This window comes from Saccharothrix sp., assembly GCF_031180885.1.
Classification (GTDB): Bacteria; Actinomycetota; Actinomycetes; order Mycobacteriales; family Pseudonocardiaceae; genus Actinosynnema.
This window is the reverse complement of record NZ_JAPSLK010000018.1, coordinates 1-57,671: the sequence shown is the minus strand read 5'-3', so window position 1 is coordinate 57,671 and position 57,671 is coordinate 1. Positions and strand designations below refer to the sequence as shown.

Annotated in this window: 19 protein-coding genes and 2 pseudogenes (1 of these 21 running past the window's edge); 11 read left to right on the top strand and 10 right to left on the bottom strand. The window is 72.3% G+C overall.

The window, feature by feature from the left end:
• The 3 genes in view from RIN75_RS21575 to RIN75_RS21565 are tightly spaced (at most 44 nt apart) and all read left to right on the top strand, a layout consistent with a single transcriptional unit that may run on beyond the window.
• Window positions 1-309: the end of an SDR family NAD(P)-dependent oxidoreductase gene (locus RIN75_RS21575; protein ID WP_309113798.1), read on the top strand. The gene continues 480 nt to the left of window position 1, outside the view; the window shows 309 of its 789 coding nt (coding positions 481-789); the start codon falls outside the window, past its left edge; it ends in the stop codon at window positions 307-309.
• 22 nt (window positions 310-331) lie between these two features.
• Entirely contained in the window at window positions 332-697 is a 366-nt protein-coding gene (locus RIN75_RS21570) for a MerR family transcriptional regulator (protein ID WP_309113797.1), read from the top strand.
• Between the two features lie 44 nt (window positions 698-741).
• A complete protein-coding gene (locus RIN75_RS21565; protein ID WP_309113796.1) occupies window positions 742-1,704 on the top strand; it encodes a zinc-binding dehydrogenase in 963 nt (320 codons plus the stop codon).
• Between the two features lie 67 nt (window positions 1,705-1,771).
• On the opposite strand, the gene RIN75_RS21560 is transcribed toward RIN75_RS21565, so the two are convergent.
• The 3 genes from RIN75_RS21560 to RIN75_RS21550 are packed head-to-tail and all read right to left on the bottom strand — an operon-like array spanning window position 1,772 to window position 5,374.
• Window positions 1,772-3,064, bottom strand: coding sequence for a cytochrome P450 (locus tag RIN75_RS21560; protein WP_309113795.1), 1,293 nt, complete (start codon window positions 3,062-3,064; stop codon window positions 1,772-1,774).
• Complete coding sequence (locus RIN75_RS21555) at window positions 3,061-4,500, bottom strand: amidase (RefSeq protein WP_309113794.1); 1,440 nt, start codon at window positions 4,498-4,500, stop codon at window positions 3,061-3,063. The genes RIN75_RS21560 and RIN75_RS21555 overlap by 4 nt, the downstream gene beginning before the upstream one ends.
• Window position 4,501: 1 nt before the next feature.
• Window positions 4,502-5,374, bottom strand: a complete 873-nt coding sequence (locus RIN75_RS21550; protein ID WP_309113855.1) for a VCBS repeat-containing protein — start codon at window positions 5,372-5,374, stop codon at window positions 4,502-4,504.
• Window positions 5,375-5,617: 243 nt separating this feature from the next.
• On the opposite strand from RIN75_RS21550, the gene RIN75_RS21545 reads away from it, so the two are divergent.
• From RIN75_RS21545 to RIN75_RS21510, 8 genes are all read left to right on the top strand, one after another.
• Window positions 5,618-6,568 (top strand): ABC transporter ATP-binding protein, encoded by a 951-nt coding sequence (locus tag RIN75_RS21545; RefSeq protein ID WP_309113793.1) that lies wholly within the window; start codon window positions 5,618-5,620, stop codon window positions 6,566-6,568.
• Window positions 6,568-7,305: an ABC transporter permease gene (locus RIN75_RS21540; protein ID WP_309113792.1), complete on the top strand. Its 738-nt coding sequence runs from the start codon at window positions 6,568-6,570 to the stop codon at window positions 7,303-7,305. The genes RIN75_RS21545 and RIN75_RS21540 overlap by 1 nt, the downstream gene beginning before the upstream one ends.
• A gap of 32 nt (window positions 7,306-7,337) precedes the next feature.
• The gene (locus tag RIN75_RS21535) at window positions 7,338-8,150 is read left to right on the top strand and encodes a hypothetical protein (protein WP_309113791.1); all 813 of its coding nucleotides are present in this window, start codon (window positions 7,338-7,340) and stop codon (window positions 8,148-8,150) included.
• Between the two features lie 5 nt (window positions 8,151-8,155).
• Window positions 8,156-9,874, top strand: coding sequence for a non-ribosomal peptide synthetase (locus RIN75_RS21530; RefSeq protein ID WP_309113790.1), 1,719 nt, complete (start codon window positions 8,156-8,158; stop codon window positions 9,872-9,874).
• On the top strand, window positions 9,871-12,534 hold the full coding sequence (locus RIN75_RS21525; protein WP_309113789.1) for a condensation domain-containing protein: 2,664 nt from the start codon (window positions 9,871-9,873) through the stop codon (window positions 12,532-12,534). The genes RIN75_RS21530 and RIN75_RS21525 overlap by 4 nt, the downstream gene beginning before the upstream one ends.
• Window positions 12,535-12,623: 89 nt before the next feature.
• Window positions 12,624-13,643, top strand: coding sequence for a TauD/TfdA family dioxygenase (locus RIN75_RS21520; RefSeq protein ID WP_309113788.1), 1,020 nt, complete (start codon window positions 12,624-12,626; stop codon window positions 13,641-13,643).
• Window positions 13,643-15,331: an NAD(P)/FAD-dependent oxidoreductase gene (locus RIN75_RS21515; RefSeq protein ID WP_309113787.1), complete on the top strand. Its 1,689-nt coding sequence runs from the start codon at window positions 13,643-13,645 to the stop codon at window positions 15,329-15,331. The genes RIN75_RS21520 and RIN75_RS21515 overlap by 1 nt, the downstream gene beginning before the upstream one ends.
• Window positions 15,332-15,343: 12 nt before the next feature.
• The gene (locus tag RIN75_RS21510) at window positions 15,344-16,576 is read left to right on the top strand and encodes a cytochrome P450 (protein ID WP_309113786.1); all 1,233 of its coding nucleotides are present in this window, start codon (window positions 15,344-15,346) and stop codon (window positions 16,574-16,576) included.
• Window positions 16,577-17,209: 633 nt separating this feature from the next.
• Here the strand turns inward: RIN75_RS21510 and RIN75_RS21505 are convergent.
• From RIN75_RS21505 to RIN75_RS21480, 7 genes and pseudogenes are all read right to left on the bottom strand, one after another.
• The gene (locus RIN75_RS21505) at window positions 17,210-18,088 is read right to left on the bottom strand and encodes a VCBS repeat-containing protein (protein WP_309113785.1); all 879 of its coding nucleotides are present in this window, start codon (window positions 18,086-18,088) and stop codon (window positions 17,210-17,212) included.
• Between the two features lie 34 nt (window positions 18,089-18,122).
• Window positions 18,123-19,322, bottom strand: coding sequence for an alpha-hydroxy acid oxidase (locus RIN75_RS21500; protein WP_309113784.1), 1,200 nt, complete (start codon window positions 19,320-19,322; stop codon window positions 18,123-18,125).
• Window positions 19,323-19,347: 25 nt separating this feature from the next.
• Window positions 19,348-28,575, bottom strand: coding sequence for a type I polyketide synthase (locus RIN75_RS21495; RefSeq protein ID WP_375296002.1), 9,228 nt, complete (start codon window positions 28,573-28,575; stop codon window positions 19,348-19,350).
• A gap of 24 nt (window positions 28,576-28,599) precedes the next feature.
• A pseudogene (locus RIN75_RS21490) lies at window positions 28,600-39,369 on the bottom strand (SDR family NAD(P)-dependent oxidoreductase); the annotation flags it as partial.
• 67 nt (window positions 39,370-39,436) lie between these two features.
• Entirely contained in the window at window positions 39,437-49,849 is a 10,413-nt protein-coding gene (locus RIN75_RS21485; protein ID WP_375296001.1) for an SDR family NAD(P)-dependent oxidoreductase, read from the bottom strand.
• Window positions 49,832-49,876, bottom strand: a pseudogene (locus tag RIN75_RS44180) (polyketide synthase docking domain-containing protein); the annotation flags it as partial. The gene RIN75_RS21485 and the pseudogene RIN75_RS44180, both read right to left, overlap by 18 nt.
• Before the next feature lie 2 nt (window positions 49,877-49,878).
• Window positions 49,879-57,671, bottom strand: a 7,793-nt coding sequence (locus RIN75_RS21480; protein WP_309113780.1) for an SDR family NAD(P)-dependent oxidoreductase, incomplete at its 5' end; no start/stop codon positions are given.

Sequence of the window (57,671 nt, the reverse complement as noted above, 5' to 3'; positions counted from 1 at the left end):
GCCTTCACGCGTGGGCTCGCCGAGGCGGCGGGGCGGATGGGGGTTCGGGTCAACGCCGTCTCCCCCAGCGCCACGCGGACCGAACTCCTGCTGGGTGAGGACGGGTACGTCGCACACGTCGCCGCGCAGATGGGCCTCGAGTTCAGCGACCTGGTCGCGACCCTGCCCCAGCAGGTCGGCATGGTGACCGGCGACCTGATCGACCCGGACGAGATCGCCCGTGCGGTCGTGTTGCTCGCCTCGCCGACCATGCCCAGTGCCATCGGGTCGAACTGGACCGTGCATGGTGGTGCGATGAAGTCCGCATGAAGCAGCGGGTTAGCTTGTGAGCGTGCGGATTGGGGATCTTGCTCGGGTTGCCGGGGTCAGTGTGCGGGCGTTGCGGTACTACGAGGAGGAAGGGCTGGTTCGGCCCTCTCGGGCGGAGAACGGGTACCGGTGCTTCGAGGAACGGGATGTCGAGGTGGTTCGGCAGATCCGGGGGTTGATCGAGGCCGGGTTGCCCACGCGGATCATCCGGGACGTGCTGCCCTACCTCGACGGACCTGGGGAACTGATGCCTGAGGTGCCGTGCGAGCACATGTTGGACGAGGTCGCCGCGCATCGGGATGCGCTGGAGCGGCGGATTCGGTGTCTCACGCGGAATCGGGATGCGTTGAACGCGTACTTGGACGCCGCGGTGCGCAGGTCGGCTTGAAGGCTTGACCATGACGCTTGCGTGAGGGTTTTAGCGTCGGTCGCATGAGCGAGCGGAAGACCATGCGGGCGTTGCGGCAGGAGTCTTGGGACGGGCCTTCGGATCTGAGGCTGGTCGAGGTGGACGTGCCTTCCCCCGGGGGTGGGGAGGTGCTGGTTCGGGTCGGCGCGGCTGGGGTCAACTTCGCTGATGTCATGCAGTCGCGGGGGGTGTATGACGGCGGGCCGGCCGCGCCCTACCTGGCCGGGTTTGAGGCTGCGGGTGAAGTGGTGGAGGTCGGGGACGGGGTTCGGGGGGTTGGGGTTGGGGACTTGGTCGTGGGGGCTGGGAGTGGGGCGTTTGCCGAGTTTGTGGTGATGCCGGCTGCCGGGGTGGCTCCGGTGCCTGAGGGGTGGCGGGCGGAGCAGGCGTTGGGGTTGGTGTTGAACTGGGGGACCGCGTTGGCGGCGCTGCGGGCCCTGGGGCGGCTTCGCAGTGGGGAGACGGTGTTGGTGCAGGCCGCGGCGGGTGGGGTCGGGCAGGCCGCGGTGAAGATCGCCAAGTACTACGGGGCAGAGGTGATCGGGACGGCCTCCGAGCAGAAGCACGACGTGGTGATGGCGGCGGGGGCGGATCGGGTGCTTGAGTACGGCGAGGTCGAGGGGGTGAGGGGCGTTGATCTGGTGCTTGAGTCTGTGGGTGGGGACGCGTTCCGGCGGAGTCTGGCGGCGGCTCGGCGGGTTACCGGGCGGGTGGTGGTGTTCGGGGCCGCGGGTGGCGAGGCCGCAATCAGCAACTGGGAGTTGGTGTTCAAGCACCAGGTGCAGGTGATGGGGCTGCACATCGGCAGCATGGCGCAGGAGGCGCCGGAGGTTTATGCCGAGGTGATGCGGGAGCTGGAGACCTTGCGGGACGCGGGGGTGTATCTGCCGGGTGAGCCCGCCGTTTATGACCTGAGTGAGGGGCCGACTGTGTTGAGCGAGTTGGCGGCGGGGCGGACTGTGGGGAAGTTGGCGTTGAGGCCCTGACAACGAGCGGTGGCCCTCGGGAGGGGGTTCCCGAGGGCCACCGGCCGTGCACGCCGAGGGGGGCGGCTTACACGGGTTGGAGGGAGTTGGCTGTGGCCCGGACGGGTCCGTTCGGGCGGAGGGTCAGCAACGGGTTCACCGACAGGGTGTGGGCTGTGGTGTCGAAGCGGAAAGAGTTGAGGAGTGTTTTCAGGAGGATCGTCGACTCCATCATGGCGAACTGCATGCCGATGCACGCCCTCGCGCCCCCGCCGAACGGGATGTACGCGTAGCGGTGGGTCGGGCCGCCGTTCATGAACCGGTACGGGTCGAACGTGGTGGGGTTCGACCAGAAGTCCGGGTGGCGGTGGGTGACCCACGGGGAGATCAGGATCTGCGAGCCCGCGGGCACCCGGTGACCCGCGATGGTGGTGTCCACCAAGGTGATCCGCTCGGTGCTGTGCGCCGGCGGGTACAGGCGCATGCCTTCCTGGATGGTCGCCCGGACCAGGGTGTCGTCCAGGGACAGGGCGATGTCCGACTGGATGTCGGGGCGGCGGCCCAGCTCGTGCAGGGTGAACGTGAGGGCGCCGGCGGTGGTTTCGTGGCCTGCCAACAGGAAGCCCAGGACCTCGTCGCGGATCTCCTGCTCCGACAAGCCGATACCGGTGTCCGCGTCACGGGCGGTGCGCAGGCGGGTCAGGAGGTCGTCGGCGTCCGGACGGGCCGGCAGGGCCAGGACGCGGTCGGTGATCGCGAACAGCCTGCGGCGGATGTCGCGGAGCTTGCGGTTGCGCGGGGTCGGCAGGGACAGCGGCAGGGTGAACAGTTGCAGGCGCCGGGCGGTGGAGGTCTCGCCCAGTTGCTGCACCAGTTCCTGGAGTTCCTCGACCACGTCGTCGATGGCGTCGCCGAACAGGGCGCGGCCGACGACCCGGAGGGTGTAGCGCTGCATCAGGTCGTGCAGGTCCACCGTGCCGGAGCGGAGTGACGGGTCGTCCACGATCTTGGCCGCTTCCTCGGCCATCAACGTCGTGTAGCCCATGACTCGGCGGTGCGTGAAGAGCTGCTGCACGAGCTTGCGGTGGCGCTTCCACGTTTCGCCGTCGAGCGTGAGCAGGCCGTCGCCGATGCTCTCCCGGATCACCTTGAACCCGGCCGTGTCGCGGCCGAACACCTCCGGGTCGGTCATGGCGCGGGTTACGTCGTCCGGGTGGAACGCCCCGTACACCGTCCGCCCGGCCCACGACGGCCCGAACCGGTACGCCACGAGGTCGCCGTGCTCGGCGAACGTGCTCTCCAACGTGCCCAGCAGGTCCGCGACGAACGCGGGCACCACGCCCAGCAACGGGTGGCCGGCCGGCCCGGGTATGGCGCTCATCGGTTTCTCCTGAAATCGGCGTGGAACGGCTCGACGTCCACCGGTGGTTCCGGCAGCACGGCCGTGAGTGCGGTGACCTTGGACCACGTCATCGCGATCTGGTCGAGGTCGGCGTCGCCGACGGGGAGTTCCAGCTCGCCGAACGCGTCGGCCAGCCACTTGCGGGCGTTGGGGTCCACGGTGTCGGTGGGCGCTTCGGGGGCGGCGACGGGAGCCCACTCCCCCGCCGGGAACGAAGGCACCGGGCGGTCGTGCCAGTCGGTCCGGCGCTGGTAGACGTCGGCGATCGCGGCCAGCTCGAAGTCCTGGCCCGGCGCGGCGGCCAGTTGCAGGGACAGCGGCATCCCGGCGGCGTCGAAGCCCATGGGCATTGCCAGAGCGGGGAAACCGACCGCGCTCCACACGCTGGGCAGCCACGAGATCGTCTGGAGGCCGGCGGCGTCGTCGTAGCGCGGCGCGCCGGCGGGCCACGTCGGGGTGGCGATCACGTCCACCTCGCCGAACCGCGAGCGCAGGGCGTCGGCACCCCACCGGCGCACGCGCTGCGCCCGCAGGTAGGTCTCGGCGGTCAGCACGCCGCCCAGCGCGACGTTCCACCGGAACGGCCGCCCGTAGTCGGTCCACCGGGACCGCAGGTGCGTCCCGTGCACCTCGAACGCCTCCACCAGCAACGTCACCAGTTGCGCGGCGACCAGCGGGAAGCCTTCGTGCGCCGGCACGTCCACCACGTCAGCGCCCGCCGCGCGCAGCTCGTCCAGCGCGGCCTCGAAGGCGGCGGACGTGTCCCCGGTCAGCGCGGCGGCGTATTTCACCAGGTCGAACGGCACGCCCACGCGCACACCGGACAGGTCGTCGAGGTGGGTGCGGGAGAGTTCGTAGGGCCGGTCGGCCATCACGGCGAGCAGCCGGGCGCACTCGCGGGCGGTGCGCGCCAACGGGCCGGCGGTCTCCATCGACCGGGTCAACGGCCGGATGCCCGCCGCGGGCAGCAACCCCTGGGTCGGCTTCAGGCCGGTCACCCCGCACAGCGCGGCCGGGATGCGGATGCTGCCGTTGCTGTCGGTGCCCAGGCCCGCGTCGAACAACCCGAGGGGGATGCCGTTCGCGCTGCCGCAGCTCGACCCGCCGGTCCACCGGTTCGGGTCCCACGGGTTGCGCGGCACCGGGAACGCGGCGTCCGGGTCGGGCCGGGACAACGCGTGCTCGGCCATGGTGGTCTTGCCGACGACGGTGGCGCCGGCGGCCCGCAGCCGCGCGACCACCGGGGCGTCCCGGTCCTCCCACCACGTCGGGTCGTGGACGGCGCTCTGCGCGGTGCTCGGCGCGCCGGCCACGGCGATGATGTCCTTGACGCCCACCCGGACGCCGGCCAGCGGACCGTCCACATCGGATGGAGCCTCCGGGAAGCGGTGCAGGAAAGTGCCCAGGGAGTCCACGTCAGCTCACCACCGAGAACTTCTGCCACCCGGTCGCGACGACCTCGGGCGCGCCGAACGTGTCCTGGGGGTGCGCCGGGTCCCAGCCGTTGTTCAGGTGCGCGACCAGGGTGCCGTCGCCGCGCAGGCCCATCAGGTCGGGGCGGCCGTTGAGGTCGAGGTCCGTGACGGTGATGATCTCGTACTGCTGCCAGCCCCGGCTGAGGGTGAACCACCGGCCCTCGCCCCGCCACCACGGCCCGTCGCCGGACTCGTCGAAGGCGAACTCGTACACGTCCAGGTCGCCGTTCTTGCGCCGCACCAACAGGTCCGGGCGGCCGGTGCCGGTGATGTCGGCCATGGCGAACGGGAAGTCGTCCACGTCCACGGTGACCAGCCGGTGCGCGGACTTGTCGTAGGTCTCGTTCTCCTTGACCTCGCGGCGGTTGAAGAACGCGTCCACGTGGCCCGCGTCCTGCTCCCGGCCGAACATGTCGTCGCAGCCGTCGAGGTCCACGTCGTAGATGCCCAGCGTCTCCCACTTCTTGTCGTCGCGGGCGCCGGAGATGCGGATCGGGTCGGCCAGGGTGTCCAGGCCGTTGAGCCCGCCCTTGTTGGGGTACAGGAAGATCCCGTGGTGCTCGTTCATCGGCCGCATGCTCAGGCCGAGGACGTCGGCGTAGCCGTTGCCGTTGATGTCGATGGTGCGCACCAGGTAGTGGTCGCGCCGCGGGTCGAAACCGGTGCCGATGAGCACCGGCTCACCGAACGTCCCGGTGCCCTGGAAACTGCCCCCGTGCGGGAAGACGAACAATTCCCCGGTGACGTCGTCGCGGACCATCACGTCCATTCGACCATCACCGTTGAACGAGTGACAGTGCCCGTTCCCCTTCATGCGTGCCACGCAGCACCTCCCCGAGCGGGCGCGGCCTGAACGCGCACCCAACCGCCACAACAGGCCTGATCATGACCGGTGCGAACGGCCCGGGGGTACCCCTACCGCAACCCCTGGCACCCCACAAAAAACCCACCCCGACCACACATCCCGCGCCCGCGCCCACTATTTCCGGCCGTCCACCGGGGAGGTGCTGCTAACAATAGGCGCACACCCGCGCCGACCCAAATGGGGAAAATCCACATGGACAAAGGAATCGGGCACACCGCGACCCCGCCCGCGCTCGCCGTGGTGGCTCCGCCGGCGCCGGCGATCCGCGTGTCGGGCCTGCACAAGCGGCACGGCGACGTGCGCGCGGTCAACGGCCTGGACCTGGAGATCGCGCCCGGCGAGGTCGTCGCGCTGCTCGGCCCCAACGGCGCGGGCAAGTCCACCCTGGTCGACCTGGTCCTCGGGCTCGCCACCCCGGACGCGGGCGAGATCCGCGTGTTCGGCCACACCCCGCGCGAAGCCGTCACCCGCGGCGTCGTGGGCGCGATGCTCCAGGAGGGCGCGCTGCTGGACGACGTGTCGATCCGCGAGCTGCTGACCATGACCGCGGGCCTGTACCGGCACGCGCTCCCCGTGGACGACGTGCTGGCCCGCACCGGTCTGACCGACCTCGCCGACCGCCGCGGCCCGCTGTCCGGCGGCCAGCGGCAACGCCTGCGGCTGGCCATGACGCTGGTGTCCGACCCGCGCCTGCTGGTGCTGGACGAGCCGACCGTGGCGATGGACGTCGAGTCCCGCAACGTGTTCTGGGCGTCGATCCACGAGTTCACCGCCACCGGCCGCACCGTCGTGTTCGCCTCGCACTACCTGGAGGAGGCCGAGGAGTTCGCCGACCGGGTGGTCCTGGTGCGCCGGGGCAAGGTCGTCGCGGACGGCTCGGTCGCGCAGATCCGCTCGGTCGTGGCGGGCCGGTCGCTGTCCGCAGAGGTGCCGGGGGTGACGCTGGAGCAGCTTCGGCTGCTGCCCGGGGTGATGGCCGCCGAGGCGCGCGGCAAGCGGGTCGAACTCGTGTGCGCCGACTCCGACGCCGCCGCGCGGGAGCTGTTCGCCCGCCACCCGCAGGCGCGCGACGTGGAGATCGGCTCCATCGGCCTGGAGCAGGCGTTCCTGGCCCTCACCGCGACGGAAGACGAGGCTGCCTGATGAACGCCGGTTTCCTGCTGTTCGAGGTGCGCCGGGTGGTGCGGGCCCGCCGGTTCTGGATCATGGCTTTCCTCTTCCCCACCCTGATGTACCTGATCCAGGCCAACCTGTTCAGCGACCTGTTCGCCGACCGCGGCGGGGTGGACTTCCGCGAGCACCTGATGGGCAACCTGGCCGCGTTCGGGGCGTTCTTCGTGGCGCTCAACGTCGGCACGCGGGTGGCGATCGAGCGGTCCACGGGCTGGCAGCGGCAGTTGCGCATCACGCCCTTGTCCGCGCCGTCCTACCTGGTCGCGAAGCTCTCCGCCGCGATGGTGGTGGCGCTGCCCGCGATCGCCGCGGTGGCGGCGGTCGGCGCGCTGGTGGAGGGCGTGCGGCTGCCGCTGGGCGGCTGGCTGCACCTGGTGCTGGGGATCTGGGCGGGAACGCTGCCGTTCGCGCTGCTGGGCGTGTTCATCGGGCAGATCGCGACGGCGGAGAGCGTGCAGCTGCTCACCTCGATGTCGCACATGCTGCTGGGGATCCTCGGCGGGGCGCTGTTCCCGTCGGTCGCGTTCCCCGGGTGGATGCAGGCGGTGTCCACGGTCCTGCCCAGCCGCTGGCTCGCCGAGATCGGCCACGCGGCCGTGGGCGAACCCGCCAAGGGCGCCACGGCGGCCGTCGTGCTGGCCGGCTGGACCGTGGTGCTCGGCGCCGCGGTCGTCATGCGGTACGTGCGGGACAGCGCCCGCGTCTGACGTCTTCCACTGCTACGACAAGGGAATCCCACGTGAAGAAGAACTCCTGGCAGATTCTGCGCAAGGGCGGGCAGGGTGGGCTCACGCTGACCGTCGACTTCACCAGCACCGGCCGCACCCAGGCGTGCTTCCGCGACCTCGTCCCCTTGTTGAGCGCGCCCGGCGAGATCTGGGAGACCGTCGCGCCGGCCGCGGGCGCCGAGGACTCCATGACCGGCGCGGACTACGTCGAGCGCTGGGCCAAGGCCGTGCGCAAGCGCGAGCGGACCGTGGACACCGTCATCGGCTACTGCGCGGGCGCGGTGTTCGCCGCACCGCTGGCGACCCGGCTCGCGGAGTTCCAGGACACCGCGCCGCAGCTGATCCTGCTGGACCCGGAGCTGCCCAACATCGTGGGGCTGTACCGGGACTTCCACGCCGCCGCCGACGCGCTCAAGACGATCCTGTCCCCCGACGAGATCACCAAGTTCCACGCGGACGGGCAGGCGGTCCAGGAGCGGCACGGGTTCGAGGACCTGTCGCTGATCGGTCCGGCGCTGGCCGGGATCTTCCGCGACGCCATCGACGTGGCCGGGCAGCGGCTGGGCCTGGACGAGGACGTCCGGGGCGAGCTGGGCGGCAGCTTCGCGTCCTTCGTCGGCTACCTGCGCGCCGCCACCGAGCTGGACCCGGTGCCGCTGTGGGCCGGGGCGACCGCCATCACCTCGTCGCACTCGACCCAGCGCGGCGCGGAGTTCGCCCGGGACATCCGGCTGGACGTCGACCACGACCAGATGCTGCGCCACCCCGACGTGGCCGCGGCCGTGTCCGAGCTGATGACCGGCGCGCTGCGGATGGCGGGGTAGCCCAAGTGTTCCGCGACCTGTTCCCCGACCTGTTCGCCGCGCAGGTGCGCCGCACCCCCGACGCGGTCGCGGTGGCGTGGGGCGAGCACACCCTGACCTACGCGGAGCTGGACGCCCGGTCGTCCCGGCTCGCCCGCCGGCTGGCCGCGCTGGGCGCGGGGCCGGAGCGGCTGGTGGCCATCGGGATCCGGTCGGCCGACGTGGTCACCGCGGCCCTCGCCGTCCTGAAGACCGGTGCCGCCTACCTGCCGCTGGACCTCGACTACCCGACGCAGCGCCTGACGCACATGCTGGGCGACGCGAAGCCGTTGCTGCTGCTCACGACCCCTGAGGACCGGCACGCCGTCCCTGCCTCGGAGGCGCGGGAAGTGCTGGTCGACGAGGGCTCGGACGAGCCGTTCTCCGTTGGTTTGAGGCCTGGGAACGCGGCCTACGTGATCTACACGTCCGGGTCCACGGGCAAGCCCAAGGGTGTGGTGATCGAGCACCGGCAGCTCAGCACGTACCTGGACCACGTCGTGCGCTCCTACCCCGGTGTGCGCGGCCGGGCGCTGCTGCACTCGTCGTTCGCGTTCGACCTCACCGTCACCGCCCTGTACGCGCCGCTGGTCACCGGCGGCTGCGTGCACGTCGGCGCGTTGGAGGAGATGGGCACGCCCGCCGCCGGACCGCTGGGCCGGGAGCGGCCCGCGTTCGTCAAGGTGACGCCGTCGCACATCCCGCTGCTCACCGCACTGCCCGCGGAGGCGTCCCCGACCGGCGAGCTGATGGCGGGCGGCGAACTGCTGCTCGGCGAGACGGTCGACGCGTGGCGGCGCAGGCACCCAGGCGCGCGGGTGGTCAACGAGTACGGGCCGACCGAGACGACGGTCGGGTGCAGCACGGTCGTCATCGAGCCGGACGACGTCGTCCCGCCGGGGCCGCTGCCCATCGGACAGCCCATGCCCGGCGTGGGTTTCCACGTGCTGGACGACGACCTCCAGCCGGTCGCGCCCGGCGAGATCGGCGAGCTGTACATCTCCGGCACCCAGCTCGCCCGCGGCTACCTCAACCGGCCCGCCTTGACCGCGAGCCGGTTCGTGGCCGACCCGTTCGGGCCGCCCGGGACCCGCATGTACCGGTCGGGTGATCGGGTGCGGCCGACCGCGGACGGCGAGTACGAGTTCTGCGGCCGGGTGGACAACCAGACCAAGATCCGCGGCTACCGGATCGAGCTGGGCGAGGTCGAGGCGGCTTTGCTGCGGGTGCCGGAGGTGCGGCACGCGGCGGCTGTTGTGCGCGAGGACGTGCCCGAGGTCAAGCAGCTCGTGGCGTACGTGGTGCCGGCGGATCTCGACGTGCAGCAGGTGCGCAAGGACCTCGCGGAGAACCTGCCCGAGTACATGGTGCCCAGTGCCGTGGTGGCGCTGGAGGAGTTGCCGCTGACGGTGAACGGGAAGCTCGACACGGCCGCGTTGCCGGCGCCTGTCGGTGGGGTGTCGGGACGGGCTCCGGTGAACGAGTTGGAAGCGCTGTTGTGCGGGCTGTTCGCACGGTTCTCCGGGGTGTCCGCGGTCGGTGTGGACGACGACTTCTTCGTGCGGGGCGGCACCAGTGTCGGGGCCGCCCAACTGGTCAACGAGGCGCGCAAGCTCGGGCTCGCGCTGTCGCTGCGGGACGTGCTGGAGAACCGGACCGTGGCGCGGATCGCCGAGGTGTGCTCGGACGTCGAGGGGGACGAATGACCGTCAGCCGGAAAGAAACCGCGATGTGGCTCCTGGAACGGCTCGTGCCGGGCACCGGGGTCAACAACGTCACCGTCGCGTTCGAGGTCGGTGGCCGGTTCGACCGTGCGGTCCTTGAGCGGGCGCTGGGCGCGGTGGTGGCACGGCACGACGTGCTGCGGACCGTGTTCCGGGCGGACGACGTGGCGCTGGACAAGGAAGTCCTGGCCGCCGTCGACGTGCCGGTGCAGGACATCGCCGTGACGGACGCCGGTCTCGACGCCGACCTGACCACGTTCATCGCGGCGCCGTTCGCGCTGGACGGCAGCCCGTTGGTGCGGGCCGGTGTGCGGAGCGGGGACAAGGACGTGTGCTGCGTGGTCGTGCACCACCTGGTGTTCGACGCCATGTCCACCACGATCCTGCTGCGCGAGCTGCTGACCGCGTACGAGGAGGTCGCGGCCGGTCGGACGCCGGCGGTGGAGGTCGTGGCGCCGCGCGCCGAGGTGGAGCCCGACGAGCGCAGCATCGCGTACTGGCGGAAGAGCCTGGACGGGTTGCGGGCCGGCGAGTCCGGGCTGTGGTGTGCCAAGCCGCCGGGCGCGGGGTCTTCGCTGCGGGCTTCGACCATCCACCATGGACTGTCGGACCAGGCACGGGAGGTCGCGCGGCGGTTCCAGAAGGAGCTGCGGGCGTCCGAGGCGGTGGTGCTGCTGGCCGCCTACTACGTGCTGCTGAACCAGCACGGCGCGGGCTCGGACGTCGTCATCGGGACGCCGGTGAACACTCGCGACCAGCAGAGCATGAACGCCATCGGCTACCACGCGAACCTGTTGCCGCTGCGGGTCCAGCTCGACCTCGAGGCGGACTTCCGGGCCGTGGTCAAGAAGACCCGGTCCACGTTCCTGGAGGCGATCAGCCACGCCGACGTGCCGCAGGAGCAGGTCTCCCCCGCCGTGCTCGGCGACACGCCGTCGTCGTGGCGCAGCTCGTTCTTCCGGCACCTGTTCAACTACGTCCCGGGCACCGTCGAGGCCGCGCCCGAGCTGACCGGGATGCCCGTGCGGCACGTCATGGCGGAGAACGGGTTCAGCCGGTTCGACCTGGAGTTCTTCATCATGCCGGGGCCGGAGGCGACCACGATCCGGGCCGCGTTCTGCGTGGACGCGTTCGACGAGGCCGATGTGGTGCGGCTGGTGGAGCGGTACGACGCCCTGCTGGTCGAGCTGGGTGAGGCGGTCGAGCGGCCGGTGGCGGAGCTGTCCCGGCTGAGTGCTTCGGACCGTGTCGAGCCGGTGGTTCGGCGGGGCGTTGGGCGGCACGTGCTCGACGCCGTGTATGCCACGGTCTCCGCGCAGCCGGACCTGGTCGCGGTGGAGGACGGGCCGGACTCGGTGACCTACGGCGAACTGTGGTCCGCCGCGCTGGACACCCGTGACCTGGTCGGGACCGACACCGTGGCGGTGTTGGCCCCGCGTGGCGCGGACCTGGTGGCGGCGTGGCTGGGCGTGTGGGCGGCGGGTGCGAAGGTCGTGCTGCTGGACCCGATGCAGCCGGTCCCCGACCTGGCGGCGCGGCTCGCCGACTCCGGCGCGGGTCTGGTGCTGGCCGCCGAAGGGGTGACGGTGCCGGGTGCGGTGCGCATCCCGGCCGTTGGTGGCGGGACCAGGGACGATGCGCCCTCGGTCGCGCTGGACGCCCCGGCTTACGTGGAGTACCCGCTGAGTGGTGAGGCGGTCGGTGTCGAGTACAACCACCGGGCGTTGGCGAGCGCGGTGACCGAGCAGGTCAAGGCGTTGTGGCAGAGCAGTTCGGCCACCACCGCCGGGCTGGTCGACGTGCTGGGCGCGCTCACCTCGGGCGGTCGGGTCGTGGTCTCCCCCGACACCGCGCCGGCCGTGCAGCCGCCGATCGGGTTCGTCGCCGAGCCCGGGACGGGTTATGAGCTGGGCGTTGGGGTGCGCGGCGAGCTGTGTGCGACCGGGCCTGCGCTGCCTGGTCGCTACCTCGGCAGGCCGGAACTGGACGCCGTGCGGTTCGGGGAGCACCCGCTGCACGGCCGGTTCCACCGCACCGGGGACCTCGCGGTTCGGCACGCGGACGGGGCGGTCGAGGTCATCGGGCGGTTGGCCGACCACGTCACGGTGGCCGGGCAGCGCATTCACCTGGCGGACGTGGAGCGGGCGTTGTCCGCTGTCGCACCGGTCGCCGCCGCGCACGCGGACGGAACTGTGTTCGTGTTCGTCGAGTCGGACGTGACCGACCGGTTGCGCGAGCACGCGAAGGCCGTGCTGCCGTTCACGGTCGAACCGGTGGTGGTGAAGAAGATCCCGCGTACCGTAGCGTCCACTGTGGACCGCGTGGTGCTCGCGGAGCTGGCCGGGTCCACGGCCGTCGCCGCCGCCGCCGAACCCCCGGACGAGACGACCGCCGCGCTCGTCGCCATCTGGACCGAGCTGCTCGACCGGCCCGGTCTGCACGCCGACTCGAACTTCTTCACGAGCGGCGGCCACTCACTGCTCGGCGCCCAGCTGGTGCAGCAGGTCAAGAAGCGGCTGGGCCTGCCCGCCCAGCTAGCCGACCTGTTCGCCAACCCGACGCCGAGGCAGCTCGCGGAGCACCTCGACTCCGCGTTCTTCGACGACGACGAGTTCGACGACGACGACGAAGACGACGACTGACCGACGACGAAGACGACTGACCGAGAAGAAGACGACTGACCGATCCGATCGCTAGCCGCCAGAGAGTCTTTGAGCAGAGGAGGCTCGGCGTGACCGTCGACGTCCAGCCCACGCACGGCACAGACCGCGTGATCACCCTGACCCGTGAGGAGAACATCGAGGTCGACACCATCGCCCGCTACCTCGCGGGACGACCGCCGCGGCAGCTGGACTCGACCGCGTGGCTCGCGACCGCGCGCGAGCTGTCCAGCAACCTGCCCGTGCGGCTGCGGCAGATGCTCCGCCGCTTCACCTGGGACGCGGGCCTGGACGGCGTCCTGCTCGTGCGCAACCTGCCGGTGGAGCCCGACGACCTGCCGGACACGCCGAGCGTGGCGGGGTCCGTGCAGCGCGAGTCGACCGTGCCCGCCGCCGCGCAGGTGCTCATCGGGCTCCAGCTCGGCGAGCTGATCGCGTTCCGGGAGGAGAAGAGCGGCGCGCTCGTGCAGGACGTCGTGCCCGTGCCCGGCATGGAGGCCTTCCAGGGCAACGCGGGCTCGGTGATGCTGTCCATGCACGTGGAGAACGCCTTCCACATGTACCGGCCGGACTACGTCGGCCTGCACTGCCTGCGCAACGACCACGACAACGTGGCCGGGCTGCAGGTGGCGTCCATCCGCAACGCCCTGCCGATGCTGCCCGAGGCGGTGCGCAAGGTGCTGCACGAGCCGCGGTTCTTCACCGAGCCGCCGGCCTCGTTCGGCGACCTGCGCAGCGCGCCCGAGCCGCACGGCATCCTGGGCGGCAGCTTCGACGACCCGGACATCCGCATCGACTTCGAGAGCTCCTTCCCGCTGGACGGCGAGGCGGAGCAGGCGATGGCGGTGCTCGGCGACGCGCTGCGCTCGGCCCGCCGCACGTTCGTCCTGGAACCCGGCGACCTGGCGTTCGTGGACAACCGGCTGGCCCTGCACGGCCGCACCGAGTTCACCCCGCGCTACGACGGGCGTGACCGTTGGCTGCAAAGGATCTTCGTGCACCGCGACTTCCGGCGGTCGCGGGAACTCCGACCCGAGGGCGGGCACGTGCTGGGGAGCGCGGCGCCGGCCCCGTCGGCGAAAGGTGATTGATGACGGTCCTGGGGGACGATTTACGCGGTGAAGCATGGGACGCGGTGGTGGTGGGCTCCGGGCTCGGCGGCCTCACCACCGCGGCCTACCTCGCGACCAACGGCGTCCGGCCGCTGGTCCTGGAGCAGGGTCGCGTGGCCGGCGGGTGCAGCCAGGTGTTCCGCCGGCAGCGCCGGTTCGAGTTCGACGTGGGCGTGCACTACATCGGCGCCTGCCAGGAGGACGGCCTGCTGACCGGCATCCTGCGGGGCGTCGGGCTGGCCGACCGGGTCGAGTTCGCGGAGATGGACCCGGACGGGTTCACCACGCTGGTGTTCCCGGACTTCACCTTCCGGGTGCCGCGGGGGTGGGACCGCTACCTGGAGCGGCTGGTCGAGACGTTCCCGGACGAGGAGCGCGGGCTGCGATTATGCGTGCGGCTGTTGCGGCGGATGAGCGCGGAACTGCGCCGGGGTCTGCCGACGACGCCGCGCCAAGCTCTGCTGTTCCCCTTGCGGGCGCCCGTGCTCACCACGCTCGGCATGCGGCCCCTGTCCACTTTGTACCGATTATGCGGCCTGAGTGAACGTGCCCGGGCCGTCATCTCCGGCGAGAGCGCCACCTACGCGGCCCCGCCGAACCGGGTCAGCGCCGTGGTCCACGCGGCGGCGATGGACCAGTACATCCGAGGCGGCGCCTACTACCCGCGGGGTGGGGGTCAGGTCCTCGCCGCCCACCTGCTCGACGTGATCCAGGCGCACGGCGGTGTCGTGCGCACGCACACCAAGGTCGAGCGCATCCTCGTCGAGCACGGCCGGACCACCGGCGTGCGGCTCGCGTCCGGCGCCGTCGTCCGCGCCGACACCGTCATCTCCAACGCCGACGTCCGGCGCACGTTCCTCGACCTGGTCGGCCGCGAGCACCTGTCGGAGCGGCAGGCCGAGCGCGTGTCGAACTACCGGATGGCGCTGCCCCTGCTGACCGTGTACCTGGGGCTGGACGTCGACCTGGCCGACCGGATGCCGAACACGAACTTCTACACGTTCCCGGACACGGATGTGGACGGCTACTACGAGGCCCTCTACCGCGGCGAACTCCCCGACGAGCTGCCGCTGTTCATCACCTCGGCCACGGTCAAGGACCCCGGGAACCCGCGCAGCGCCCCGTCCGGCCACTCGACGATGGAGATCATGGCCGTCGTCCCACAGGGTAGTCCACTGTGGAGCTTCGCGGAAGCCGCGGACGGGAGCTATCGCGGTGAGGCCGGTTACTCCGATCTCAAGGAGCAGATCACCGACCGGATCATCGCCCGGACGGCCGAGCTGATCCCCGGCATCGAGGACCACATCGTGTGGCGGGAGGCAGCGACCCCGTTGACCCAGGAGCGGTTCACGCTGTCGTCGCACGGTTCCAGCTACGGCCTGGAGATCGCGATCGACCAGCTGGGGCGCAACCGACCCGGCCCGGTCACCGGGATCGGCGGGCTCTACCTGACGGGCGCCGGGACCGTGTTCTGCCACGGCGTCGTCAACGTGATGAACAGCGGCGTCGGCACGGCGAGCGCCGTGCTGGGCCGTGACCTGCTCGCGGAGATCCGGGCGGGCCGGGTCTTCGGCGACCCGAGCCGGCTGACGGCCGGCGGCCCCGACTGGGACCCGCTGACCGCCTCCAAACCCCGACTGTCCGCCCGTGCCACCAGGACCAAGTGAGGAGAACGCGCTGTGGCGACTTGCCCCGTGCACAAGATGCCGTTCGACGAGAGCTACCTCATGCCGTTCGACGAGAGCTACCTCCGCGACCCGCACACCCTGTTCGACCGGATGCTGGAAGAGGGCCCCGTGCACCGGGTGAGCCTGATCAACGGCGTGCCGGCGTGGTACGTGACCAGGTACGCCGAGGTGGCGGAGGCGTTGCGCGACCCCCGCCTCGTTCGCGCGCCCGAGGCGGCCGGACCCGACTACCGCGAACAGCTGATCATCGAACGCATCCCGTCCGCGAACCTGGTCCTGGCCGACCCGCCGGAGCACACCAGGCTGCGCCGCTTCATCAACCTGGCCTTCCGCCGGGACCGCATCGAAGCCATGCGCCCGTTGATCGAGCGCTGGATGTCGGAGATGGTCGATGCCGTCCGGGATGACGACACGGTTGACCTGATGGACGAACTCATCGTGCCGCTGCCGATCTTGGCGGTGTGCCACATCATGGGGGTGCCGGAGGAGCACCACGAGTCTTTTCGGAACTGGAGCAAGGAGCTGTTCACCGAGCACCCGGAGCGGAGTGCGGCGGCGTTCGGCGAGTTGTACGCGTGGCTCAATGGAGTGGTGGCGACCAAGCGGGAGAATCCCGGGGAGGATTTGATCTCGCGTTGGGCGACCATGCCGGACGAGGGCGGGAGCAAGCTTCGTCACGACGAGATGGTGGGGTTGGCGCTGTTGTTGCTGCTGGGTGGTTTTCACACGACGGTGGCGGGGATCGCGAACGCGGTGCTGTCGTTGTTGAAGCACCCGGACAAGGCGGCGGAGCTGCGGACCGACCCGGGGTTGATCGCGCGGGCGGTGGAGGAGCTGTCGCGGCGGGACGGGTCGGTGCACACCGGGTTCCGGCGGTTCGCGGCGGAGGACTTGGAGATCGGTGGGACGAGGATCGCGAAGGGTGACACGGTGATCCTGGGGATCGCGGCGGCGGGGCGGGATCCGCTGCGGTTCGAGGACCCGGACGTGATGGATTTCCACCGGGAGGACAACCACCACTTGGCGTTCGGGCGAGGGCCGCACTTCTGCCCGGGGTCGGAGTTGGCGCGGACGGAGATCCAGGTGGCGGTGGAGCACTTGTTCACGCGGTACCCGGATCTGGAGTTGGCGGTGGCGGAGGAGGAGTTGGTGTGGGCGCCGTCGTACTTCGTGCGGGTGATGCGGTCGTTGCCGGTGCGGTTGGGTAAGCGGGCCGGCGGCTGACTGGCGGGCTGGCTGGCCGGCGGGCTGGCGGGCTGGCCGGCGGGCTGGCCGGCGGGCTGGCGGGCCGGCCGGCGGGCTGGCCGGCGGGCTGGCGGGCCGGCCGGCGGGCGGGGCTGCGGGCTCGGGTTCGGTGCCCGCAGGCGCTCGCCAGGTTGCCAGGCCACAGGAAGGGCGTCGTGTTTGGGAGCGCGGAGCGCGGCTTCTAGAGCGCGACGCCCGTTCCTCCTCCAGCGGGCGGAGCGTGTCCTGTTTTGACCCGCGAAGCGTGGACTTGGGCGGTCAAGTGCCGGTTTAGAGATCAAAAGAGCCTCGCCGGCGGGCGAGCCGCCAAGGATGACACAACTACAACTGCGGGGGCTTCTTGCTTGTGCCATCCCCGCATGACCCGGCAAAGCCGACCACATTTTTGGCCGGGTGCCGCTAAAAATTTTGCTCGTTCCTCGCAAAATTTTCGGCTGCACCCGGCCAAAAATGTGGTAGCCCTTCGGGCGGGCCATACGGGGATGACACAAGCAAGAAGCCCGAGTTGAGGTGTGTGCCCCGGCGGCACGCCCGAAGGCGCTGCGCGCCAAAGAGCAGGGCGCTGCGGGCCGGAAACGGGCGCTGCGGGCCGGAGGGCGGGTGTGTGGGTGGCTAGCTGATGGAGTTGAAGTCGGTCCAGCCCGTGGCGACTACCTCGGGCTCGGAGGCGTAGGTGGCTTCCGGGTTGTCCGGGGCGAACTTGCCGTTGTGGAGGTAGGCCAGGAGGGTGCCGTCGTCCGTGAGGGCCAGGAGGTCTGGGGTGCCGTCCAAATCTACGTCGGTTACGGCGAAGATCTTTGCCGTCCAGTTTCGGCGGATGGTGTGCCACCGGCCCTCGGAGGCGAAGGCTTGGCCGTTGGTTAGTTCTCCAGGGCCGAACTCGTAGATGTCGAGGTCGCCGTTGGACCTGATCACCAGGAGGTCGGGGCGGGTGGTTCGGGTGATGTCGGCCAGGGTCCAGGGGAAGTCGTCGACGGCGACCGTGACCATCGGGTGGGGGGTTCGGTCGTAGGTTTCCGATTCGACGACTTCGCCCTGGCTGAAGAAGGCGTGCACGCCGCCCTTGTCCTGCTCTCGGCCGAACATCACGTCCGGGCCGGTGCCCAGGTTGCCGATGGACATGGTTTCCCAGCGGCGGTCCGCGCGGCGACCGGAGATCTTGATGGGGTCGCCCAAGGTGTTGAGGCCGTTCAGGCCCTTGTTGGGGTAGAGGAAGACGCCCTCGGTGGGGTTGTACTTGAGAGTGCTCAGGGCCAGGACGTGGGCTCGGCCGCTGCCGTCGATGTCGATGGTGCGCACCATGTAGTGGTTGCGGAGGTGGTGGAAGTTCTCTGCGATCTTCACCGGGTCGCCGTACGTGGCGGTGCCGCGGAACTGGCCGCTGTGGGGCACCAGGTACAGGTCGCCGGTGCTCTCGCTGCGCGCGAGGATGTCGAGCCTGCCGTCACCGTTGAACGAGTGGCACAGGCCGTTGCCGATCATCTCCGCCAAAGTCCACACACCTCCGTGAGAGAAGCCCGCAGGGTCAGCGGAACCTGACGTGCGAGCGGTCTAGCTGGGACACGCTGGTCACGCCCAGGAGCTTCATGGTGACCTCGATCTCGCGGGTCAGGATCTCCATCGCCTTGACCACGCCGCGCCGACCGCCGGCCATGAGGCCGTACTGGTAGCAGCGGCCCACGCAGGCGGCGGTGGCGCCCAGGGCGATGGCGGCGACGATGTCGGCACCTGAGGTGATGCCGGTGTCGACCATGACCTCGATGCGTTCGCCCACCGCGTCGACCACGTCGGGGACGAGTTCGACGGGGACGGGGGCGCGGTCCAGTTTGCGACCGCCGTGGGTGGACAGCCAGACCGCGTCCACGCCGGCGTCGGCCACTCGGATGGAGTCGGCGACGCTTTGGACGCCCTTGGCGACCAGCTTGCCGGACCAGGCGCCGCGCAGCCATTCGAGGTCTTCGATGGAGAGCGTCGGGTTGAAGACCTTTTTGATCAGGTCGGACGCGGAGCCGTTGCTGGTCGCGGCCAGGACTTTCGGGGAGGGGGCGCCGCCGCGGATCTGGCTCAGCCACCAACCGGGGTGCAGCCATGCTTCGGCGAAGGTGCCGATGCTCATGGACGGCGGGATGGTGAGGCCGTTGCGGATGTCCCGGCGGCGGGGGACGGAGATCGGGGTGTCCAGGGTGAGCAGGATCGTGTCGAAGCCCGCCTCCTCGGCCAGGCCCAGGAGTTCCTTGACCATCGCCCGGTCCTCGGCGAAGTACAGCTGGAACCAGTGCCGGCCACCGGGCGCGGCGGCGGCGATGTCGGCCAGGGACGTGGTGGCCAGCGTGGACACCGAGTAGGGGATGCCGAACTGTGCCGCGACGGACGCCACCGCCGACTCGCCTTCCGGGTGCATGACCCGGGTGAAACCGACCGGGGCCAGGCAGAACGGGAGTTTCTGCACCTTGCCCAGGACCGTGCGGGTGGTGTCGATCTCGGACACGTCCCGCAGCACCGACGGCTGGAACTCGATGTCGGCGAACGTCTGCCGGGCACGGCTGAGGCTGCGTTCGCTGTCCGCCGCGCCGTCGGTGTAGTCGAACACCATCCGCGGCACCCGGCGCCGGGCGAGCTTGCGCAGGTCGTCGATGCCGGCCGCGCGCAGCAGCTTGCGGTCGGTGGGGTTCCACGCCATCTTCGGCGGCTTGAGCAACGTGCGGAGCTGGGCGGACTTGGCCATGGGGGATCGATCCTTCCTGGGGCGGTCAGGCGGCTTGCCGGTCGCGGGTCTGCAACTCCGCGACGAGCGCGCGGTCCCCCAGCAGGTGCTCCACGACCTCGGCGGGTGTGGGGTGGTCGTACACGAGCGCGGCGGACAGTTCGAGGCCGGTCAGGGCTTCGAGCCGGCGGCGCAGTTCGACCGCGGTGAGCGAGGAGAACCCGATCTCCAGGAACTCCTCGTGGTCGTCGACCTTCGCGGCCGACAGCAGACCGAGGGTGAACGCGGTCTGCGTCCGCACGACGTGGGAGAGCACGGCACGGGCCTGCTCCTCGTCGGCGCCGTCGAGCAGTCGGCGCAGCGCGTCGGGGCTGTCGACGTCGGCTCCCCCGCCGTCGTCGGCCTCGGCGGCGTGCCGCAGGGCGTCCGGCAGCTCCCGCAGCAGCGGGCTGGGCCGGAACTCGGTGTAGCCGGGCACGAACGCGGCCCAGTCGGGGGTGCCGGCGACCCGGCCGTCCCCGATCGCGGTGAGGAACCCCTCGGCGGTCTGGTCGACGGTGACCGACAGCGCCCCTTCGCGCTGGTGGGCCAGGGCGTCGAAGGTTGCGGCGGTTTCCGGTGAGCCGCCGAGGCCGAAGAGTTCGTCCACTGTGGACACCAGGATGAGCCGGGTCGCGTCGGACACCTGGGCGGTGGCGATGGGGTCGTCGGCGTCGCTGGTGACGATCAGGGTCTCGGCGGCGCCGGTGGTGACCTTCACGTCGGCGTCGTTGAGGAGTGCGGCGATCTTGTCGGCCAGTGGGCCGCCGTGCACGGCCACCGGTCCCGTGGGGGTCCACGGTGGCGTGGCGGGCGCGGTGAGCAGGCGGCGGGCGAACACGCCGGCCGGGCGCACGGCGACCTGGTCCTCCCCCGCGTCCTTGGTGAGCACGGCGGTCAGGGTCGTGAAGGTGCGGTCGTCCGGGACTTCGGGCAGGTCGACCACACCACCCCAGGCGCGGGGTGAGGTGACGGCGGCCGAACGGGCGTGGCCCCACACGGCGGCACCGGTCAGGTCGGTGATCCGGTCGGTCGGGGTGACGGCGACCGCGCCGCGCGTCAGGTACCAGACCGGGGTGTCCAGGCGCGCCTTGTCGAGTTCGGCGAGGAGGGCGGCCGGGGTGCCCGAGGTGGCCAGGACGCCGGAGACGATCCGGTCCGGGGCCAGGATGAGCAGGGCGTCGGCGGTGGCGTGGGTGTAGGTGCGGACGTCGGCCCCGGCGCGGGTGAGGGCGTCGGCGATGGGCTGTTCGTCGGCCGGGACCAGCCAGATCCCGCGCAGGGACGGGGTCGGCAAGGTGGGCACCGGGCGCCAGCGCACCTGGTGACCGGGTGCGGGGCCGCGTCGGTAGGCGGCCAGGGCCGCGACGACGTCCTTGAGCGACGCCGAGTCGTCCAGGCCGAGCAGCGCGCCCAGGTCGGCGCGGTCGACGGCGGCCCAGAAGTCGTCGGTGACGGGTTTCTCGGCGGGGGCGTCCGGCCACAGGCGGATGCGCTGGAACGCGTAAGTGGGCAGGTCGACCCGGCGCGCACCGGCGAAGAACGCCGCCCAGTCGACGGTGACGCCCCGGCTGTGCAGGCGCGCTAGGGCTTCGGTCAGCACGGCCGGTCCGGTGCGGTCCTTGCGCTGGGTGGGGACGAAGGCGGCGTCGGCCGCGCTCTCCTGACCCATCGCGGTGAGTACGGCGTCCGGCCCCAGTTCGAGGAACGTCCGCACACCCCGGTCGGACAGAACCTCGACGGCCTCGGCGAACCGCACAGCGCCCCGGACCTGCCGCACCCAGTACTCCGCGCCGAACTCCACCGGCACCTCGACGCCCGGAACTTCCGCACCCTCGACGCCTGGAACTGTCAGACCCTCGTGGGACGATGGAGACGGGGGCCGGAGGCCGGCGGTCGACACCATCGGGATCGTGGGCGCGTGGTAGGTGATCGTCTCGGCGACCGCGCGGAACTCGGCCAGCATCGGGTCCATCAAGGGCGAGTGGAACGCGTGCGACACCGTGAGGCGCTTGGTCTTGCGGCCTCGCGAGGCCAGTTCGGCGGCCACGGCGAGGGTTTCGGCCTCATCACCCGACAGGACGATCGACGACGGGCCGTTGATGGCGGCGATGGCGACCTTGTCACCAATGAGCGGCGTCACCTCGGCCTCCGTCGCCTGCACGGCGACCATCGCGCCGCCGGTTGGCAACGCCTGCATGAGGCGACCGCGGGCGGTCACCAGACGGGCCGCGTCGGGCAGGGAGAAGACGCCGGCGACGTGGGCCGCCGCCAGCTCGCCGATGGAGTGACCCGCCACGAAGTCCGGCCGGACGCCCCAGGACTCCAGCAACCGGAACAGGGCCACCTCGAAGGCGAACAGCGCGGGCTGGGTGTAGCCGGTCCGGTGCACGTCCTCGGTGTCGATGACCTCGGCCAACGGCCGGTCCAGGTGCTGGTCCAGCTCGGCGCACACGGCGTCGAAGGCCGAAGCGAACGCGGGGTACACCCGCAGTTCACGGCCCATCCCCAGGCGTTGTGCGCCCTGGCCGGTGAACAGGAACGCCGTGCCGGAGTCCTCCGCCACGCCCTCCACCACACCGGGCACGGACTCGCCCCGGGACAGCGCGGCCAAGCGGTCGCGGAGTTCGTCGGGCGTGCCCACGACGACCGCGCGGTGTCGGAACGCCGTCCGGGTCGTGGCCAGGGAGAAGCCGGTGTCGGCGGGGCTGTCGGCGAGGTGGGTCAGCAGGCGGGAGGCCTGGTCGCGCAGGGCGTCCCGGTCGCGGCCGGACAGGACCAAGGGCACCACCGGGAGGTCGACCGAAGTGTTGACCTCGACGGTGTCCGGGGCCTGTTCGATGATGGCGTGGGCGTTGGTGCCGGAGATGCCGAACGACGACACGCCCGCCCGGCGCGGACGGCCGGTCTCCGGCCACGGCATCGACTCGGCGAGCAGCTGGACGGCGCCATCGGCCCAGTCCACGTGGGGTGACGGCGCGTCGACGTGGAGGGTCGCGGGCAGCACGCCGTGGCGGATCGCCTCGACCATCTTGATCACGCCCGCCACGCCGGCGGCGGCCTGGGTGTGGCCGATGTTGGACTTGATCGAGCCCAGCCACAGCGGCTGGTCCCGGTCCTTGCCGTAGGTGGCGAGGAGGGACTGCGCTTCGATCGGGTCGCCCAACGTGGTGCCGGTGCCGTGCGCCTCGACGGCGTCCACTTCGGATGGTCGGAGACCGGCGTCGGCGAGCGCCTGGTGGATCAGGCGTTGCTGGGACGGGCCGTTGGGCGCGGTCATGCCGTTGGACGCGCCGTCCTGGTTCACCGCCGTGCCGCGCACGACCGCCAGCACGGGGTGGCCGTTGCGGCGGGCGTCGGACAGGCGTTCCAGCACCAGGACGCCGACGCCCTCGCCCCAGCCGGTGCCGTCGGCCGCCGCCGCGAACGACTTGCAGCGGCCGTCCGGTGCGAGCGCCCGCTGCCGGCTGAAGTCGATGAACGCGTTGGGCGTGGCCAGCACCGTCACACCGCCGGCCAACGCCAGCGTGCACTCGCCGCGCCGCAGCGCCTGGGCCGCGAGGTGCATGGTGACCAGCGAGGACGAGCACGCGGTGTCGACGGTGACCGCCGGACCCTCCAGGCCCAGCACGTAGGACACCCGGCCGGACACCACACCGCCCGCGATGCCGGTGCCGATGAACCCGTCCAGCTCGTCGGGCAGGTGCTGGAGGTGGGCGGTGTAGTCGTGGTACATCAGGCCCGCGAACACGCCGGTCCGGCTGCCGCGCAACGTGGTCGGGTCGATGCCCGCCCGCTCCACGGCCTCCCACGACGTCTCCAGGAACAGCCGCTGCTGCGGGTCCATCGCCAGCGCCTCGCGCCGCGAGATGCCGAAGAACCCGGCGTCGAACCAGGCCGCGTCGTACAGGAACGCGCCCTCGCCGCAGTACGTGCGGCCGGGCTTCTCCGGGTCGGGGTCGACCAGGTTGTCCAGGTCCCAGCCGCGGTCGGTCGGGAAGCCCGACACCGCGTCCACGCCCGACGCCACCAGGTCCCACAGCTGCTCGGGCGAGGTGACGCCGCCGGGGAACCGGCAGCCCATGCCGACGATCGCGATCGGCTCGTCGGTCTCCCGCGACACGGTCACCACGGCCGCCGCGGCGGCGCCGTCGAACAGCTCGGCGTCCAGGTGCTCGGCGAGCGCGGTCGGGTTGGGGTAGTCGAAGATCAGGGTCGCGGGCAGGCGCAGGCCGACCACGGCGTTGAGGCGGTTGCGGAACTCGACGGCGGTCAGCGAGTCGAAACCCAGTTCCTTGAACGCCTTCGCCGCGCCGACCGCACTGCCGTCGCTGTGCCCCAACACGACCGCTACCTGGGTGCGGACGATGTCGAGCAGTTCCTTGCGCCGCTCCTCGACGCCCCGGCCGGCCAGCCGGGAGACGAGGTCGGACGCGGCGGCGGCGCCGGCTTCGACCTGGCGGCGGTTCGGGGTGCGGACCAGGCCGCGCAGCACGGAAGCCAGGGCCGGTCCCTGCTCGCGCAAGGCGGCCAGGTCGAGCCGGATCGGCACCAGCGCGGCCTCGGGCGCGGTGAGGGCCTGGTCGAACAGCTCCAGACCGTCCTCGGTGGACAGCGGTCGGACGCCGGAGCGGCGCATCCGGGCCAGGTCGGCGTCGTCCAGCGCCCCGGTCAGGCCGGTGCGCTGCTCCCACATGCCCCAGGCCAGTGCGACGGCGGGCTTGCCCTGCGCGCGGCGGTGGGCGGCGAAGGCGTCCACGAAAGCGTTTGCTGCGGCGTAGTTCGCCTGGCCGGGTCCGCCGAACACGCCGGCGGCCGACGAGAACACCACGAAGGCCTCGACGTCACCGACCAGTTCGTGCAGGTTGACCACGGCGTCGACCTTGGGCCGCAACGTGGTCGCAATGCGCTCGGGGGTGAGCGAGGACAGAACGCCGTCGTCCAGCACGCCCGCCGTGTGCACGACCGCCGTGGGCGGGTGTTCGGCGATCAGCGCGGCCAAGGCGTCTCGGTCGGCGGCGTCGCAGGCGGCGACCGTGACTCGGACGCCGGTCAGCTCGTCGCGCAAAAGAGCCAGTTCGTCGGTCAGGCCGCGGCGGCCGGCGAGGACCAGGTGCTCGACGTCGTGGTGGGTGGCGAGGTGGCGGGCGACCAGGCCGCCCAGGACGCCGGAAGCGCCCGTGATCAGCACGGTTCCGGTGAGCTTGAGCGAGCCCGGCTCGCCGGGGGCCTTGGCCAGGCGGGGCGCGAGGACCTGGCCGTCGCGCAGGGCGAGCTGGGGTTCGCCGGTCCGCAGGGCGGCGGCGAGGTGGGTGGTGTCGTCGGCGTCCACCAGCACGAACCGGCCCGGGTTCTCCGACTGGGCGGACCGGATCAGGCCCCACACGGCGGCCAGCGCCGGGTTGGCGGCCCCCGGGGTGAGGACGACCAGGCGGGAGTTCTCGAAGCGCTCGTCGGCCAGCCACGTCTGGGCTGCGGTGAGGACCTGGTTGACGGCTGTGTAGGTGGCGTCGATCAGCGAGCCCTCGGCCGACACGCGGAGCACCACGAAGTCGGGGACGTCGGTGAGGGAGTCGAGGTCGGTGGCCTCGACCAGGGATACCTCGCCGTCCGCGACCGGGACGGGTGCCCAGTCCAGGACGTGCATGGCCTCGTGACGCGGGTTGCCCAGCTCCGCCAGCGCGTTCGCGGGCAGCGGGCGCACGGCCAGCGCGTCGACCGAGACGACGGGCGCGCCGGTGTGGTCGGCCGCGGACACCGCGACCGCGTTCGCCCCGGCCGTTCGCAGGGACACCCGCAGGGCGGTGGCGCCGGTCGCGTGCAGGGTCACGCCGTGCCAGGCGAACGGCAGCCACGGGCCTTCGGCGTCGGCGGTGAACACGCCCAGCGCCAACGGGTGCAGCGCCGCGTCCAGCACCGCGGGGTGCAGCCCGAACCCGGCCACGTCGGCCTGCTCGGGCGCGGCGACCTCGGCGAACACCTCGTCCCCGCGCCGCCACACCGACCGCAGCCCGTGGAACGCCGGACCGTAGGTGATGCCCAGGGCCGCGAACCGGTCGTACAGCTCGCCGATCTCCACGGCCTCCGCCCCGGCCGGCGGCCACTCCCTCGCCGCGACCGTGGGCACAGCGCCGCTGGTCAGGGTGCCGGTGGCGTGCCGCACCCAGGCCCCGTCTTCTTCGAGTCGCGAGTGGACGGTCAGCCGCCGCGCGCCGGCCGCGTCCGGCTCGCCGACCCGCAGCTGGACCTGCACGGACCCCTTCTCCGGCACGATCAGCGGCGCTTCGAGGGTCAGTTCCTCCACCGCGGTGGCGCCGACCTCGTCGCCGGCGCGCACGGCCAGCTCGACGAACGCCGTGCCGGGCAGGAAGATCCGGCCGGCGACCCGGTGGTCGGCCAGCCACGGGTGCGCGGACACCGACAGCCGCCCGGTCAGCAGCACGCCGTCCGCGCCCGCCAGCGCCACGGTCGCCCCGAGCAACGGGTGGCCGGTGGAGCCCAGGCCCAGGCCGGCGGCGTCGGCGGGCGCGCCCACCTCCTTGGGCCAGTACGTCTGGTGCTGGAACGCGTAGGTCGGCAGGGCGACCGGCCGGCCGCTGACCAGGGTCGAGAAGTCCGGCTGGACGCCACGGGCGTGGGCCTGGCCCAGGGACAGCAGGAACCGCCGCACGCCACCGTCGTCGCGGCGCAGCGTGCCCACGACGGAACCGCCGTCCGCCAGCAGGTCACCCACCGCCGGCACCAGCACCGGGTGCGGGCTGACCTCGATGAACGAGTCGACGCCCGCCGCGACCAGGCCGCGCACGGTGTCCTCGAACTCGACGGTCTGCCGCAGGTTGCGGTACCAGTACTCGGCGGTCAGCTCGGCGGTGTCGATCGGCTCGCCGACGACCGTGGAGCAGAACGGGATCTCCGACGTGCGCGGCCTGATCGGCGCCAGCACGCGCAGCAACTCGTCGCGCATCGACTCGACGTGCGCGGAGTGCGAGGCGTAGTCCACGTCGATGCGCCGGGCGCGGACGCCGTCGCGCTCGCACTCGGCCATCAGCTGGTCGAGGCCTTCGTTGTCGCCGGACACGACGACGGTGGACGGGCCGTTGACGGCGGCGACCGAGACGCCCTGGGGCAGCCGCTTGGCGACCTCGGCGATCGGCGCGGACACCGACACCATGCCGCCGCGCCCGGCGAGGTCCACGGCGATGGCCTGGCTGCGCAGGGTCACCACGAGCGCCGCGTCCTCCAGCGACAACGCGCCCGCGACGCAGGCCGCGGCGATCTCGCCCTGGGAGTGGCCGACCACGGCGGCCGGCTCCACGCCGTGCGAGCGCCACAGGGCCGCCAGCGACACCATCATCGCGAACAGGGCGGGCTGGACGACGTCCACGCGGTCCAGCGAGGCCGCGCCGGGCACGCCGCGCAGCACGTCGAGCAGGGACCAGTCGGTGTGCCGGTCGACGGCCTCCGCGCACTCGGCCATGCGCTGGGCGAAGACCGGGGAGGTCTCCAGGAGTTCGGCGGCCATCCCGAGCCACTGGGACCCCTGGCCGGGGAACAGGAACGCGGTCCGGTCGCCGACCTCGGCCGTGCCGGTGACCATGTTCGGGGCTGCCCCGCCCTCGGCCAGCGCTTGGAGAGCGGAGTCGAGTTCGTCGCGGGAGCCGACCAGCACGGCCCGGTGCTCGAAGCGGGCGCGGGTGGTGGCCAGGGTGTGCGCGATCCCGTGGGTGTCCAGGCCTTCGACGTGGTCGCGCAGGCGGGCGGCCTGGTCGCGGAGCGCGGCCTCGGTCTTGGCGGACAACACCCACAGCGCCGGGCCGTCCGCGACGGTCACTTCGGGCGACTCGGCGGTGTGAGCTTCCTCTGGGGGAGCTTCCTCGATCACGACGTGGGCGTTGGTGCCGGAGATGCCGAACGACGACACGCCCGCGCGGCGCGGCTTGTCCCCCGGCGTCCACGCGACAGATTCGGTGACCAGCTTGACCGCGCCATCGCCCCAGTCGACGTGGTGGGACGGGGTGTCCACGTTGAGGGTGGGCGGCAGCTCGTTGTTGCGCAGCGCCATGACCATCTTGATGACGCCCGCGACGCCGGCGGCGGCCTGCGTGTGCCCGAGGTTGGACTTCACCGAACCGAGCCACAGCGGCCGGTCCCGGTCCTTGCCGTAGGTGGCCAGCAGGGCCTGTGCCTCGACCGGGTCGCCGAGGGTGGTGCCGGTGCCGTGCGCTTCGACGGCGTCCACATCGGACGGTGCGAGGCCGGCGTTGGCCAGTGCCGCACGGATGACCCGTTGCTGCGAGGGACCGTTGGGCGCGGTGAGGCCGTTGGACGCCCCGTCCTGGTTCACCGCCGACCCGCGCACGACCGCGAGCACGTGGTGGCCGTTGCGCCGCGCGTCGGACAGCTTCTCCAGCACCAGCACGCCGACGCCCTCACCGAACGCGGTGCCGTCGGCGGCGGAGGCGAAGGCCTTCACCCGGCCGTCCGGCGCGAGCCCGCGCTGGCTGGAGAACTCGACGAACGTCCCCGGCGTGGAGATCACGCACACCCCGCCCGCGAGCGCCAACGAGCAGTCGCCGTTGCGCAGGGCGTGCGCGGCCACGTGCACCGCAACCAGCGAAGACGAACACGCGGTGTCCACGGTGACCGCCGGGCCTTCGAGACCCAGCGTGTAGGACACGCGGCCGGACACGACACTGCCCGCCACACCGGTCATGGTGTAGCCGATCAACGCGTCCATGTTGCGCTGCATCGCGGTCAGGTACTCGGCGCTGTTGGCCCCGACGAACACGCCGGTCTTGCTGCCCCGCAACGAGTCCGGGTCGATGCCGGCGTGCTCGAACGCCTCCCAGGACGCCTCCAGCATCATCCGCTGCTGCGGGTCCATGGCCAGCGCCTCGCGCGGCGAGATGCCGAAGAACCCGGCGTCGAACCCGGTCGCCTCGGGGATGAACCCGCCGCGCCGGACGTAGCTGGTACCGCTCGGGCTGTTCGGGTCGAACAGGGCGTCGAGGTCCCAGCCGCGGTCGGTGGGGAAGTCGGTGGTGCAGTCCGCGCCGGACCGCACCACCTCCCACAGCCCCTCGGCGGACCGCACCCCGCCCGGGAAGCGGCAGCCGATGCCCACGATGGCGATCGGCTCCCGCTCGGTGGCCTCCTTCAGCTTCTGCTTGGTCTTCTGGAGGTCTGCCGTCACGCGTCGGAGGTACTCGACAAGCTGCTCTTCGTTGGCCATCAGTTGCCCTCCTCAGCGCGACCTTCTTCAGGCGGCGCCGAGTTCGTCGTCGATGAACCGCAACAGCTCGTCGGCCGAAGCGGTCTTCAGCACCGTGTCCACGTCCGGTCCGGCCGCGTCGGCGCCCGCGTCGGACTTCTCACGCCAATTCGACAGCACCGCCTGCAACCGCTCGGTAATCCGCGCCTTGACCGCCTCGTCGAGGTCTCCGGCGCCGGCCAGCGACCGCTCGAAGCCGGCCAGTTCGCCCAGCAGCGCTTCGGCCGGGTCGACCTCGGCGGGAGCGAGTTCGGCCAGCAGGAAGTCGGTCAGGGCGTTGGCGGTCGGGTAGTCGAACACCATGGTGGCGGGCAGTTTGAGACCCGTGGCCGCCTTGAGGCGGTTGCGGAACTCGACGGCGGTCAACGAGTCGAAACCCAGTTCGGTGAACGGTTTGTTGGGTTCGACGGCGTTGGCGCTGGCGTGTCCGAGGACGGTGGCGGCCTGTGCCTTGACCATCTCCAGCGCGGTGTGGCGGCGCTGGGGGCCGCTTTGGCGGGCCAGTTCGTCCTTGAACGCGCCCGCGGACTGGGTGGCCTCCAGCGTGCGGCGAGCCGGACCGCGCACCAGGCCGCGCAGGAGGGTGGGCAGCATGTCCACCCGGCCCAGTTCGCGCAGGGCCGTCGGGTCCACCGGCATGGGCACCAGCAGCGGTTCGTCGATGCGTTGGGCCACGTCGTACAGGGCCATGCCCTGGGCCACGGACAGCTCCAGCAGGCCGCCGCGGGCCATGCGGGCGCGGTCGTTGGCGTCGAGGTGGGCGGTCATGCCGCTCGCCTCGCCCCACAAGCCCCACGCCAGCGCCTGCGCCGGGAGCCCGGCCGCGCGGCGTTGGGCGACGAGGGTGTCCAGGAAGACGTTGGCGGCGGCGTAGTTGCCCTGTCCCGGGCCGCCGAGGGTGCCGGCGGCGGCGGAGAACACGGTGAACTCGGCCAGGTCGTGGGTCAGTTCGTGCAGGTTGACCACGGCGTCGACCTTGGGCCGCAGGACGTTTTCCACCTGGTCCTCGGTGAGCGCGGTGACCACGCCGTCGTCCAGCACGCCCGCCGTGTGGATGACGGAGGTCAGCGGGTGCTCGGCGGGGACCAGGGCGAGGGCTGCTTCGAGCTCCTGCCGGTTCGCCGCGTCGGCCGCCGCGATGGTGACTTCCGCGCCCAGGCCGGTCAGTTCGGCGGCCAGTTCGGGTGCGCCCTCGGCCTGGAGGCCTCGGCGGGAAGTCAGGAGCAGGTACTTCACGCCGTGGTTGGTGACCAGGTGCTTGGCCAGGAGGCCGCCGAGGGTGCCGGTGCCGCCGGTGATGAGGACGGTGCCGTTCGGGTCGCGGCGGGGCGGCACGGTGAGCACCAGCTTGCCGACGTGCTTCGCCTTGGACATGAACCGGAACGCGTCGGGCGCGCGGCGCATGTCGTAGGGCTTGATCGGCAGCGGGGTGATCTTGTCCGCCTCGACCAGTTTGAGGACGTCGTGCAGGATCGCGCTGACCCGGTCGGGGTCGATGGCGAGCAGGTCGAACGCCTGGTAGGCCACGCCGGGGTGGTCCTGGGCGACCTTCTCGGGGTCGCGGACGTCGGTCTTGCCCATCTCGACGAACCGGCCGCCGGGGCGCAGGAGCCTCAGCGAGGCGTCCACGAACTCCTTGGCCAGCGAGTCGATGACCACGTCGATGCCCTGGAACTGCTGCTCGAAGTCGAGCGTGCGGGAGTTGGCGATGTGGTCGTCGTCGAGGCCCATGGCGCGCAGGGCGTCCCACTTGCCGGGGCTGGCGGTGGCGAACACCTCGGCCCCGAGGTGGCGGGCGAGGCGGACGGCGGCCATGCCGACACCGCCGGCGGCGGCGTGGATCAGGACCTTCTCCCCCGGCTTGACCTCGGCGAGGTCGACCAGGGCGAAGTACGCCGTGCAGAACGCGATGGGCGTGGCCGCGGCGGTGGCGAACGACCAGCCCTGCGGGATGCGCACGACCATCCGGGCGTCGGTGACCACCTCGGGGGCGAAGGCGTCGTGGAACAGGCCCATGACGTGGTCCCCGGGCTTGATGCCTTCGACGTCCGGGGCGGTTTCGATGACCACGCCGGCGCCCTCGCCGCCCATGACGCCGTCGCCCGGGTACATGTCCAGGGCGATCAGGACGTCCCGGAAGTTCAGGCCGGCGGCGCGCATGGCGATGCGGACCTGGCCCGGGCCCAGCGGGCGGGGGTCGTCGGCGGGGAGGAGGGCGAGGTTGTCCAGGGTGCCCTTCTCGGTGACGTCCAGGCGCCAGCGGTCGGTGTCGGGGACGAGGGCCGGGGTGGTGGTCGCGCGGGCCAGGCGGGGCACGTAGGCCACGCCGTCGCGGATGGCCACTTGGGGTTCCGCGGTCGTGAGGGCTCGGTGGGGGTCGTTGTCGTCGATGTCGAGGAGGATGAAGCGGTCCGGGTTCTCGGTCTGGGCGGAGCGGATCAGGCCCCAGATGGTCGAGTTGGCGAGGTCGTCGGCCGGGTCTTGGGTGCTGATGGCGTTGTGGGTGACGATGACCAGCTTGGACTCGGCGAGGCGTTCGTCGGCCAGCCACTCGCGCAGGGTGGCCAGGGTGGCGTTGACGGCCTGGTAGGCGCCTTGGACCGGGTCGTCGGTGGTCCGGTGGTGGGGCAGGGCGACTCGGTCGGGGATCGGGGCGCCGTGGTCGAGGGCGGTCTTGAGGGCGGCCAGGTCGGGGTAGGTGTCGGTGACGAGGCCGGCCTTGGCGGGCAGGTCGCAGGTGCCGAGGACGGCCCAGCGGTGGCCTCCGGCCCCAGTCTCCATTGTCCCACCGGGGTACGACAGTTCGGTGGGGAGCGGGGTCCAGTCGAGGCGGAACAGGGCGTCGTGGTGGGTGGTCTGGGTGGTGGGTGCGGTTGCCTCGCGGAGGACCAGGGACTCGATGGTTGCCACCGGGGTGCCGGACTGGTCTGTGGCGGTGAGTTCGACCGCGTTCTGGCCGCTGGGGCGCAGGCGGACGCGGAGGGCTGTCGCGCCGGCCGCGTGGACGGAGACGCCGGTCCAGGAGAAGGGCAGGAGGGGGCCGGTGCTGGTCGTGCTCAGGGCCAGGGGGTGGAGGGCGGCGTCGAGGAGGGCGGGGTGGAGGGTGAAAGCTGCCGTGCCGGCGGCTTCGGGGAGGCCCACCTCGGCCAGGATCTCGTCGCCGCGTCGCCATGCCCTGCGGACGCCCCGGAAGGCGGGGCCGTAGTGCAGGCCCGCGCTGGACAGGGTGTCGTAGAGGTCGGCTACCGGGAGTTCTTCCGCCTCCGGGGGCCAGACCGGTTCGAACGTGGCCGGCTGGTCGGACTCGCCGAGCAGGCCCACGGCGTGGCGGGTCCACGGGGTGTCGTCGGTCGGACGGGAGTGGATCTTGACGGGGCGTTGGCCGGTCTCGTCGGGTGCGCCCACCCACATCTGGACCTGGACGCCGCCCTTCTCCGGCAGCACCAGCGGGGCGGTGATGGTCAGTTCGTCGACCTTGCCGCAGCCGACCTCGTCGCCGGCGCGGACCGCCAGTTCCACGAAAGCCGTGCCGGGCACCAGGACCTGGCCGCCGACGGCGTGGTCAGCGAGCCACGGGTGGGTGGTCGCGGAGAGCCGGCCGGTGAACAGCAGGCCGTCGGTGTCGGCGACCGCGACCGCCGCGCCGAGCAGCGGGTGGTCGGCGGCGGCCAGGCCCAGGCCCGCCGCGTCCGCCACGACCGCGCCCGCCTCGGGCCAGAACCGCTCGTGCTGGAACGGGTAGCCGGGCAGGCGGACCTTCCGCGCGTCACCGTGCGGCCAGCGGACCTTCACGCCGTGGGTGTGGGCCTCGCCGACCGACAGCAGGAAACGCGGCAGCCCGCCCTCGTCGCGGCGCAACGAGCCGACCACGGACGCGGTGGCCTCGGCGTCGTCGATGATGTCCTGCACGCCGATGGTCAGCACCGGGTGCGGCGAGGACTCGACGAACGTGGTGAACCCGGCATCGAGGAGCGTGCGGACGGCCGGCTGGAACCACACCGTCTGGCGCAGGTTCCGGTACCAGTACTCGGCGTCCATCACGGTCGTGTCGAGCCAGCAACTGTCCACTGTGGAGTAGAACGGGATGTCCGACTTGCGGGGCTTGAGGCCTGCGAGGACGTCCAGGAGTTCGTCGTGGATTTCCTCGACGTAGGTGGAGTGCGAGGCGTAGTCCACGTCGATCTTCTTGGCGCGGACGCCGGTCTCGGCGCACTCGGCCAGCAGTTGCTCCAGCGCCGGGGGTTCGCCGGCGACGACGGTGGACCTCGGGCCGTTGACGGTGGCGACGGTGACCCGGCCGGCGAAGTGCTCGATGCGCTCGCGGACCTGGTCGGCGGGCAGCGGCACGGACACCATGCCGCCCTTGCCGGACAGCCGCAGCAACGCCTTGCTGCGCAGGGTGACCACCTTGGCGGCGTCCTCCAGGGACAACGCGCCCGCGACGGCTGCCGCCGCGATCTCGCCCTGGGAGTGGCCGATGACGGCGGACGGTTCAACGCCGTAGGACCGCCACAGGGCCGCCAGCGACACCATCACGGCGAAGAGGACCGGCTGCACCACGTCCACGCGGTCGAGGGACGCCGAGCCCGGGGTGCTGCGGACCACGTCGAGCAGCGACCAGTCGGTGAACCGGTCGATCGCCTCGGCGCACTCGGTCATGCGCTGGGCGAAGACCGGTGAGGTGTCGAGGAGTTCGACGGCCATGCCGATCCACTGCGAACCCTGGCCGGGGAAGGTGAACGCGATCTTGCCGGCCGGGTTGGCCGTGCCCGTGACGACGGTCGGTGACGGCTCGCCCGCCGCGAGCGCGGCCAGGCCGGCGCGCAGGGCCTCGGTGTCTCCGACCACGACCGCCCGGCGGGGGTGGGTGGCGCGCTGGGCCAGCGAGTACGCCAGGTCGCGCGGCTCCTCGGTGTCGAGCAGGGGCAGGAGGTCCGCCGCCTGCTGCTTGACCGCCGCGTCGGAGCGGGCGGACAGGACCAGGGCGACCGGGTCGTTCGACGCGGGCCGGTCCGGGGCCTGCTCGGCGGCGGGCTCCTCGATGATCACGTGCGCGTTGGTGCCGCTGAACCCGAACGACGACACGCCCGCGCGGCGCGGCCGGTCGGTGCGGGGCCACGGCTGCGCGTCGGCCAGCAGGCGCACGCCACCGGACCAGTCGACGTGCCCGGTGGGCTCCTCGACGTGCAGGGTCTTGGGCAGTTCGCCGTGCTTGAGCGCGAGCACGGTCTTGATCACGCCCGCGACGCCGGCGGCGGCCTGGGTGTGACCGATGTTGGACTTCACCGAGCCCAGCCACAGCGGCCGGTCCCGGTCCTTGCCGTAGGTGGCGAACAGGGCGTCCACCTCGATCGGGTCGCCCAGGGCGGTGCCCGTGCCGTGCGCCTCGACGACGTCCACGTCGGACGGTGCGAGGCCGGCGTTGGCCAGCGCGGCGCGGATGACCCGTTGCTGCGACGGGCCGTTGGGCGCGGTGAGGCCGTTGGAGGCGCCGTCCTGGTTGACCGCCGTCCCGCGGATCACGGCCAGCACCTCGTGCCCGGCGGCGACCGCGTCGGACAGCCGCATCAGCACGACCACGCCGACGCCCTCGCCCCAGTTCGTGCCGTCCGCGCCGGCCGCGAACGCCTTGCAGCGGCCGTCCGGGGCTAGCCCGCGCATCTTGGAGAACTCCACGAACGCGCCCGGCGTGGACATCGCGGTCACCCCGGCCGCGACCGCCGCCGAGCACTCGCCCGACCGCAGGCCCTGCACCGCCAGGTGCAGCGCGACCAGCGACGACGAGCACGCGGTGTCGACGGTGACCGCCGGACCCTCCAGGCCCAGCACGTAGGACAGCCGGCCGGACAGGATGCTGGCGGCGTTGCCGGTGGCCATGAAGCCCTCGGCGCTGGCCCCGACCGCGCCGGTCAGCCGGACGTAGTCGTTGTTGTTGGTGCCCACGTAGACGCCGGTCGGCGTGCCGCGCAGGGACGTCGGGTCGATGCCCGCGTCCTCGAACGCGGTCCACGACGCCTCCAGCACCAGCCGCTGCTGCGGGTCCATCGCCTCGGCCTCGCGCGGGCTGATGCCGAAGAACGCGGCGTCGAAGCCCGGCAGGTCGTGCAGGAACCCGCCCTCGCGGACGTAGCTGGTGCCGGGGTGCTCGGGGTCGGGGTGGAACAGGCCGTCGAGGTCCCAGCCCCGGTCGGTCGGGAACGGGCCGATGCCGTCGCGTCCCTCACGCAGCATCGCCCACAGCTGTTCGGGCGTGGCGACCCCGCCGGGGAACCGGCAGCTCATGCCGACGATGGCGATGGGCTCGTCGGTGAACCCGGTGGCGGCCACGACCTCGGCCGTCCCGCTCTCCAGCAGGTGCTGGGCCAGGGCTTCGGGCGTCGGGTAGTCGAAGGCGACGGCGGCGGACAGCCGGATGCCGGTCGCCTCGATCATCCGGTTGCGGAACTCGACGGCGGTGACCGAGTCGAAGCCCAGTTCCTTGAACGCCCGGGTGGCTTCCACGGCCTCCGGACCGGCGTAGCCCAGGGTCAGCGCGACCTGCGTGCGGACCAGGGTGGTGACGTGGTCCAGGCGGTCGGCCTCGGGCACGTCCGCGAGCAGCCGGGCCAGGTCGTCCGACGAGGTCGACTCGGTCTCGGTGACCGCCTCGGGGATCGCGTCGAACAGCCGGCTCGGGCGCAGGGCGGTGAAGGACGGGACGAACGCGGTCCAGTCGACGTCGGCGAGCACGACGGCGGTGTCGGCGGCGGCGAGCGCGGTGCGCATCGCGGCAATCGCCCGGTCCGGGGACATCGGGGTGAGGCCGCGCTTGCGGAGGGCGGCGTCGATGTCGTCGTCCACGAGGTTGCTGCCCGCCCACGGTCCCCAGGCCAGGGACGTGGCCGCCTGGCCGCGGGCGCGGCGCTGCTCGGCGAGGGCGTCGAGGTGGGTGTTGCCGGCGGCGTACGCGGCCTGCGCGCCACTGCCCCACACTCCCGCGACCGACGAGAACAGCACGAACTCGGCCGCGTCGGGGAAGACCGCGTCCAGGTTCCGCGCGCCCTCGACCTTGGCCGCGAGGACGTTCGCGAACTCCTCGTCGGTCATGTCGGCGATGGGCGTCAACTGGGCGAGACCGGCGACGTGGACGACGGTCCGGATGTCGTCGTGTTGCGCGGCAACGGCTTCGAGGGCTTCGCGGTCGGCGACGTCGCACGCGACCACGGTGACCTTGGTGCCGATCTCCGCGAGGACTTCGGCGGGCGCGGCGCCCCGGCGGCTGAGCAGCAGGACGTGGTCCGCGCCGTCGTCGGCGTAGGCCTTGGCGACCTCGATGCCGAGCGTGCCGGTGCCGCCGGTGACCAGGACCGTGCCGGTGACGGGCTGACGGCGGGGGTTGCCGGTGACCGGGGCGCGGTGCAGGCGGCGGACGAACACGCCGTCCGGCCGGACCGCCACCTGGTCCTCGCCGATCCCCGCCAGCACGCCGGCGAGGGCAGCGCCGGTGCGGTCGTCGAGCGTGGCGGGCAGGTCGACCAGACCGCCCCACACCTGCGGCAGTTCAAGGGCGGCAACCCGCCCCAGCCCCCACACCTGCGCCTGGTCGGGGTCGGTGACCGGATCGGCCGGGGAGGTCGACACCGCGCCCCGAGTCAACGACCACAACGGAACCCCGTGCGGCGCAACGACCTTCACCAACTGAAGCGTGTCCGCCGCCCCCAACACCGACACCACACCGGTCACGCCACCGCCCGCCAAGACGTCCGCGACACCGGCGAGGTCGGTCGTGACGATCTCCGCACCGTGGGCGGCCAAGGCTTCCGCGACGTCCGCACCATCGGCGCCGACGACCAGCCAGGTCCCGGTCAACGTGCGGTTGGTGCCGCTGGGCAGGCGCTCCCACTTGGCCTGGTAGCGCCAGGCGTCCGACTGCGACCGGTCCTGCCGGCCCTTGCGCCACTCCGCCAGTGCGGACACCACCGAGTTCACGGGGTCGTTCGGGTCGATGTCGAGTGCGGAGATGAACGTGTCCAGGTCGTCGTCGGTCGTCGCCGTGGACGCCTCGACGCTGTCCATCCAGAACCGCTCGTGCTGGAACGCGTAGGTCGGCAGGTCGACCCGGGACCGCCCGGTGCGCCCGTAGAACGCCTCGGCGTCCACGGTAACCCCGCGAACCTCCAACCGCGCCAACGCCTCGACCAACGCCCGCGGCTCGTCCCGATCCCGACGCAACACCGGGATCAGCGCCACATCACCCTCGACGCTGTCCGCCGCCATCGTGGCCAGCACGGAGTCCGGCCCGATCTCCAGCAACGCGCTGCTCTCCACCGCCCGCACGGCATCCGCGAACCGCACAGCACCCCGCACCTGCCGCACCCAGTACTCCGCGCCGAACTCCACCGGCCGCTCGACACCCCGAGACGCCACCCCCTCGACGCCCGAAGCTCCCGCACCCTCGACGCCCGAAGCTCCCGCGCCAAACTCCTCGGCACCCTCGACGCCCGGAACTGTCGGATCCTCGTGGGACGATGGAGACTGGGGCCGGAGGCCGGCCGTGGACACCATCGGGATCACCGGCTCGTGGTAGGTGATCGTCTCCGCGACCGCCCGGAACTCGGCCAGCATCGGCTCCATCAGCGGCGAGTGGAACGCGTGCGACACCGTCAGCCGCTTGGTCCGCCGCCCGGCGAAGTGCTCCTCCACCGCCGCGACCGCCTCGACAGCGCCCGACACGACCACCGACCGCGGCCCGTTGACCGCAGCGATGTCCACGTCCGGCCCCAGCAGCGGCACGACCTCGTCCTCGGTCGCCTCGACCGCGAGCATCGCGCCACCGCTCGGCAGCGCCTGCATCAGCCGCCCGCGCGCCGCGACCAGCCGAGCCGCGTCCGCCAGTGAGAACACCCCCGCCACGTGCGCGGCAGCCAGTTCCCCGATGGAGTGGCCGACCAGCACGGACGGCGTCACGCCCCACGACTCCAGCAGCCGGAACAGCGCCACCTCGATCGCGAACAGCGCGGGCTGGGTCCACCCGGTCTGGTGCAGGTCCTCGCTCTCCAGCACGTCCTTCAACGGCCGGTCGAGGTGCGGGTCCAGCGCCGCGCACACCTCGTCGAACGCCGCCGCGAACGCCGGGAACGCCTCGTACAGCCCGAGTCCCATGCCCAAGCGCTGCGCGCCCTGACCGGAGAACAGCATCGCGGGCTTGCCGCCGGCCACCCGGCCGACCACCACGTTCGGTGCCTTCTCGTCCCGCGCCAAAGCAGCCAGACCCGCCGACAGTTCCTCAGCGGACGTCCCCACCACCGCGGCCCGGTGCTCGAACCGCGCCCGCGAGGTCGCCAAGGCGTACCCCAGCTCGGCGGGGTCCACGGTGGACGCCGCAGAAACCAGGCGCTGGGCCTGGTCCCGCAACGCCTTCGGGTCGCGCGCGGTCACCAGCAACGACGTCACGGGCGCGGAGGCCGGCTCGACCGGCGCGGTTTCGGGCGCCTGCTCGATGATCACGTGCGCGTTGGTGCCGCTGAACCCGAACGACGACACGGCGGCCCGGCGCGGACGCCCGGTCTCCGGCCACGGCGTCGCCGAGGTCAGCAGCCGGACGTTCCCCGCGGACCAGTCGACCTGGTCGGACGGCTGCTCGGCGTGCAGGGTCGCGGGCATCACCCCGTGCCGGATCGCCTCGACGACCTTGATGATCCCGGCGACCCCGGCCGCGGCCTGGGTGTGACCGATGTTGGACTTCACCGAGCCCAGCCACAGCGGCTCGTCGCGGTCCTGGCCGTAGGTGGCGAGCAGGGCCTGCGCCTCGATCGGGTCGCCCAGCGTGGTCCCGGTGCCGTGGCCCTCGACCACGTCGACCTGCCCGGTGGACAGGCCCGCGTCGACCAGCGCGGCCTCGATGACCCGTTGCTGGGAAGGCCCGTTGGGCGCGGTGAGGCCGTTGGACGCGCCGTCCTGGTTCACCGCCGACCCGCGCACGACGGCGAGCACGTGGTGCCCGTTGCGCAGCGCGTCGGACAGCTTCTCCACCAGCAGCACGCCGACGCCCTCGGCGAACCCGGTGCCGTCGGCGTCCGCCGAGTACGACCGGCACCGGCCGTCCGGGGACAGACCGCGCTGGCGGGAGAACTCCACGAACGTCAACGGCGTCGCCATCACCGACACGCCACCGGCCAGCGCCAGCGTGCAGTCACCGCGCCGCAGCGCCTGGATCGCCAGGTGCAGCGCGACCAGCGACGACGAGCACGCCGTGTCGACGGTGACCGCCGGGCCTTCGAGCCCCAGGGTGTAGGCGACGCGGCCGGACACCACGCTGCCGGACGAGTTGCTGCCCGCGTAGTCGTGGTACATCAGGCCGGTGAACACGCCGGTCGGGCTGCCCGCGAGCGTCGCCGGGTCGATGCCCGCCCGCTCCAGCGACTCCCACGCGACCTCCAGCAGCAGCCGCTGCTGCGGGTCGAGCCGGACCGCCTCGCGCGGGCTGATCCCGAAGAACGCCGGGTCGAAGTCCGCCGCGTCGTACAGGAACCCGCCGCGCGCGGTGTAGGAGGTGTTGTCGCGCACCGACTCCGGGTCGTGCAGCGCCGCCAGGTCCCAGCCGCGGTCGGTCGGGAACGCGCCCGTCGCGTCGGTCCCGGACGCCACCAGCCGCCACAGGTCCTCGGGACCGGTCACCCCGCCCGGGTAGCGGCAGGCCATGCCGACGATCGCGATCGGCTCGTGCGCCGCCGCCTCCACGTCGTGCAGCCGCTGCCGGGTCTTCTGCAGGTCGACGGTGACCCGCTTGAGGTAGTCCCGGAGCTTGTCCTCGTTCGCCACTACCCCTCGCCCCTCTCGAAGAACATCACGAGATCCCCAGTTCGCTGTCGATGAGAGCGAAGACCTCGTCATCGGTGGCGGACTCGATGTCGTTGGTGGTCGGCGCTTCGGACGCGCCGAGCTTGGACAGCACTTCCCGCAGCCGCAGCGACAGCCGCGTCCGCGACTGCTCGTCGACGTCCGCGAGGGACTCTTCGAGCTGGTCGAGCCCGGCGAAGGCGGCGAGGACGCCGTTGGCCGCTCCGCCTTCGCCGGTCAGTTCGGCGGCCAGGTGGGCGGCCAGCGCCTGCGACGTCGGGTGGTCGAACACCAGCGTCGCGGGCAGCCGCAGGCCGGTGGCCGCGTTGACCCGGTTGCGCAGCTCGACCGCGGTGAGCGAGTCGAACCCGAGTTCGTTGAACGGCCGGTCCGCGGGCACCGCGCCCGCGTCCGGGTAGGCCAGGACACCGGCGACCTGGGTGCGCACCAGGTCCAGCAGGACCGCGGTGGCCGCCTCGACGTCCTTGCCCGCCAACGACTTCTTCAGCGCGTCGACCGCGCCCGCGTCGGCTTCGGCGGCCCGGCGCGCCGGTACTCGCACGAGCCCGCGCAGCACCGGCGGCACCATGCCCGCCACGGCCCGTTCGCGCAGCACCCGGTGGTCGAGCTTGATCGGCGCCAGCGCGCCGGACGCGCCGAGTGCCGCGTCCAGCAGGGCCAGGCCTTCCTCCTGGGTCAGGGCGTCGATGCCGGACCGGGCCATGCGCCGCTGGTCGGCCTCGCTCATCCGGTCCGCCATGCCCGCCTGCTCCCAGCGCCCCCAGGCCAGCGACACGGCGGGTTTGCCGGTGGCGCGGCGGTGGTCGGCGAGGGCGTCCAGGTAGGCGTTGGCGGCGGCGTAGTTCGCCTGGCCGGGACCGCCGAGCACGCCGGCGGCCGAGGAGAACAGGACGAACGCGTCGACGTCGGCCAGTTCGTGCAGGTTGGCCGCGCCGTCGACCTTGGGCCGCAGCACGGTGTCCAGCCGGTCGGGGGTGAGCGAGCCGACGACCCCGTCGTCCAGCACGCCCGCCGCGTGCACGACCGCGCGCACCGGGTGGTCGGCGAGGAGCTTGGCCAGGGCTTCCCGGTCGGCCACGTCGCAGGCGGCGATCGTGACGTCGGCGCCGAGCGCGGTCAGCTCGTCGCGCAGCTCGGGCTGGGGGTTGCGGCTGGTCAGGACCAGTTCGCGGACGCCGTGCCGGGTGACCAGGTGTTTCGCGACGACCCGGCCGAGCGCGCCGGAGGCGCCGGTGACCAGGACGGGTCCTGCCAGCGGTGCCGGCGTGGTCGTGGCCCGGACCAGGCGCGGGACCAGGATCTCGTTGCCGCGCAAGGCGAGTTGGGGTTCTTCTGTACCCAGGGCGGCGGCCAGGCCGGTGGTGTCGTCGGCGTCGACCAGGACGAACCGGTCGACGTTCTCCGACTGGGCGGAGCGGATCAGGCCCCACACCGCCGCCTGGGCCGGGTCGACGTCCGCGTCGGCGCTGGTGGCGACCGCGCCCCGCGTGACGAAGGCGAGCTTGGAGGCCGCGAACGCCTCCTCCGCCAGCCACTCCTGCGCCAACGCCAACGCCTGGTGGGTGGCCGTCCGCACCGCCGCCGCGTTTCCTTCGGTCGGGGCCCAGCGAACGGCCACCACCTCGGGCGCGGGCGCGCCGGCCGCGATCTCCGCCGCCAGTGCCGCCAGATCGGGGAAGGTCTCGCCCAGGACAGTGAAGTCGCAGGTGGTCGTCGGGCCGGTCCACGGGGTCCAGTCGAGGCGGAGCAGATCGTTGCGGTCCGTCCGCAGTTGGTCCGGGGACACCGGGCGCACCGCCAGGGCCTCGACGGTCGCCACGGGCGCACCGGTCGCGTCGGCCACGGTGATCGCCACCGCGCCATCGCCCGGCACGACCCGCGCCCGCAACCGGGACGCCCCCACCGCGTGCACCGCGAAGCCCTGCCACGAGAACGGCAACACCAGCTCACCGTCACCGCTCACGGCCAGGGCGTGGAGCACACCGTCCAGCAGGGCAGGGTGCAGCCCGAACCGCCCCGCGTCCTCGACCGACACCTCCGCGAACACTTCGTCACCCCGCTGCCAGGCGGCGGTCAGCCCCTGGAACACCGGGCCGTAGCGGAGGCCGCGCGCGAACAGGTCGTCGTAGGCGCTGGAAACATCCAGTTCGACAGCGCCGGCGGGCGGCCATTCCCGCAGGTCAACGCCCGATCCGGTCTCGACGGTCAGGTGCCCGGTGGCGTGCGCGGTCCAGGCGTCGTCGTCCTCGGCACGCGAGTGGATCTCGACCGACCCGTCCGCCCCGGCGGTCACCCGCACCTGGACACCGCCCTTGTCCGCCAGCACCAGCGGGGCCTCCAGGGTCAACTCGCCGACCCGCCCGCGCCCGGTCTCCCGACCGGCGTGCGCGGCCATCTCCACAAGGGCCGCGCCGGGCAGCAGCACGACGTCCCCGACAACGTGGTCCGCCAGCCACGGGTGGGTGCTCAACGACAACCGCCCGGTGAACACCGTCCCCCCACCAGGCAGTTCCAGTGCCGCCTGCAACAACGGGTGGTCGGCGCGCGCCAACCCGAGCCCGGTCGCGTCCCCGGTCCCCAGCCCCGGCCGCGGCCAGAACCGCTGGTGCCGGAACGCGTAGGTCGGCAGTTCCACGGTCCGCCCCGGCACAACGCTCGCCCAGTCGATCGCAACGCCACGCACAGCAAGCCGGGCGAACGCGGTCGCGACGGAAGCGGACTCGTGATGTCCCTTGCGGCACATCGGAATCCACTCACCCTCGGCAACACCCTGCCCCAACGCGGTGAGCACGGCATCCGGTCCCAACTCCAGGAACGTGGTCACACCGCCATCAGCCAACTCCCGCACCGCGTCGGCGAACCGAACCGCCTCCCGAACCTGCCGAACCCAGTACTCCGCGCCGAACTCCACGGGTCCGTCGACGCCCGGAACCGCCGCGCCGAACTCCCCAGCACCCTCGACGCCCGGAACTCCTGCACCCTCGACGCCTGGAACTGTCGGACCCCCCTGGGACGATGGAGACGGGGGCCGGAGGCCGGCCGTCGACACCATCGGAATCACGGGCGAGCGGTACTCGATCGTCTCGGCAACCGCCCGGAACTCCGCCAGCATCGGCTCCATCAGCGCCGAGTGGAACGCGTGCGACACCGTCAACCGCTGTGTCTTGTGCCCCCGAGAAGCCAACTCCTCCGCCACCGACAGAGTCGCGGCCTCCACCCCGGACAACACCACCGAGTCCAGGCTGTTCACCGCCGCGATGGACACCCCGTCAACCAGCAGCGGCACCACGTCAGCCTCAGGCGCGCGCACGGACACCATCACCCCACCGGTCGGCAGGGCCTGCATCAACCGCCCACGCGCGACGACCAGCCGAGCCGCGTCCGCCAGCGAGAACACCCCGGCCACGTGCGCCGCCGCCAGCTCGCCGATGGAGTGCCCGGCCACGAAGTCCGGCCGCACCCCCCACGACTCCACCAGCCGGAACAACGCCACCTCGAACGCGAACAACGCCGGCTGCGTGTAGCCGGTCTGGTGCAGCTCCTCGCTGTCCAGCACCTCGCGCAACGGCCGGTCCAGGTGCCGGTCCAGCTCCGCGCACACCTCGTCGTACGCCGAAGCGAACACCGGGAACACCCGCAGCTCACGCCCCATGCCCAACCGCTGCGCGCCCTGACCGGTGAACAGCACCGCCAGCCGGCCGGCAGCGACGGCCCCGGTCACCACCTCGTCCCCGAGCACCACGGCCCGGTGGTCGAACGCGGCCCGCCCGGTCGCGAGCGTGTAACCGACGTCCACGGGTCGCAGCTCGGGGTGCGCCGCCACGTACGCCCGCAACGAAGCGACCTGGTCGCGCAGAGCGTCTTCGGTCCGCGCGGACACCGGCCACGGCGTGAACTCCGGCGCGGGACCCTCGACCGGCTCCACGTCCGCCTGCTCCAGCACGACGTGCGCGTTGGTCCCGCTGATCCCGAACGACGACACCGCACCGCGCAGCGGACGCGAGGCGGCCAGCGGCTCGGCCGACGTGGCCAGCCGCACCGCGCCCGCCGTCCAGTCGACGTGCGGCGACGGCTCGTCCACGTGCAGGGTGCGCGGCACCAGCCCGTGGCGCAGCGACAGCACGACCTTCATCAGCCCGGCGACGCCCGCCGCGCCCTGGGTGTGCCCCAGGTTGGACTTGATCGAGCCCAGCAGCAGGGGTTCGGCGCGGTCCTGGCCGTAAGTAGCCAGCAGGGCCTGCGCCTCGATCGGGTCGCCCAAAGTGGTCCCGGTGCCGTGCGCTTCGACAACGTCCACTTCGGACGGTTGCACGCCCGCGTCCGCCAAGGCCGCTCGGATGACCCGTTGCTGCGATGGACCGTTCGGCGCGGTCAGGCCGTTGGACGCCCCGTCCTGGTTCACCGCCGAGCCCCGGATCACGGCCAGCACCCGGTGCCCGTTGCGCCGCGCGTCGGACAGCCGCTCCAGCACCAGCTGCCCCACGCCCTCGGACAGCGAGGTCCCGTCCGCCGCGCCCGCGAACGACTTGCACCGGCCGTCGGCAGCCAGGTTCCGCTGCCGCGAGAACTCCTGGAACGTGCCCGGCAGGGACATCACCGACACGCCGCCCGCCAGTGCCAGCGAGCACTCGCCGTTGCGCAGCGCGGACACCGCCAGGTGCACGGCGACCAGCGACGACGAGCACGCGGTGTCGACGGTCATCGCGGGGCCTTCGAGCCCGAGCGTGTAGGACACCCGGCCGGACACGACACCACCGGAGTTGCCGGTGGACAGGAACCCGTCGACCGACTCCGCCGACCCGCTCACCACGATCCCGTAGTCGTTGTACATCACGCCCGCGTACACACCGGTCCGGCTGCCGCGCAGGGTCGTCGGGTCGATCCCGGCCCGTTCCAACGCTTCCCACGACGTCTCCAGCAGCAGGCGCTGCTGCGGGTCCATCGCGAGCGCTTCGCGCGGGGAGATGCCGAAGAACCCGGGGTCGAAGTCGGCGGCGTCGTGCAGGAAGCCGCCCCGGTCGGTGGTGACCGTGCCCGGGTGGTCGGGGTCGGGGTGGAACAGGGTGTCGAGGTCCCAGCCGCGGTCGGTGGGGAACGCGCCGATGGCGTCGCCGCCGTCGACCAGCAGCCGCCACAGGTCCTCGGGTGTGCGGACGCCGCCGGGGAAGCGGCAGGCCATGCCGACGATCGCGATGGGCTCGTGGTCGTGGCGAGTGGTCTCGACGGTCGTGGTCGCGGTGGAGCCGGAGAGCTGGTCGAGCAGGTGGGCGGCCAGCGCGTCCGGGGTCGGGTAGTCGAACACCAGGGTCGCGGGCAGCCGCAGGCCGGTGGCGGCGCTGAGCTGGTTGCGCAGGTCGAGCGCGGTGAGCGAGTCGAACCCGAGGTCCTTGAACGCGCGGCCGGCGGGCAGTTGCTCGGCGCGGGCGTAGCCGAGGACGGCGGCCACGCGGGCCAGCACGACCTCCAGCACGACCTCGTCGCGGCGTTCCGCGGGCACCTCGGCCAGGCGCTGCGCCAGCGACGACCCGCTCGCGGCCCGCCTCGGTGCCCGGACCAGGCCACGAAGGAGCGGCGGGACGTCGGCGCGGGCGGTCAGGTCGAGCGGGACCGGGACCAGCAGGGCGTCCCCGGCCTTGACGGCGGCGTCGAACAGCGCGAGACCGTCCTCTGTGGACAGCTCGCCCATGCCGGTGCGCGCCATGCGGTTCAGCTCGGCCGACCCGACGTCGGCGGTCATCTCGCTGCGCTGCGCCCACAGGCCCCACGCCAGGGACTGGGCGGGCTTGCCCGCGGCGCGGCGGCGCTGGGCGAGGGCGTCCAGGGCGGCGTTCGCGGCGGCGTAACCGCCCTGCCCGGGGCTGCCGAACGTGCCGGCCGCCGACGAGAACAGGACGAACGCGGTCAGGTCGCCGGCCAGTTCGTCGAGGTGGCGGGCGGCGTCGACCTTGGGCCGCAGGACGGTGGCGAGCTGGTCGGGGCGCAGGGAGGCCACGGTGCCGTCGTCCATGACGCCCGCCGTGTGGACGATCGCGGTGACGGGGTGGTCGGCGAGCAGTTGCTCGGCTTGCTCACGGTCGGCCACGTCGCGGGCGACGACGTGGGCGGTGGCGCCGAGGTCGGCGAGTTCTGCTCGGAGTTCTTGCGCCCCTTGGGCTTCGAGGCCGCGACGGCTGGTCAGGACCAGGTTCCGGACGCCGTGGGCGGTGACCAGGTGGCGGGCGATGTGCGCGCCGAGGGTGCCGGTGCCGCCGGTGACCAGGACGGTGCTGTCGGGGCTGAACGGCGAGTCGCCCGCCGGGTCCGGGACGCGGGTGAGGCGGGGCGCGCGGATCTCGCCGTCGTGGATGGCCAGCACCGGCTCGCCGGTGGCGAGGGCGGCGGCGACCTGGTCGGGGGTGGGGTCCTCGGCCTCCAGGAGCACGAACCGGTCGGGGTTCTCCGCCTGGGCGGAGCGGACCAGGCCGCGCACGGCCGCGCCCGCGAGGTCGCCTGGGCGGGTGACGACGACGAGAGTGGGGCCGTCCGGGTCGGCGAGGCGGGTTTGGAGGGCGGTCAGGGCCTCGGTGGTGGCCGTGAGGACGTCGTCGGTGGGGGTGATGTGGAGGAGGTCGTGGCCTCCGGCCCCCGTCTCCATGGTCTCACGGGGGGACGACATTTTCTGGGGGGACTGCTTCTGGGGGGACGACGGGTTCAGGGGAGTCCAGTCGAGGGCGAACAGGTTTTCGACGTGTCCGGTGCGGCCCTTGAGGGCGTCCAGGGCGACCGGGCGGACGGTGAGGGTGTCGATGCTCGCGACCGGGGAGCCCGCGGCGTCGGCGATGGTCAGGGAGGCGGTGTCGGGGCCGGTCTTGGTGAAGCGGACGCGGAGAGAAGTGGCCCCCTCGGCGTGGAGGGTGACGCCGGTCCACGAGAACGGGAGGTGCGGCCGGCCGTCGCTGATGTCGGCCGCGAGGGCGTGCAGGGCGCCGTCCAGGAGGGCGGGGTGGAGGCCGAAGGTGTCGGGCTCGCCCTGGAGGACCACCTCGGCGAAGGTGTCCTCGCCGCGTCGCCACGCGGCCCGCAGGCCCTGGAAGGTCGGGCCGTAGTTCAGGCCCAGGGCGGCGAGGCGGTCGTAGAGGTCGGTGGTGTCGATGGGCTTGGCGTCCGCCGGGGGCCACTCGATCAGGTGATCTGCGCGGGTGGTTCCTTCCGCGAGGACGCCGGTGGCGTGGCGGGTCCACAGGCCGGCGGTCTGCTCGGCGTCGGTCTGCGCGTAGACGCCCAGGGCGCGGCGGCCGTTGTCGTCCGGCGCGTCCACGGTGAGCCGGAGGGTGACACCGCCCTGGACCACGAGCGGGGTGGTGATGGTCAGTTCCTCCACCACCGGGCAGCCGACCTGGTCGCCGGCGCGGATCGCCAGGTCCACCAGGGCGGTTCCGGGCAGCAGCACGGTGTCCAGCACGGCGTGGTCGGCCAGCCACGGGTGGGTGTCGAGGTCGACCCGGCCGGTCAGCACGACCAGGTCCCGCTCCGGCACGGTCAGCGCCGCGCCCAGCAGCGGGTGCGCCACCGACGAGACACCCAGGCCACCGGCGTCCACAGTGGACTGCTCGACCTGCCAGTACCGCTGGTGCTGGAAGGCGTAGGTCGGCAGGGTCGTCTTGGCACCGGTGGCGTGCCGGGACCAGTCGACGGCGACACCGCGCACGTGGGCCTCGCCCAACGAGGTCAGGAACCGCTGGAGGCCGCCTTCGTCGCGGCGCAGCGAGCCGACCAGCGCGGTGGGGGTGGTGGCGGCGTCGAGGATCTCGCGGACGCCCATGCCCAGCACCGGGTGCGCGCTGACCTCGACGAACACGTTGTGCCCGTCGGCCAGCAGGCGCTCGACGGCGTCCTGGAACCGGACCGTGCCGCGCAGGTTGGCGTACCAGTAGTCGGCGTCGAGCACGGCGGTGCCGGCCTCGCCGGTCAGCGTGGAGTACAGCGGGATGTCGGCGGTGCGCGGCTCGACCGCGGCCAGGACGGTCAGCAGCTCGTCCTTGATCGACTCGACCTGCGCGGAGTGCGAGGCGTAGTCCACCGGGATGATCCGCATCCGGACGCCGTCCGCCTCGCAGTCGGCGAGCAGTTCTCGCAGTGCCTGGGGTTCGCCGGAGACGACGGTGGCGGACGGGCCGTTGACGGCGGCGACGGAGATCCGGTCGTCCCAACGGGCGATCCGGGCCTCGACGTCGGCGCGCGGTGCGGCCACGGACGCCATACCACCGCGTCCGGCCAGTCCGGCGGCGATCGCCTTGCTGCGCAAGGTGACCACGCGTGCGGCGTCTTCGAGGGACAGCGCACCGACGACGGCCGCCGCGGCGATCTCCCCCTGCGAGTGCCCGACGACCGCCGAGGGTTCGACGCCGTAGGACCGCCACAGGGCCGCCAGCGACACCATCACCGCGAAGAGGACCGGCTGAACGACGTCCACCCGATCGAGCGACGGCGCGCCCTCCACATCGCGGACCACGTCGAGCAGGGACCAGTCGGTGAACCGGTCGATCGCTTCGGCGCACTCGGTCATGCGCTGGGCGAAGACCGGTGAGGTGTCGAGGAGTTCGACGGCCATGCCGACCCACTGCGACCCTTGGCCGGGGAACATGAAGACGACCTTGGGCTCCTCCAGTGCCTCGCCGGTGGTCGGGTGCTCCCCCGCCGCCACGGCCTCGACACCAGCGAGCAGGTCATCGCCACTACCAACCACGACGGCCCGGTGCTCGAACCGACTGCGCGCCGCAAGGGTCGCCGCAATGCCGGCGGGGTCGCCGATGCCGGCAGGGCCGGTGACGCTGGCGGAGTTGGCGGCGGCAGCGTCGGCGGCGGGGTCGGCGGCGGGGTTGGCGGCGGCGGGGTCGGCGGCGAGGTGGTCGGCGAGTTTGGTGGCTTGGGCGCGCAAGGCCTCGGCGGTGCGGGCGGAAAGCACCCACGGCACCACGCCGGCGTCCACAGGAGCCGCCACCCGGAATTGTCGTACCCCCGTGGGAGAATGGAGACGGGGGCCGGAGGCCGGCGCGTCCTCAGCATCGGCCGGCGCGTGCACCACCTCGCCGGCAGCCGGCGCGGGGGCCTCGGCGGGCGGTTCCTCCAGGATCACGTGGGCGTTGGTGCCGCTCACCCCGAACGACGAGATGCCCGCCCGCCGCGGCTCCTCCCCCGCCGGCCACTCCACCGCCGACGTGAGCAGCGAAACCGCGCCCTCCGTCCAGTCGACCTGGTCGCTCGGCCGGTCCACGTGCAGCGTCTTCGGCAGCACCCCGTGCCGCAGCGCGCCGATCATCTTGATCACGGCCGCGGCACCCGCCGCCGCCTGCGTGTGCCCGATGTTGGACTTGATCGACCCCAGCCACAGCGGCCGTTCGCGGTCCTGGCCGTAGGTCGCGAGCAAAGCCTGCGCCTCGATCGGGTCGCCCAACGTCGTCCCGGTGCCGTGGGCCTCGACGACGTCCACCTGGTGCGCCGCCAGCCGGGCCTGCGCCAGCGCCGCCCGGATCACCCGCTGCTGCGCCGGGCCGCTGGGCGCGGTCAGGCCGTTGGACGCCCCGTCCTGGTTCACCGCCGAACCGCGCACGATCGCGAGCACCGGGTGGCCGTTGCGGCGCGCGTCGGACAGGCGTTCCACGACCAGCATCCCGACGCCCTCGGCGAACCCGGTGCCGTCGGCCGCCGCCGCGAAGGACTTGCACCGGCCGTCCGCGGACAGCCCGCGCTGCTTGCTGAACTCCACGTACGTGCCGGGCGTCGCCATCACCGTGACCCCGCCGGCCAGCGCCAGCGAGCACTCCCCGTTGCGCAGCGACTGCGCGGCCAGGTGCAGGGCGACCAGCGACGACGAGCACGCCGTGTCGATCGTGACCGCCGGACCCTCCAGACCCAGCGTGTACGCGACGCGGCCGGACGCGATGGCGCCGGTCGAGTTGTTCTCGGCGTAGTCGTGGTACATCATCCCGGCGAACACGCCGACCGCCGCGCCGCGCAGCGCGACCGGGTCGATGCCCGCGTTCTCGAACGCCTCCCACGACGTCTCCAGCAGCAGCCGCTGCTGCGGGTCCATGGTCAGCGCCTCGCGCGGCGAGATGCCGAAGAACTCCGCGTCGAACTCCGCCGCGTCGTGCAGGAACCCGCCCTCGCGCGTGTAGGACTTGCCCGCCGCGCCCGGCGTCGGGTCGTACAGCTCGGCCAGGTTCCAGCCCCGGTCGGTCGGGAACCCGGTGATGCCGTCCCGGCCCTGCGCGACCAGTTCCCACAGGTCGTCGGGCGTGCGCACCCCGCCGGGGAACCGGCACGCCGTGCCGACGATCGCGATCGGCTCGCGCAACGTCGAGTCGAGCTTGCGGTTCTGCTCGCGCAGCCGCTCGTTCTCCTTCAGCGACGCCCGCAGCGCGGCGACGAGCTTCTCCTCGGCCATTCTCAGCTCCCCGTTTCCGTCGTCACGTCACCGAGGTCGGCGAGCGCCATGTTGATCAGTGCGTCGGCGTCCATGTCGTCGATGGACTCCCCCGGCCCGTCGTCGGGCTCGTCGGCGGCGAGCTTCACGCCGCCCAGTTCCAGCAGGCTGTCCAGCAGGCCCGCGTCCCGCAGCCGGCCCAGCGGGATGGTCGCCAGCACGCGGCGCACCTCGTCCTCGGGCAGACCCGGTCCGGTCTCGCCGAACAGCTTGTCGTGCAGCAGTTCCGCGACCGCGCGGGCGTGCGGCCGGTCGAAGGTCAGGGTGGGGGGCAGGCGCAGGCCGGTCGCGGTGGTGAGCTGGTTGCGCAGCTCCAGGGCGGCCAGCGAGTCGAAGCCCAGGTCGGTGAACGCCCGTTCGGCGGGGACCGCGTCGGCCGAGTCGTGCCCGAGCACACCTGCCGTCGTCGTCCGGACCAGCTTGAGCAACGCGTCCCGCCGCTCCTGCTCGGACAGCCCGACCAGCTGCGCCGCGAGGTCGACGGTGTCCCGAGCAGCGACCCTGCGGTTCCGGGTAGCACCACGCAGCCCCCGGACCAGCGGCCCGTCGATGGTGGCAAGGTCCAACCCGATCGGCACCAGCACAGCATCGTCGCAGGTCAGAGCCGCGTCGAACAACCGCAGCCCGTCCTCCACCGACAACGGCCGAATACCCGCCCGGCTGAGCCTCTGCCTCTCCGCGGCGGTCAACTCCCCTGCCATGCCGCCGTCCCACAACCCCCAAGCCAAGGACTGCGCCGGCAACCCCTGCGCACGCCGGTAGGTGGCCAACGCATCCAGGTAAGCGTTGGCCGCCGAGTAACTGGCCTGCCCCGCATTGCCGAACGTCCCCGACGCCGACGAGAACACCACGAACGCCGACAAGTCCTCAGTCAGCTCATGCAATGCCCAGGCCGCGTCAACCTTCGGCCGCAACACGGCGTCGATGCGCTCCGGCGTCAACGACCCGATCAACCCGTCGTCCAACACACCGGCCACATGCACCACAGCCGAAACCCGGTGCTCGGCAAGCACCTTGGCCAGAGCCTCCCGATCGGCGACATCACAAGCCACCGACTTCACGCCCAACTCCGCCGCGAGGTCATCAGCACCACTACGGCTCATCAACACCAAGTCACGAACACCGTGCTCCGCAACCAGATGCCGGGCGACAACTCCACCCAAGGCACCCGAAGCACCGGTCAACAACACCGCACCTTCACCGAAGTTGACTGAAGTTTCAGTCACCTGCACCCGCGCCAACCGACCGACATGCGCGACACCGTCCCGCACCACGACCTGCGGCTCATCCGGCACCAGCAGCACATCGCCGTCCACCAGCACGATCCGACCGGGAGCCTCGGCCTGCGCCGACCGCACCATGCCCCACACCGCCGCAGCCGCCAGGTCGACGTCCTCACCCGGCAACGCCACCGCACCCTCGGTCTGCACCACCAACATCCCCGACTCGCTGGCCAGGAACTTCTGGAGCACCTCAAGGGTTTCGTGCAGCACCGCCCGCACGTCACCGCCACGAGCAACGCGGTGCACCGGCGCGACCGAAGCGACACCAACAGCCGGCGTCCACTCCAAGCGGTAGAGCGAGTCGTGGTGGGAACGTGCGACCAACTGCTCGGCAGCCACCGGGCGAGTGGTCAGGGACTCCACGGTCAGCACCGGACGGCCGGCCGGGTCGACGGCGGTGAGCGCGATCCGGTCCTCGCCGGTCGGCGTCAGCCGCACCCGCAGCACGGACGCGGCGGAAGCGTGCAGCCGCACCCCGGACCACGCGAACGGCAGCCGCGTCGGGCCGTCGGCCGGGATCGCCGGGTGCAGGGCCGCGTCCAGCAGCGCCGGGTGCACCTCGAACCCCTCGACGTCGTCCACCGACACCTCGGCGAACACCTCGTCACCGCGCCGGAACGCGGCCCGCACGCCCTGGAACACCGGCCCGTAGCCGTACCCCCGGTCGGCCAGCGCCGCGTAGTCGACCTCCAGCGGGGTCGCGTCGGCGGGCGGCCACTCGAACGACTCACCCGCGCCCGCACTCTCGGCGCTGACCACACCATCGGCGTGCAGGACCCAGTCCTCGTCGGTCTTCGAGTAGATCCGGACCGCGCCGGCACCGACCACGACCTGGATCGCGACACCACCAGAAGCCGGCACCACCAGGGGCGCGTGCAGGGTCAACTCCTCCAGCACCTCGCAGCCCACGGCCGCGCCCGCACCCAACGCCAAGTCCACCAGGGCGGTACCGGGCAGCAGCACTGTCCCGAAGACGTCGTGGTCGCCCAGCCACGGGTGCGCGTCCAGCGACAACCGACCCGTGAAGACCAGTCCGTCCGAGTCCGGCAAAGCCACGACCGCGCTCAGCAACGGGTGGTCCGCACCGCTCTGCCCGATCCCGCTCGGGTCCGCCACGCTCGTGCTCGCCAACCAGAACCGCTTGCGCTGGAACGGGTACGTGGGCAGCTCGATGCGCGTGCCGCCGCCGAAGTACGCGTCCCAGTCAATCTCGACACCCCGGACGTGCAGGCGTCCCAACGCCTCCACCACGGTCCGGACCTCGTCGCGGTTGCGCCGCGAGGTCGGCACGAACTCGCCCGCCGCCATCGCGGTCAGCACGGCGTCCGGCCCGACCTCCAGGAACGTCGTCGTCCCGCTGTCCCGCAACGACTGGACGGCGTCCGCGAACCGCACCGCGGCCCGCACCTGCCGCACCCAGTAGTCCGGCTTGGCCAGGTCCACCACCCAGCCGTCCACGGTGGACACCACCGGGATCGTCGGCTCGGCGTAGGAGACGGTCTCGGCCACCGCGCGGAACTCGTCCAGCATCGGCTCCATCAGCGGCGAGTGGAACGCGTGCGACACGGTCAACCGCTTGGTCCGGCGCCCTTCCAGCCCCGCCACGACCCGCGCCACCGCGTCCTCCGCGCCCGACACGACCACGGACGTCGGCCCGTTCACCGCGGCGACCGCCACGTCGTCGGTCAGCAGCGGCACGACCTCGGTCTCCGTCGCCTCGACCGCGACCATCGCGCCACCGGCCGGCAGGGCCTGCATCAACCGGCCGCGCGCCGCGACCAGGCGGGCCGCGTCGGCCAGCGAGAACACCCCGGCGACGTGCGCGGCGGCCAGTTCGCCGATGGAGTGCCCGGCCAGGTAGTCCGGGGTCACGCCCCACGACTCGACCAGCCGGAACAACGCCACCTCGAACGCGAACAACGCGGGCTGGGTGTAGCCGGTCTGGTGCAGGTCTTCGGTGTCGATCACCTCGCGCAACGGCCGGTCCAGGTGCCGGTCCAGTTCCGCGCACACCTCGTCGAAAACCGAAGCGAACACCGGGAACACCCGCAGCTCACGCCCCATGCCCAACCGCTGGGCGCCCTGGCCGGAGAACAGCACGGCCAGCCGGCCCGGCACCGGGGACTCGCCCGTCACACCGTCCAGCGCGCTCACCAAGTCGTCCCGGTCGGCAGCGACCACGACCGCCGACCGCTCCAGCCGGGTCCGGCCGGCCAGCGAGCGGGCCACGTCCTCGATCCGCACGTCCCGGCCCGCGACGAAGTCCTTGAGCTGCGCGGCGACCGCGTTCAGCGCCTCGTCGGTCTTGGCGGACAGCGGCACCGGGGTGACCGGCAGGTTAGGGGTCGGCGTCGGCGCGACGGCGTCCGCCTCCTCGATGACGACGTGCGCGTTGGTGCCGGAGATGCCGAACGACGACACGGCCGCCCGGCGCGGGTGCCCGTTGCGCGCCCAGGCCACGGGTTCGGTGAGCAGCGACACCGCGCCCTCCGCCCAGTCGACCTTCGGCGACGGCTCGTCCACGTGCAGGGTCTTGGGCAGGACGTCGTTGCGCATGGCCAGGACCATCTTCATGACGCCCGCGACGCCGGCGGCGGCCTGCGTGTGGCCGATGTTCGACTTGACCGAGCCCAGCCACAGCGGTGTTTCCCGGTCCTGGCCGTAGGTGGCGAGGATCGCCTGGGCCTCGATCGGGTCGCCCAGGGTGGTCCCGGTGCCGTGCGCTTCGACAACGTCCACATCAGACGGTCGCAGGCCGGCGTCCGCCAGTGCGGCTCGGATAACGCGTTGCTGGGACGGACCGTTGGGCGCGGTGAGGCCGTTGGACGCCCCGTCCTGGTTCACCGCCGAACCCCGAACCACCGCCAGGACGTGGTGCCCGTTGCGGCGCGCGTCGGACAGGCGCTCCACCACCAGCACGCCGACGCCTTCGGAGAACCCGACTCCGTCGGCCGCGCCCGCGAAGGAGCGGCACCGGCCGTCCGGCGAGAGGCCCAACTGGCGGCTGAAGCCCACGTACGTCTCGGGTGTCGCCATCACGGACACCCCGCCGGCCAGCGCCAGCGAGCACTCGCCGTTGCGCAGGGCCTGGGCGGCGAGGTGCAGGGCGACCAGCGACGACGAGCACGCCGTGTCGACGGTGAGGGTCGGGCCTTCCAGCCCGAACGTGTAGGCCACGCGCCCGGAGGCGACCGCGCCCGTGCTCGCGTTGCCCTCGTAGTCGTGGTACATCATGCCCGCGAACACGCCCGTGTCACTGCCGCGCAGCGCCGCCGGGTCGATGCCCGCGTTCTCGAACGCCTCCCAGGAGGTCTCCAGGAGGAGGCGCTGCTGGGGGTCCATGGTGAGGGCTTCGCGCGGGGAGATGCCGAAGAACTCCGCGTCGAACTCGGCCGCGTCGTGCAGGAAGCCGCCCTCACGCGTGTAGGACTTGCCGGGCAGGCCGCGGGTCGGGTCGTACAGCTCGGCCAGGTTCCAGCCCCGGTCGGTCGGGAAGCCGGTGATGGCGTCCCGGCCCTGGGCGACCAGGTCCCACAGGTCGTCGGGGTTGCGGACGTCGCCGGGGAAGCGGCAGGCCATGCCGACGATCGCGATCGGCTCGTCGTTGCGGGCCTTGGCGGTGGTGGTCGCGGTGGTGGTGGTGCCGGTGAGCTGGGCGGCCAGGAAGTCCGCCACCGCGTTGGTGTTGGGGTGGTCGAAGGTGAGGGTGGCGGACAGGCGGAGGCCGGTGGCGGTGGACAGCTGGTTGCGCAGTTCGAGCGCGGCGACGGAGTCGAAGCCCAGCTCGGTGAACGCGCGGTTCGGGTCGACGGCCTCGACGTCCTGGTGGCCGAGGACGGTGGCCACGTTGGCCCGCACCAGGGTGACGAGCCGGTCTCGGCGGTCCTTTTCGGACAGCTCTGCCAGGCCGAGGTCCTTGCCGGTGGCGGCGGTGCGGCGGGTCTTGGGGCGGACCAGGCCGCGGTAGAGCGGGCCGTCGACGGTCGTCAGGTCCAGGCCGATCGGGACCAGGGCGGGGTTTTCGCAGGTCAGGGCCGCGTCGAACAGCCGCAGGCCGTCCTCCGTGGACAACGGTCGGATGCCCGCGCGGCTGAGCCTCTGCTTCTCGGCGGCGGTGAGTTCGCCCGCCATGCCGCCGTCCCACAGGCCCCACGCCAACGACTGCGCCGGCAAGCCTCGGGCACGCCGGTGGGTGGCCAGCGCGTCCAGGTAGGCGTTGGCGGCCGAGTAGTTGGCCTGACCGGCGTTGCCGAACGTGCCCGAGGCGGACGAGAAGACCACGAACGCCGACAGGTCCTGCGTCAGTTCGTGCAAGAGCCAGGCGGCATCGACCTTGGGCCGGAGAACCTTGTCGATGCGCTCGGGCGTCAGCGACCCGATCAGTCCGTCGTCGAGGACGCCGGCCGCGTGCACGACAGCGGAGATGCGGTGCTCGGCGAACACTTTGGCCAGGGCTTCGCGGTCGGCGACATCACATGCCACGGACTTCGCGCCGAGTTCGGCGGCGAGGTCTTCGGCGCCGCTGCGGCTCAGCAACACCAGGTCTTGGACACCGTGCTTCTCCTTGAGGTGTCGGGCGATCACGCCGCCGAGCGCGCCCGAGGCACCGGTGAGCAGGACCGCTTCGTCGCCGAAGTCCACGGGGGTGTCCGTCACCGGGACCCGTGCCAGGCGGCCCACGTGCGCGACACCGTTCCGGACGACGACCTGGGGCTCGTCCGGGACCAGGAGGACTTCGCCGTCCACCAGGATGATCCGGCCCGGGGCCTCGGCCTGCGCGGAACGGACCATGCCCCACACCGCCGCGCCGGCCAGGTCGACGTCCTCACCCGGCAGCGCGACCGCGCCCTCGGTCTGGACGACCAGCGTGCCTTCGCTGTCGGCCAGGAACTTCTGGAGGACGTCGAGGGTCTCGTGCAGGACCTTGTGGACGTCGCCGCCTGCGGGGACCCGGTGCACCGGGAGGTCTGTGGGGGAGCCCGTCGCCGGGGTCCATTCGAGGTGGTAGAGGGAGTCGTGGTGGGTGGGGCGGAGGTCGAGGGTGGACAGGGGGCGGGTTTCGAGGGTGCCGACCGAGATGACGGGGGTGCCGGTGGTGTCGGTGGCGGTGATGGCCCAGCCGGAAGGGGTCGGGGTGATGTGGACGCGCAGGGTGGTGGCGCCGGTGGCGTGGAGGGCGACGTCGCGCCAGGAGAAGGGGACGGCCGGCCTCCGGCCCCCGTCTCCATTGTCCCACGGGGTACCGACAGTTTCGGCTTGGTCGGCGGGGAGGCTTCCGGCCCGGTCGGGTGCGGCCCGGTCGGCTACGGCCCGGTCGGCGAGGAGGGGGGCGTGGAGGGTGGCGTCGAGCAGTGCTGGGTGGAGGGCGAAGCGGTCTTCTGGCTCGGGGAGGGTGACTTCGGCGAAGAAGTCCTTGCCGCGTCGCCACACCGACGTGACGCCCTGGAACAGGGGGCCGTAGTCGAAGCCCATCGTGGTCAGGCGGGCGTAGTCGACGTCGATCTGATCGGCGTTGGTGGGGGGCCATTCCACGGGAACCGGGGTGGCGGCGGTTGGGGAGGCGGTGCCCAGGGCGTGGGTGGTCCAGGTTTCGGACTGCTCGGCGCGGGAGTGGATCTCCACCGCGCGGCGGCCCGTCTCGTCGGGTTCGCCGACTCGGACGCGGAGTTGGACGGCATCGGCCTCGGGCAACACGAGAGGCGCCAGCGTGGTCAGCTCGTCCACCGCCGCACAGCCGACGGCGTCCGCCGCGTGCACGGCCAGCTCGACCAAGGCCGCACCGGGCACCAGCACCGCGCCTGCGACGACGTGGTCCGCCAGCCACGGGTGCGTCCCCGTCGACAGCCGACCGGAGTACACGACACCGTCGAAGTCCGGCAGCGCGACGGCCGCACCCAGCAACGGGTGTTCGGCGTCGGCCAGGCCCAACCGGCCCGCGCCGCCGGCGGTCGCCGTGCTCTCGGCCCAGTAGCGCTCGTGCTGGAACGCGTAGGTCGGCAGGTCGACCCGGGTCGCGCCGGGGAAGAACGCGGCCCAGTCCACGGCCACGCCCCGCGTGTGCAGGCGACCCAGCGCAGTCACCACGGACACGGCCTCGTCGCGCTCACGGCGGGTGGTGGCGATGACGTCGTCGGCGTCGACCATCGCGGTGAGCGCCGCGTCCGGACCGACCTCCAGGAACGTCCGCACCCCGTTGGCCCGCAACACGTCCACCGCCTGCGCGAACCGGACCGCCTCCCGCGCCTGCCGCACCCAGTACTCGGGCGACGGCGTGAACGACTCACCGGTCACGGTCGAGATCAGGGGAATGCTCGGGTCGTGGTGGGTGATGCTCTCCGCGACCTTCCGCAGCTCGTCGAGCATCGGCTCCATGAGCGGGGAGTGGAAGGCGTGCGAGACGGTGAGGCGCTTGGTCTTGTGGCCTTGAGCGGCCAACTCCTCGACGACCGCGAGGACCGCTGTTTCGTCGCCGG

Bases quoted from the DNA above. Each gene is read 5' to 3' on its own strand.
- RIN75_RS21545 (WP_309113793.1), top strand. From the start codon at position 5,618: ATGGACAAAGGAATCGGGCACACCGCGACCCCGCCCGCGCTCGCCGTG.
- RIN75_RS21560 (WP_309113795.1), bottom strand. From the start codon at position 3,064: ATGAGCGCCATACCCGGGCCGGCCGGCCACCCGTTGCTGGGCGTGGTG.
- RIN75_RS21500 (WP_309113784.1), bottom strand. From the start codon at position 19,322: ATGGCCAAGTCCGCCCAGCTCCGCACGTTGCTCAAGCCGCCGAAGATG.
- RIN75_RS21540 (WP_309113792.1), top strand. From the start codon at position 6,568: ATGAACGCCGGTTTCCTGCTGTTCGAGGTGCGCCGGGTGGTGCGGGCC.
- RIN75_RS21525 (WP_309113789.1), top strand. From the start codon at position 9,871: ATGACCGTCAGCCGGAAAGAAACCGCGATGTGGCTCCTGGAACGGCTC.
- RIN75_RS21550 (WP_309113855.1), bottom strand. From the start codon at position 5,374: ATGAAGGGGAACGGGCACTGTCACTCGTTCAACGGTGATGGTCGAATG.
- RIN75_RS21565 (WP_309113796.1), top strand. From the start codon at position 742: ATGAGCGAGCGGAAGACCATGCGGGCGTTGCGGCAGGAGTCTTGGGAC.
- RIN75_RS21515 (WP_309113787.1), top strand. From the start codon at position 13,643: ATGACGGTCCTGGGGGACGATTTACGCGGTGAAGCATGGGACGCGGTG.